We start from the raw sequence: 45,956 nt of genomic DNA, 5'->3' as shown, positions 1-45,956 counted from the left end.
GACAATTGGCATTAACTATCAAGCACACTGTTGAGTTCTCAAGCAACCGACACGCACCGACTCCAACCCGTTTCCAGGCCTTCACTCGGGGCAACTTCTTAAACCTACCAGACCGGCTTCTTCGTTTCAAACCCGGGCGAACCGGGTCAAAACTGGAAGATCGGCTCCGTCCTTCGTCCTGGAGGCGCGAGGCGACCAGCTCGAGTTTCGGATTCCAGCCCCGGGAACAGCCACTTCGCGGCGGCTCCGAGGAGCTTCGCAGTGGTGTCTGTTTCTCCCTGCCGGGCTGACTTCGAGAACATTACGGGGACGTGAACCCCCAGGTCAACCTGGCCGGAGGTGACCCCGGTCACCGCCCCTCGGCACACCACGCAGCCACGCTCACCCACCCTCGACCGCGCCCCGGTACCTCTCCCCCAGCTCGCGCACCGCGTCGCGCAGCTCCTGGGGGCCGACCACCTCGAACGGCACGTCGAACATCCCGACCCACGCCGCGAGCCCGCGCCAGGACCACGAGCCGGCGACCAGGCGGGACCGGTCGGGGCCGATCGCCTCGACGACACCCTGGTCGCCGACCCAGGGCGCGAGCACGTCGGCCCGCGCCTGCAGCACCACCTCGCCCTCGACGGGCCACCGGGGACGGGAGAAGACGTGCGCGACATACGCGGCGACGTCGGGCTCCTTGTCCCTGCCCTTCCGCTCCCGCTCGCCCCCAGCCTCCGAGCCCGCGCCCGGGGGCACCGCCGGGAGCTCCCGGGGCGCGAACCGGGGCCCCGTCGGGGTCCTCGGCGTCATGCGGTCGACGCGGAACGTGCGCCAGTCCTGGCGCTCGAGGTCCCACGCGACGAGGTACCAGCGTCCTCCCCACGTCACGAGGTGGTGGGGCTCGGCCCGCCGCGGGGGCCGGAAGGCCGCCTCGCCCGAGCCGAGCAGGGGCGAGGACCCGCCGTCGTAGTCGAAGCGCAGCACCTCGCGCGCCCGCACGGCGCTCCCCACCGCGACGAGCACGGCCTGGTCCACGACCGGCCTCGCCTCGTCCCGCGCAGACCGGACCGCGGTCACCTCGAGCGCGTCGATGCGTCCGCGCAGCCGCGCGGGCATGACCTGGCGGATGGTCGCGAGCGCACGGCGCGCAGGTTCCTCGATCCCGCCCACGTGGGTCGTCTGGAGGGCGACCGCGACCGCGACGGCCTGCTCGTCGTCGAACAGCAGGGGCGGGAGCTCGGCGCCCGCGTCGAGGCGGTACCCGCCGTCTGGCCCCTTGGTCGCGCGCACGGGGTAGCCGAGCTCGCGCAACCGGTCGACGTCGCGCCGCACGGTGCGTGGGCTGACGCGCAAGCGGTCGGCGAGGGCCTCCCCGGGCCAGTCCCGCCGGGCCTGGAGCAGGGAGAGCAGGGCGAGGAGCCGGGCCGATGTCTCGAGCATGCTCCCAGCGTCGCACGAGGTAGCGGACAGAACCTGACCGCTACCTCCGACAGGGTGGAGTCATCACCCACTCCTGGAGGACACCGTGATCCACACCCGCTCCCTCACGAAGGACTTCGTCGTGAGCCGCCACGAGACCGTGCACGCCGTGCGCGGGATCTCGCTCGACATCGAGCCGGGCGAGCTCGTCGCCGTCCTGGGCCCCAACGGGGCCGGCAAGACCACGACCCTGCGCATGCTCACGACGCTCATCGCTCCCACCGCGGGCAGCGCGACCGTCGCGGGGTACGACGTCGTCGCGCACCCCGCGCAGGTCCGTCACCACATCGGGTACGTCGGGCAGGGCAACGCCGCGGGCCACAACCAGCGCGCCGTCGACGAGCTCGTGACGCAAGGCGTCGTCTACGGCCTCGACCGTCGGTCCGCGCGGCGCCGCGCCGACGAGCTGTTCGAGGCGCTCGACCTGACCTCGCTGCGCACGCGCAAGGTCGCGGACCTCTCGGGCGGGCAGCGTCGGCGCCTCGACGTCGCGATGGGCCTGGTCCACGCGCCCTCGCTCCTGTTCCTCGACGAGCCCTCGACCGGGCTCGACCCCCACAACCGCGCCAACCTGTGGGAGCACGTCCTGCGCATGCGGGCCGACGCGCTCACCCGGGCGGGCGACCCCATGACGATCGTCCTGACGACGCACTACCTCGACGAGGCCGACACCATGGCCGAGCGCGTCGTAGTCGTCGACCACGGCGAGGTGATCGCGGACGACACCGCGGAGGCGCTCAAGACGAACCTTGCCGGGGACCGCGTGGTCCTCGAGACCACGGTGCCCGACGACGGCGCTCGCCTCGCGCAGCTCGTCTCCCGCGCCGACGGGGTACGGGAGGTCGAGACCGACGAGACCCCGGCCCGCGGCACCCAGGTCACGGCACGGGTCACGGACGGCCCCGCGCTGCTCCCGGCCCTGCTGCGCGCGGCCGACCACGCGGGCATCACCGTGACCTCGGCCCAGGTCCACCGCCCGACGCTCGACGACGTGTTCCTCGCGCTGACCGGGCGCAGCCTGCGCGAGTCGGGCGCAGCAGACAAGACCAGCACCTCGGGCGCAGCAGACAAGACCAGCACCTCGGGCGCAGCAGACGCGGCCGGCCCCTCGGGCGCCGGCGCACCGTCGGTCGCCGCAGACCACGTCACCGCACGGACCAGCGAGGGCACCGCGCTCTCCGGGAAGGACGCAGCATGAGCACCGTCGACACCACGACCTCTCCGGCCCCGGCCGGCGGCGGGTCTGCCGGTCCCCGTCGGGCCGGCTCGGCCAGGAGCCGCCCCGGCGCGCGCCCCCGCGGCCGGCTCACCCACCTGGCCCGCGACACCAGCATCGTCCTGGTCCGCGAGCTGCGGCCCCTGCTCCACGACCCGTTCTCGGTCGTGTTCGGCCTGGTCCAGCCCCTCGTGTTCCTCGCACTGTTCGGGCCGCTGCTCGTCGGCACGCTCAGCGGGCAGGACGGCGGCGCGGCCGGGACGCTGGGTGGCAGCGTCTGGCAGTGGTTCGTGCCGTCGATCCTCGTGATGACCACGCTGTTCGGCACCTCGACCACGGGCGCGAACCTCCAGCAGGAGCTCAACACCGGGGCTCACGAGCGCATGCTCGTCTCGCCGCTGTCCCGGCCGTCGCTGCTCGTGGGGCGCGCGCTCAAGGAGATGGTGCCGATCGCTGCGCAGTCGGTCGTGGTCGTCCTCGTGATGCTGCCGTTCGGGTTCGAGCTCTACCCCGTCGGCGCGGTGCTCGGGCTGCTCATGCTCGCGATCTTCGGCGTCGGGGTCGGGTCGCTCAGCTACGCCCTGGCCCTCGCGGTGCGCAAGCAGGAGTGGATGTTCTGGCTCGTGCAGCAGACGCTGCTCTTCCCGCTCATGATCCTGTCCGGCATGCTGCTGCCCCTCGAGACCGGGCCGGGATGGATGCGGGCCGCAGCCCACCTCAACCCCCTGACCTACCTGGTCGACGCCGAGCGCTCGCTGTTCGCGGGCGACCTGACCTCGTCGGCCGCCGCCTGGGGCTGGGTGGCCGCGGTGGTGACCGCCGGCGTCGGGCTCGCGGTGGGGATCCGGACCATGGTGCGCAGCACGGACTGACTCCTCCCACGGCTCTCCCAGGACGGAGACGGGGTGGCACGCCCGCAGGCGTGCCGCCCCGTCGTCGTCTCACCGGCCGTCGGCGTCGTCGCCGACCGGGCGTCAGGCGTGGTGGTCGGGCGTCAGGCGTACTGCTCGCGGAACGCGTCCGTGAGCGTGGGCCCGCCGTCGCCCAGGCGCCACACGCTCCACCCGTCGGCCGTCGCGGTCCCCGACACCGCGACCGCTGCCGCGTCCGGGTGACGGAAGCGGGCGCCGTCGGTCAGCTCGATGAAACCGTCCGGGTACAGGACCGCCTCGAAGCGCTGCCCGCGACGCGGTCGCGACCAGACGAGCGAGACCGGGGTCCCGAAGGACCGCGCGAGCGAGTGGAGGTCGGGGTCGTCGTCCGGGTCGTCGTCCAGGGGCGACGCGGGTGCGGGCGGCGGGGCCGGCACCAGGTCCTGACCCAGCGGGTCGATCGTGCTCAGGGCGTCGACCACGGGGACGTTCGCGGGTGGCTGGTAGGACAGCGGGTCGTACGCGGGCTCCTCCGCCTGGTACGACTCGCGCGTCAGCACGGACTCCCGCGTCCGGATCGACTCGCGGGTCCTGATGGACTCGCGCGTCAGGATCGAGGACCGGCTGGGCGTGCGCGACGACAGGGCGTCGTCGGGCGGGCTCGAGTACGCCGACGACGACGAGTAGCGCCCCTGCTCCGAGGCCTCGTCCCCCGGGGGGCTCGCCAGCAGCGGGACGGGCGGGACCGTGAGCGGCTCGAGCGGGAGGCTGGGCACCGGCTCGGGGACGACGGGCGGGACGCTCAGCGCGAGGTCCGGGGCGACCGGGGGCGCGGGCACCGGGGGCGCCGGGAGCAGCGGTTCGAGGACGGGCTCGAGGCGTCCCGTCTCGGCCATCGAGCCCGCGGACGATCCGTAGACCGTCTCAGCGGCCTCGAGCTCCGTGCCGCGCCGACGGTCGGCGCGCGAGCGCTGCGTGACGATCGGCAGCTTGCCCGTCAGCGCGCGACCCACCGCGACGCCCTCCGCGAAGTCGGCCGTGGCCGCCGCGGACCGGTTCCCGACCGCGGGGCGGGGCGGTGCCGCAGGGACCGTCGAGCGCGACCGGCGCTCGGGGACCAGGGGCGAGACGTCGACGAACCGGCGGCCGTCGGCGCCGTGCATGACCCCGAGCTTGAGGACCGAGACCGACGACCCCGGCTGGCGCAGGAAGTCGAGGGCGTCCACGATCCCGTCCTCCGCGCTCGAGCAGATGACGATCAGTCGAGCCCCCGTGGCGCGCGACGTCGCCTGCGAGCGGGTCAGCGGGACGTTGTCGTAGAACGTCGAGACGTCCTGCTGGAAGCGCCCCGCACCCCCGGCGTAGCGGCTCGCGAGCTCCGCGCGCGTGAGCTGACCGGCCCGGCCCGCATGGTTCATGGCACGGGTGAGCGTCTCCTCGGTCAGCTCGGCGACGACCTCGATGACCACGGGCAGCCCGGCCGCGTCGAGAGCCAGGAGGTGCGGCTCGTCGACCGACGAGCCCTGCCGCACGGGGAAGATCTGCTCGCCGAGCAGGCCGTCGAGGTGGCCGTCGACCACGCGCTGCGCGACCGTGCCGAACCCCCCACCCGCCGGCTGCGACGGGCGGACGAGAACTGGACGCTCGGCGTCCACCTCGAAGAGGGGCATCGTGGTCTCCTGCGACTTGTGACACGGCTCGTAACGCAGCCTCGAACGCTGCCCGGGACGGCGGCGTTGCCGCATAGCCTACGACGCCCGTGAGTGCACGCCGTAAACGCCGGTTTCACCCTGTGGGACGCCGGCGATGCTCGACGCTCAGTCGCGCGCGAGACGCTCCTCGACACGCTCGACCTTGCCCGTCAGCTCCCCCGTGTGACCTGGGCGGATGTCCGCCTTGAGGACGAGCGAGACCCGCTGCCCGCCCGCGCCGACGGCCTCGGTCGCACGCTTGACCACGTCCATGACTTCATCCCATTCACCCTCGATCTCGGTGAACATCGACGTCGTCCGGTTCGGCAGACCCGAGGCGCGGACGATGCGGACTGCCTCGGCGACGGAGTCCGTGACGGACTCGCCGGCACCGAGCGGGGCGACGGAGAAAGCGAAGATGGCCATGCGTCCATCATGCCGCGTCCTGCCGGCGGGCCGGACTCCCCCGGCCGGGACCTGCCCGTCGCATCTTCTGACAGGCCCGGGGGCGCGCCGTAGCGTGGTCGCATGGTCACCAGACGCAGCACGCAGACGGTCGGGGACGACGCGGTCGTGGCCGCGACGGGGCAGCCCCGGGCAGCCTGGTTCGAGCTCCTCGACGCGCAGGGCGCGACCGGGTGGACGCACACCCGGATCGCGACCTGGCTCGTCGAGGACCAGGGGGTCGACGCGTGGTGGGCGCAGTCGCTCACCGTCGCGTACGAGCAGGAGCGCGGGATGCGCGCGCCCGGGCAGCGGGCCGACGGCACGTTCGACGTCTCGGTCTCCAGGACCGTGGACGCGACGCCCGCGGCGGTCTACGCCCTCGTGTCCGACGACGGCGCCCGCGCCGCGTGGTTGGCTCCCGCTCTGGCGGAGGTCGGGGTCGCAGGCGACCTGGACGTCGTCGGGCGGACGATCGACCGGTCGGTGCGGCTGCGCTGGCCCAACGAGGCCGTGGGCGGGGCGACCGGGCGCGCGCGCCGCGTGCTCCTGACCTTCGACGCGGCGAACCCGGGCGTGGCCGGTGGGTCCCGGACCCGGGTCGCGGTGAGCTACTCGGGGGTGCCGACGGTCGACGAGGTCGCACCGCTCAAGGAGTTCTGGAAGGGCCGGCTCGACGCGCTCGCGGCGCTGGTCTGAGGGGCTCCCTCCCCGAAGGTGGGGCGCGGCTCGCCGTCGTGCGGGCACGGCGCGCGCCGTGGACGGGTCGTCGGCCCTCGGGTGCGGGCTCGCCGCGCCGAGCGTCCCCCGCTGCACGTAGCGTGGGCCCCATGCGAATCGGAGCACACGTCGACCAGGCCGACGCCGTCAACCAGGCACGAGAGATCGGCGCCGACCAGGTCCAGGTCTTCCTGGGCGACCCGCAGGGCTGGAAGGGCGCCGAGTTCACCTACCCGGGCGGGGCCGAGGCCCTGCGCGCGGACGCCGCGGCAGCGGACCTCGACGTCTACGTGCACGCGCCGTACGTCATCAACGTCGCGAGCACCAACAACCGCATCCGTATCCCGAGCCGCAAGTCGCTCCAGAAGATCGTCGACGGCGCAGCCGAGATCGGCGCCAAGGGCGTGATCGTGCACGGCGGCCACGTGACCGCGAACGACGACGTCGCGGTCGGCTACGACAACTGGCGCAAGGCGATCGACGCGCTCGACGCCAAGGTCCCCGTCCTGATCGAGAACACCGCGGGCGGGGCCAAGTCGATGGCCCGCACGATCGAGAGCATCGGGCGGCTGTGGGACGCGATCGGGGCGGCGGAGGGTGGCGACCAGGTCGGCTTCACGCTCGACACGTGCCACGCCTGGGCGGGCGGGATCGACCTGAGCACCGCAGCGGACCAGGTCCGCGCCGTGACGGGCCGGATCGACCTGGTGCACGCGAACGACAGCCGGGACACGTTCGGCTCGGGGGCGGACCGCCACGCGCACTTCGGCGACGGGCTCGTCCCGCCCGACGAGCTGGTCGCGGTCGTCGCCTCGGCCGGGGCGCCCGTGATCTGCGAGACGCACGGCGACATGGGCCCGGACATCGCCTGGTTGCGCTCGCGCCTGGGCTGAACTGCCCCGCGGCGCAGGTCGCCGCGGGGGCCGGGTGCGGTGGGCGTCCGTCTCCGGGTCGAGACGAACGCCCACCGGACGTGCGGCACCGAGGGGTGCGCCGGCGCAGCGCCGGGAGCCGGCACCGGCGAGAGGTCAGCCCGTGTTCTGCAGGCCGGCCGCGACGCCGTTGACCGTGAGCAGCAGCAGGTGCTGCAGACCGTCCTTGTACTCGCCCTCGGCGCCCGAGCGCAGGCCACGCAGCGCGCGCAGCTGGAGCAGCGAGAGCGCGTCGACGTACGGGCTGCGCAGCTGGACCGCGCGGCCCAGGACGCGGCGGCCGGCCAGCGGCCACTCGCTGCCCGAGATCTTGAGGACCCACTCGCGCGTCAGGCGCAGCTCCTCGAGGATCTTCTCGGCCAGGTCGTCGCGGTCGCCGAGCGCGAGGTAGCGCTCCGCGATCCGCTCGTCGGCCTTGGCGAGCGACATCTCGACGTTGTCGATGAGCGTCGCGAACAGCGGCCAGTCGCGGTGCGCCTCGCGCAGCCGCTCGAGGTCGCCGAACTCGCGGAGCGAGGTGCCCAGGCCGTACCAGCCGGCGAGGTTGATGCGGGCCTGCGACCACGAGAAGACCCACGGGATCGCGCGCAGGTCCTCGAGCGACTCGACCGACAGGCCGCGGCGGGCCGGGCGCGAGCCGATCGGCAGCAGGCCGACCTCCTCGAGCGGGGTCACCTCGGAGAACCACTGCGGGAACCCCTCGCTGCGGACCAGCGCGTGGAAGTGCTCGCGCGAGGACGAGTCGAGCGCGGCGGCCACGTCAGCGAAGCGCGCGGTGGCCTCGGCGTTGCGGCGCTCGACCGACGGCGCGGAGGCGAGCAACGTCGCGGCCGCGACCTGCTCGATGTGCCGGGCGGCGATCGTCGCGTCGCCGTAGCGGGCCGTGATGACCTCGCCCTGCTCGGTCAGCTTGAAGCGGCCGTCGACCGAGCCCGGGGGCTGGGCCAGGACCGCGCGGTTCGCGGGGCCGCCGCCACGCCCGAGCGCGCCGCCGCGGCCGTGGAACAGCGTCAGGTTGATCTCGTGGCGCTGCGCCCACTCGGCGATGCGGCTCTGCGCCGAGTGCAGAGCGAGCGTGGCCGAGACCGGGCCGACGTCCTTGGAGGAGTCCGAGTAGCCGAGCATGACCTCGACCTTGCGGCCGTTCTCGGCGAGCCGGCGCTGGACCTGGGGCAGCTCGAGCGAGGCCTCGAGGATCTCGACGCTCGCCTCGAGGTCGGCGAAGGTCTCGAACAGGGGGATCGCGTCGATCACCGGGGCGTCGTCCGCGCCGTCGAACGCGTGCTCGGCGAGCTGGTAGACCGCGGCCAGGTGCTCGGGCTTCTGCGTGAACGAGACGATGTAGCGGCGCGCGGCACGGATGCCGTAGCGCTGCTGGATCGAGCCGATCGCGCGGTAGGTGTCGAGGACCTCGCGCGTGCGGTCGGACAGCTGGCCGTGCACGCCGTGCTCCGCGATCTCCGCGAGGGCTGCCTCGTGGACCTGCGAGTGCTGACGGACCTCGAGCTCGGCCAGGTGGAACCCGAAGGTCTGGACCTGCCACACAAGCTGCTGCAGGTCTCCGTAGGCCGCGCGGGGAGCGCCCGCCGCGATGAGCGAGTCCTGGACGACCTTGAGGTCGGCCTCGAGCTGCTCGGGCGTCTGGTAGGCGAGGTCGGCGTCGCGCAGGCGCGTCGCCGCGACGCGGCGGGCCACGACGAGCATGACCGCACGGTGCGGCTCGCTGGGCGACTCGGACGCGGCCTCGGCCGTGATGGCCTCGGAGAGCTGACGCTGCTTCTGCCACAGCGAGCGCAGGCCGTCGGAGGCGGGCGTGCCGTGCTCGTCGAGCGTGAGCGTGCGCCCGATCCGCTGGGCGGCCTGCTCGAGGGCCCGGAGCGCGTGGTCGGCCGCGATGGCCGCGGCCTGCCGCGTGGTCTCTGCCGTGACGTTCGGGTTGCCGTCGCGGTCGCCACCGATCCAGGTGCCCAGGCGCACGAACGGTGCGGCGAGCGGGCGGTCGTGACCTGCCTTGTCCGCCAGGAGCCAGTCGTCGAGGCGACGGTAGACGGTGGGGAACACCGAGAAGAGGGTCGCGTCGAACACGCTCATCGCGGTGCGGACCTCGTCGAGCGGGGTGGGCTTCGCGGCGCGGATCGGGGACGTGCGCCACAGGCCGTCGATCTCGGCGAGGAGCTTGCGCTCGTTCTCCGCGAGCGACGCGCCACCGGCCGGCAGGCCGTCGCGCTCGGTCAGCAGCGCGGACAGGCGGCGGATCGAGGCGGACACGGCCCGACGGCGGGCCTCGGTCGGGTGGGCCGTGAGGACCGGGCGGAACTCGAGCCGCTGGAGCCGGGCGAGCGCCTCGGAGTGACCGACCTCGTCCGCGAGCTGCGTGAAGGCCTCGGGCAGCGTGTCGTCGACCACGGACGGGGCCAGCTCGGCCTCGCGGTCGTGCAGGACGCGCACCCGGTGGTGCTCCTCGGCGAGGTTCGCCAGGTGGAAGTAGACCGTGAACGCGCGGGCGACCTGCTCGGCGCGCTCGTGGCTGAAGCTCTCGACGAGGCGTTCGGCCTCCTCGAGCGCGGCGTCGGCGTGCTCGCCGTACGCGCGGATCGAGAGCTCGCGCAGGTGCTCGACGTCGTCGAGCAGCGCGGGGTCCCCCGTCTCCGTCAGGACCGTGCCGAGCAGTCGGCCGAGGAGGCGGACGTCGTCACGCAGCGGCGCCGGGACCTCGTGCCGGGCGCCCGTGCGGCCGTTGCCGTCGGTGGATTCGGGGGGAAGGTTGTCGCTCACAGGTCGGAAGCCTAAGTGCTCCGGGTCCCGGCGCGTCCATGCGTCTGCCTGATGGTCGGTCCTCGGCGGAGCCGGGCGACCACGATCGGCCTCCTCCGGGCCGCGCGGACGAGAAGGGCGACCGCCCGCCTCGCTGGGGCGGGCGGTCGCCCGGCACTCATCAGCTCCAGCTGCCGGAACCGCCTCCCGTGCCCAGCAGGACCGCGAGCCCCCCTGCCTGGATGTTGCCCAGGAGGTTCGAGCTGCCGTCGAAGAAGTTCACGTTGAAGTAGACCGGTGTCGCGTTGAACTGGAAGCTCACCGTGTCGCGGTAGAGCCGCTCGATGTCGTCCGTGTAGACGTCGCCCCAGAAGCCACCGCCGCCGAGCCCTCCGACACCGCCGGCGTTGCCGACGAACTGGTGCTGGGTCCCGGTGATGTCCACCGTGATCCGGTAGTAGAAGATCAGGCCGACGACCGTTCCCGTGGCCGGGTAGGACGTACGGGTGGCCCTCAACGTCGCCACCGCGGCGTCGATCTTCTCCTGGTCGAGCACGTCCTTCACGGACGCCTCGAAGTCCGACACGATCGTGTCGATGTCCACCGTGGTCTCGCTCATGACATTCCCCTGTTCGTCTGCGTTCGTCCGTACGCTCGGGACGCCGCGCGTCCCTGCCGTCGGAAGGTCGCAGACAGACGGAGGCCGTGACGAACGACCCCCGTCGCGAACGTCGACGCGACCCGGCTCACCGTGCGGAACTCACCCCTGCGGCTGTGGAGCCACCGAACGGGGACCTGGGGCCCGCACCGAGCGCGTCAGCCTCCCCGTGCTTCCAGGGTGACACCGCGGCCCCCGGCGCACCGGCCGGGGAAGGGTGAAATCCCCGGGCAGCACGACGCCCGGGCGAGGAGACCTCGCCCGGGCGCGTGACGTCGTCGGGAAGGGCCGTGACGGCCCTCCCCGTACCGGGTCAGTCCGTGTACGCGCCCTGCCACACCGTGTCGAACGGCGCGTGCGAGCTCACGCGCGCCTCGATCGCCTCGGTGACCATCTGCTTCGCGACGCCCACGGCGCGCTCGACGTCGTTGCCCTTGGCGAGCTCCGCGGTGATCGCCGCGGCGAACGTGCAGCCCGCGCCGCTCACGCGCTCCTCGCCCACCTTGGGGACGGAGAAGACCGTGATCTCCTGGCCGTCGAACAGGACGTCGACGGCGTCCGGGCCGGGCAGCTCGACGCCGCCCTTGACGACGACGAAGTCCGGGCCCAGCGCGTGGATGCGCTCGGCGGCCTCGACCAGGTCGTCGACCGACTCGATCGTGTCCATGCCGGACAGGATCTTGGCCTCGAACACGTTCGGGGTGATGACCGTGGCGAACGGCAGGATCTTCTCGCGCAGCGCGGTGTCGGTGTCGAGGGCCGCGCCCGGCTCCTGGCCCTTGCAGATCAGGACCGGGTCGAGGACCACGTGGTGCCAGCGCTGGCTCGCGAGCGACTCGGCCACCACGTCGATCGTCGCGGGCGTGCCGAGCATGCCGATCTTCACGACGTCGAGGTCGTACGTGCTGGTCGCGGCCTCGAACTGGTCCGCGATGACCTGCGGCTCGACCGGGACGAACCGGTGGCCCCAGTCGTTCTTCGGGTCGAACGACACGATGCACGTCAGGGTCCCGACGCCGTAGACGCCCAGCTCCTGGAACGTCTTGAGGTCGGCCTGGATGCCGGCTCCCCCGGTGGCTTCCGATCCGGCGATGACGTACGCGAGGTTGACCATGGTGCTGCCTGTGTCCTTCGAGAAAGGGGTGGTGGGCCCGGGCCGAGCCCCCGGGAAAGCCTACGCCGCGCAGGCCCGTCGACACCCGGCAGCACCCGTCACCGCCCCGGCCGCACCACCTCGGCCTCGTACGCGAGGATCACGAGCTGGACGCGGTTCGTGAGCCCCACCTTGGTCAGCAGCGAGCGCACGTGGCTCTTGACGGTCGCCTCCGAGAGGAACAGCTCGTCCCCGATCTCCTTGTTGGACAGGCCGCGCGCGACGGCCAGGAGCACCTCGCGCTCGCGCGGGGTCGCGAGCTCGAGCCCCGACGCGCCGCCGGGGGCGCTCGCGACGCCCGAGCCCGCGTGCCAGTCGGAGAGCTCGACGTAGCGCTCGATGATCCGTCGCGTGACGCCGGGGTCGAGCAGGCTGTCGCCCGCGCGCACCCGGTGGACCGCGCTCACGAGCGACTCGGGGTCGGCGTCCTTGAGCAGGAACCCCGCGGCCCCGGCCCGCAGCGCGCCGTAGACGTACTCGTCGTCGTCGAACGTCGTCAGGACGAGCGTGCGCACGCCCGCGAGCGCCGGGTCCGCGGAGATCTGGGCCGCTGCGTCGATCCCGTTGAGGTGGGGCATGCGCACGTCCATGAGGACGACGTCGGGCAGCAGCGCGCGTGCCATGCGGACGCCCTGGACGCCGTCGGCGGCCTCGCCCACGACCGTGACGTCGGGCTCGTTGTCGAGGATCATGCGCAACCCGAGGCGGATGGTCGCCTGGTCGTCGACCACGACGACGCGCACGGGCTCGCTGAACGGCCGGCTCTCGGCGACGACGTGCAGGGGCGCGGGGCCCGGTGGGCGCCCGGGGGGCGCGGCGCCGTCCGGGTGGGGGGACGGGACGGGGCTGTGGGTCATGGGGTCTCCCGGGGCAGGACGGCCTGGACGCGCCAGCCGCCGCTCTGGTCGGGTCCTGCGGACAGGGTGCCGCCGCAGGACAGGGCTCGTTCACGCATGTTCAGCAGGCCGTTGCCGCCGTGCAGGTCGGGGTTGTCGGGCAGCGGGGGCCCGGGGTCGCGGACGGCCACGCGCACGTACCCGGGCGTCGCGACGACCTCGAGGCTCAGGCGCGGGGCGAGCGAGTGCAGCAGCACGTTGGTCAGTCCCTCCTGGGCGATGCGCACGACGGCGAGGCTCACCTCGGGCCGCAGGTCGCCCAGGTCGTCGGGCAGGTCGAGCTCGACGTCCCGGCCGGCCTCGGTCAGGCGCGCGGCCGCGGCCCGGACGTCGTCGAGCGCGGGGGCGGGGGCGAGCTCGAGCGCGTCCCCGGTCTCGCGGCGCAGCACGTGCACGACCGAGCGCATCGAGGTCAGCGCCTTCTTGCCCTCCTCGGCGATCCAGGTGACCGCCTCGGCGGGGGCCTGGGGCTGGTTGGGCGCGACGCGGTCCGCGGCCTGCGCCCGGACGACGATCGCGGACATGTGGTGCGCGACGACGTCGTGCAGCTCGCGGGCGATGCGCGTGCGCTCGGCGTGCACGGCCTGCTGGGCGAGCACCCCCTGCAGGGCCGTGAGCTCCTCGTTGCGCTCACGCAGGGCCTCGCCCGTCACGGCGATGCGCCGGACCATCCACCCGAGCGCCACGGCCGCGAGCGCCAGGGCGACCGTGGTCAGGATCCCCGAGGGCGACGACCAGCCCACGACCTGCCAGTACCCGTCCCAGTGCTCACTGCTCATGTGCAGCGACCAGCCCGACAGGACGACACCGATCGCCGCGAGCGGAGGGGGGACCGCTCCCTGGCGGGTCGCGCCGAAGCCCGCCACGAGGAGCGGGACAAGATGGAACTGGTTGCTCAGGGCGTCGTCCTGGAACAGCGGGTAGAACACCGCGGTGACCCAGAAGACCCCACCGGGCGCGACCCTTCTCAGTGCCAGCGTCAGGACGAGCCAGGCACCGGTCCACCAGTACGACCGGATGTCCCGAGGCATCCAGTAGTCCCCCTGGTACATGAACCAGACTCCCCCGAACCAGACCAGCCCGACCGCGAGCGCGACGAGGAGGTCCTGGGCCCACTCGGGCGCGCGGCGGGTCGGTTGCACGTCCTCACCGTATCCAGGGGGGCCGTCGCGGCGAGTCCGCCCTGGGGCTGGTGTCCGACGACGACGCGTCCGCCCCGGGGACGAACGCGCCCGGGCGGGACGCGCCCTGCGGACAGGGCGAGGACGGCCCCGGGGGGCGATGCCCCGGGCAGGGCCGCGCGGCGAGGGTCGAGACATGACCTTCGACGTCCCTCCCCCGCCCTCTTTCCCCGCCGGCTCCCGGCCCGTGCCGCCGGCCGCTGCTGCACCGACGAGCGCTGTGCCGTCAGGTCCTTCGCCGACGGCGCCGACCGACCCCGTGCCGGCCTTCGACACGCTCGTGCCCGACCCGCCCGCGGCGTCCTCGCGCCCGTCCGCCCGGGGCGGGCGCGCACGACCCGGTCGTACCTGGCCGTCCGGTCGCTCGTCGGCGGGCTCGGCCCGTCGACGCCGGACTCCCGCGGACCGCGTGTACGCCGCCGTGGTCGTCGCCGCGCTCGTCGCGTGCGGGGTCTCGGCGTACCGGCTCCTGGCCCCCGACGCCCTGTCGTCCGGGGTCGGCCCTGGCGCAGGGGCGGCGCCGGGCACGACCGGGGAGGCGGACGGGTCGCGGGCCGAGGCTCCCGCGACCGGCCTCGACCCCGAGCTGCTCCGCCGGTTCGAGCAGGCGCAGGCGCTCGCGGCCGAGGACGGGATCGAGCTGACCCTCGTCTCCGGGTGGCGGTCGGCCGAGGAGCAGGCGCAGGTCGTCGAGGACGTGGTCCGCAAGCGCGGCTCGCTCGAGGAGGCCAAGCGGTGGGTCCTGCCGCCCGAGGCCTCGGCGCACGTGGCGGGCACGGCGATCGACGTCGGGGCGACCGACGGCGCCCTGTGGCTCGGCGAGCACGGCGCGGACCTGGGCCTGTGCCGGACCTACGCGAACGAGATGTGGCACTTCGAGGCGGTCATCGAGCCCGGCGGGACGTGCCCCGAGATGCACGAGGACTCGCGCGTGGGCTGGGAGTGACGCGGCCCGGCACGGTCGGTGCGCGGCGTGTCCGGACCCGGCCCGGTCAGGAGGCGTCGGGACGGGGCCCGTCGGTGGGCGCGGGACGCCCCTCGCCGGTCGGCGTGGACCCGCCGGCCGCGACCGCGGTCGGTGGCTCGGGGGCGGCCAGCATCTCGGGCGCGCTGCGCACCAGGAGCCACACGGGCAGGATCGCGATGCACAGCAGCGGCAGGACGCCCACGTCGCCCACGACTGCGACCGCGACGAACAGCGCGACCCACCCGTCGCGTCCCACCGCGAGCACGACCCCGAGCACCCCGCTCGCGATCGCGAGCCCCAGGGGGACGCCCGGCAGCGCCGCGTTGACCACGACCCCGGCCGCGACCCCGATGAACACCGCGGGGAAGATCCGGCCACCCCGGAACCCCGCGGCCGCGGCGATCACGAGCGCCACGAGCTTGATCGCGAAGATGAGCACGAGGTTCCACGTCGAGAAGTCGGCACGCTGCTGGACGAGCTCGAAGGACTGCTCGGACCCCTTGAACAGCGTGAGCGGCCCGCCGATCGCCCCCAGGACGCCCAGCACCACGCCGCCGAGCGTCACGTAGAGCACGGGGTTGCGCATCGAGTGGAAGAACCGGTGCACGTGCGGGAACGCGACGACCCCGAGCAGCGCGAGGCCCGCCGCGGCGGTCGCGATCAGGAGCGACGTGCCCACGTCGCCGATGTCCGGGACACCGAGGTCGGGCAGGTCCATCGCGGCGAACGGCCGCCCGAACGCGTCCATGGTGATGGCGCCCGCACCCGCCGAGACGAGCGGCAGGAACAACCGGTCGAACAGCGGGCCGCCGCTGCGGAAGCCCGCGACGACCCCCGTGAACACGAGCGCGGCCGCGACGGGGGTGCCGAACAGCGCGCCGATCGTCGCCGACGCCGCGAGCATCACGACGAGGTCCGTGGGGACCTTGGGCCACAGCCGCGCGACGACGGCCACGAGCAGCGCGGTGTTGATCGCGATGATCGGGTTCTCCGGGCCCAGGCTCACGCCGCCGGCCAGCCCCAGGACCGTGACGACCACGAGGCTCGGCAGGACCCGCAGCGGCAGCGGCGGCGCGATGAGCTCGGTCGTCGCCGAGTCCCGCCCGCCGTGCCCCGGCACGAGCCACACGACGAGCCCCACGAGCAGGCCCGCCCCGGTCAGCATGATGAAGATCCACCAGCGCGCGTCGGGATCCACGCCCAGCGCGCCCGGCAGGTCGGTCCACAGGACGTCCTCGACCGCTGCGGACGCCTCGTCGAGCGCCCTGAGCACGACCGCCGCGACGATCCCGATCAGCACGGCCGGGAGCGAGAGCTCGAGCAGCGTGCGGAGCGCGGGGGCGCCGGGCGGGGTGGGGGCAGCGGACGTCCCGGAGGGCGTGGCTGACGCGTCGTCGTCCCGGTCGGGCATGCGCCCAGCGTGGCACGCAGGGCGCGAGCGCGCCCGGGGAGGACCATGGCCAGGACGGCGTCGAGGAGGCCCGACGACGGCGCATCAGCCCCCGGGCTGAACTCACCCCGCGCGGACCGCACCCTGGGGTCGGGGCGCGAGCCGCCGTCGGGCCGATGTCCCCACCCCCTCCCCTTGGGAGGGTCGAGACGTGACCCTCCGCAACGACGCGCGCACCGCGCAGAGCCGCCGGCCCGCCTGGGCCGCGCCCTGGCCCGACGCGGCCACCCGCGCTGCGGCCGCCCCCGTCGCCCCGTCGATCGACCGGCGCCGCGCACGCCTCGTGACCTACGGGCTCGTCCTCGCTCTCCTGTTCACCGCAGCCGCCGAGGCCGAGCTGTGGCCGCTCACGGCGTACCGGCTCTTCAGCGAGGTGCGCACGGGCACGACGGTGAGCCTCGACCTCGTGGCCGCGACCGCCGAGGGGGACGTCGTCGTGCAGCCGGGCGACCGCGCCGCCCCCCTCGTCACCACGACCCGCCAGTACCAGGACCTCGCGGGGGCCACGCCCGACAGGCGCCGCGAGATGGTGACGGCCTGGCTGGGGCTGGCCGGGATCGACCCCGGCACCGTGCGCTCGGTGCGGCTCGAGCGCACCGAGCGGACCCTGCCCGCGGGGGCCGACGAGTGGGTCGAGCGGTCGCGCGAGACCGTCCTGGAGGTCACGCCGTGAGCGGCGCCGCAGGGTCGTCGCTGCGCCGGGCCGCGCTCGCCGTCGACCGGGCGCTGCTCGCCCCCGGCCCCGCGTACCGGCTGGTCGAGGTCCGCACGCTGCTCGCGCTCGTGATCGGGCTGCGCCTGGCCACGCGCGACTGGACCGCGATCACCCGGCGCCCCGCGGCGCTCACCGACCACGGCAACGTCATGGGCTGGCTGACCCTGCCCCCGCCCGCGTGGCTGCTCGTCATGGTCCAGGTCGCGGGGCTCGTGGGCGTCGCGCTCGTCGTCGTGCGCCGCAGGGGGCGCGCCGGCCTGGTGCTCGCGTGGTGCGCGTACACCGCTCTCGCCGCCCTGTGGGGCAGCTCGGGCAAGGTGCTGCACAACGACGTCCTGACCGTCACGGTCGCGGTCGCGCTGTTGTTCGCCGCCGATCCGCCCCGCCCCGCGCACACCGCGCCGCGGGCCCCCGCCTGGGGATGGCCGCCGCGTGCGGCACTCGCGACCCTCGCCACGGTGTACTTCCTGACCGGCGCGCAGAAGCTGCGGCACAGCGGCACCGAGTGGGTCTTCAGCGACAACATGTCCTGGGTGCTGCGCCAGGGAGCGAGCGGGTCCCCGTTCGGCACCCGGTGGGTCCAGACCGTCGCGGACCAACCCGTGCTCACGCAGGCGCTCGCGGGCGGGGCGCTCGTGCTCGAGCTCACGGCTCCCCTGTGGCTCGCGATCCGGGTCGCGCGGATCCCGTTCGTGCTCGCGGTCGCCGCGATGCACGGCAGCATCTGGGCATTCCTCGGGCTGGACTACTCGGCATGGGTCCTGACGGCGGCCGCGGTCGCGGTGCCGCTCGCGCTGCGGCCCGACCGGCGGCTGCTGCGTGGTGTGCTCGGGGCCGGGGGCGCCGACCCGGACGTGCCCGACGGGGCGCCCGACGACGAGAAGCGGCTGACGGGGGCCACGGTGCGTCCGTGACCCCCGTCAGCCGCTTCTCGTGCTGCGTGCGGTGGTGCTTCTGGTGGTGCTCCTGGATCGGTGGGGCGTTCAGCCGGCACGGCGCAGCCGTGCCCCGAGGGCGTAGGCCCCGACGACCGTCGCCGCGGCGACCAGGACGACGTCCTTGAGCACGTACTGCCCCAGGAGCGTCATGCCCGAGCCGAACAGCTCGTCGAAGAACAGGACCGTCGGGGCGAGGATGCCCACGAACGCGCCGGCCATGACCACGAGCCCCGCGCGCAGCAGGTACCCCGTGACGAGCGTGATCCCGATGAAGCACTCGACGACCGCCGTGCCGATCACCGCGACCGGGCCGTGGACCAGGCCGAGGGTCAGGGTGTCGATCGTGCGCTCGGCGACGACCTCGGCCGGGCTGGCCCCGGGGAAGAGCTTCAGGACCCCGAAGCCCAGGAAGACCAGGCCCAGGGCGACGCGCAGCGCCGGGACGGACCAGCGGGTCAGGACACGAGCGAGGGCGTCGACGGCGTCGCTCAGGTGGGTGGAGACGGAGCCACGACGGGAGATCGCCTGGCCGTCGACGGAGAGGGTGGACATGGACGTGCCTTTCTGGATGTGGAGGGGTTCCGGCGCCTCGTCGTCGGGCGCACATCCAGAAGGAGACCCTGCACCGGGTGAGTGATGCGGGTCACACCGCGTTTCACCCGGTCGGCCCGGCTACTGGCCGAACATCTGCGCGAACGAGGGCACGCCGTCGAACATGCCCGTCGTGGTGCGCGGGTCGCGGGCCGCGACCGTGCCCGCGAGCTCCTTGGCCGCCTTGCGGATGCGGGCCGGGAGCGGGCCGGCGTCGTGCGTGCTGTCGCCCTCGGCGGCCCAGTCGTCCGTGGCCGCGAAGACCGACGTCGTCGCGACGTCCGCGTGCAGGTACGTGAACAGCGGGCGCATCGAGTACTCGACGGCCAGCGAGTGGCGCGACGTGCCGCCCGTCGCACCCAGCAGCACGGGCATGCCCTGGAGCGAGTCCTTGTCGAGGATGTCGACGAAGGACTTGAAGAGCCCCGAGTACGTGGTCGTGAACAGCGGCGTGACCAGGACGAGCGCGTCGGCGCCCGTGACCTTCTCGATCACCTCGGCGAGGTCGCCGCTCGCGAAGCCCGTGAGCATCGCGTCGGTGACGGCGTGGGCGACGTCGCGCAGCTCGACCGTCGTGACCTCGGCGGTCACGCCCAGGTCGCCGAGCTCGGCCACGGTCGCGGCGGAGAGACGGTCGGCGAGCAGGCGGGTCGAGGACGGCTGGCCGAGGCCGGCGGAGATCGCGACGATCTGGCGAGCGGTCATGAGGTGGTGCTCCTGGTTCGTGAGGGTTCTTCGAGTGTGCCGCACGGTGCGTGCGGCGGGTGGTGCGTGGTGCTCTCGTGGCCTGCCGGGTGGTGCTGGGAGCCGGGCCGCCCCTGGCCACAAGGGCGGCCCGGCCGCCCGGGTCTCCCCGGGCGGGTGGTGGGTCAGAGACCGAACGCGGAGCCCTTGCGGGCCGCGCCCTCGGCAGCCTCTGCCGCCTGGATGTCGTCCTCTGCGGTCTTGCCCGTCCAGTGGTCGGCGGCCGCGACGACCTGCTCCGCGATCTTGCCCTCGGCGCGTGCCTTCGCGACGCGCTGGGCGTGGCTGGGCGGGTCGCTCGGGACGTGGGCGGGGCGCTTGGCCTCCATCTCCTTGCGGAGCACGGGGACGACCTCGCCGGCCAGCAGGTCGATCTGCTCGAGGACCGTCTTGAGCGGGAGGCCCGCGTGGTCCATGAGGAAGAGCTGACGCTGGTAGTCGCCGACGTGCTCGCGCATGGCGCCGTAGCGGTCGATGACCTCCTGCGGGCTGCCCACGGTCAACGGGGTCTGCGCGCTGAAGTCCTCGAGCGACGGGCCGTGCCCGTAGACGGGCGCGTTGTCGAAGTAGGGCCGGAACTCGCGCACGGCGTCCTGGGAGTTCTTGCGCATGAAGACCTGGCCGCCGAGCCCGACGATCGCCTGGTCGGCCTGGCCGTGGCCGTAGTGCTCGAAGCGCTGACGGTAGTACCGGACCATCTGCTGGGTGTGGCTGATGGGCCAGAAGATGTTGTTGTGGAAGAAGCCGTCACCGTAGTAGGCGGCCTGCTCGGCGATCTCCGGGGTACGGATCGAGCCGTGCCACACGAAGGGCGCGACGCCGTCGAGCGGGCGCGGCGTGGCCGTGAAGCCCTGGAGGGGCGTGCGGTACTTGCCCTGCCAGTCCACGACCTCCTCCTCCCAGAGGCGGCGCAGCAGCGCGTAGTTCTCGATCGCGAGGTTGACGCCCTCACGGATGTCCTTGCCGAACCACGGGTAGACGGGGCCGGTGTTGCCGCGGCCCATCATGAGGTCCATGCGACCGTCCGAGATGACCTGGAGCATCGCGTAGTCCTCGGCGATCTTCACCGGGTCGTTCGTGGTGATGAGCGTCGTGGAGGTCGACAGGATGATGTTCTTCGTCTGCCCGGCGAGGTAGCCGAGCATCGTCGTGGGGGACGACGGGACGAACGGGGGGTTGTGGTGCTCACCCGTGGCGAACACGTCGAGGCCGGCCTCGTCCGCGTGCTTGGCGATGGTGAGCATGGACCGCACGCGCTCGGTGTCGTTGGGCGTGCGACCGGTGACGGGGTCGGTGGTGACGTCGCCGACGGTGAAGATTCCGAACTGCATGGGGGTTGCTCCCTCGTCCTACAAGTTGATGCATTTGCATGTACTTGGAGGAGAACCGGGAGGGTGCCCGGGTTATTCCCCGGAGATCGAGGTGTCGTGGGTCACGCGCTGCGGACTCGTCGTCGACCAGTTGTCAGAACGGGGCCGGGGTATGCCCCGGCCCAGCTCTGACAACGGATCGGGTGTCCGCGCGCGCCCGACGCCGGAGCGCACCCGGGGCGCTCGGGTGCGCTCCGGCGTCGGGCAGGCAGGACCCCACACACCGGGCGAAAGCGCCTGGCGGACGTCCCCTACGCCGGTCGTGGCGCGTACATGATGACCGCGACGCCCACGAGGCACAGCAGCGCACCGGTCACGTCCCAGCGGTCGGGCCGGAAGCCGTCGACCGCCATGCCCCACACCAGCGAGCCCGCGACGAACACTCCCCCGTACGCCGCGAGGATCCGCCCGAAGCTCGCGTCGGGCTGGAGCGTCGCGAAGAACCCGTAGAGCCCCAGCGCGACGATTCCCGCCCCGATCCAGACCCACCCCTTGTGCTCGCGGACGCCCTGCCAGATCAGCCACGCGCCACCGATCTCGAAGAGCGCAGCGGCGCCGAAGAGCAGGATCGAGCGCAGGACGGTCATGTGGTCTCCTCGGGACGGACGGGTGCAGCGGGACCGCAGCGGCGGCGCCGTGCGGCGCACCACATCATCGCGCGCGCCGGTCGCCGCGAGGGCGCCGCGGGGGCGCCGCGGCGGGTCACCGCCGGGCCTCCCCAGAAGGCCCCCGCCCCTGACGTTCTGCACAGCCCCCTCCCAGGGACCCGGGCCAGACTGGCACGAGCCCCCATCTCCCCGAGGACCGGAGACCCGATGCCCGACACCACGCACCCCGCTGCGACCGTCCGTCGCGCCCGTTTCATCGACGTGCCCGGCGTCGCCCGGCTGCTCACGACCGACCACCCCGTGGTCGACCTCGACGGCGACGGGCGCCCCGACGCCCCGGTCGACCCCGAGCAGCTCTCGTCCGCGACGCGCCTGGTCCTGGGGCACGGGATCCTCGAGCAGGGCGAGATCTGGGTCGCCGAGGACGCCGACGGTCTCCTGGCCACGACCGTGTGGCTGCCGCCCGAGGTCCCCGCGTTCGAGGACGAGCTCCGCGAGGTCCTGGTCCGCGAAGTCGGCGTCGACCCGCTCGACGAGCCGGCCGACGACGAGCCGGTCCGCGTCGCGACCCGTCAGGCGCTCGGCATCGCGCAGTCCGCGATCGCCGACGCGCTCGACGCCGTCCGCCCGCGCCTCGTCCTCGTCGCGTCGGCCGTGGCGCCCGACATCGAGGGCGCGGAGCGGGTCGACACGCTGCGCCGGCTCGTCGACGCGCCCGCGAGCGCCCGGCACTCCCCGGACGGCTCACCGGTCGAGGGCCCCTTGTTCACCGCGATCGTCGACCCGGCGCACGTCGAGGGGATGCGCTCGATCGGGTTCGTCGAGCACCGCAGCGTCGAGCTCGAGCCGCACGGGACCCTGTGGATCGGCGTGCGGGCCTGAGGGCCCACGCGCGGACCGGCCTACGCGACCGCGGCGACCGCGAGCGTCCCGGCGACCACGGCCAGAGGCGCGAGGACGAGTCCCTGGCGCACGAGCGGCCACCAGCCGACCTCGCGGAAGCCCATCCAGTGGCGTGAGCACTGGACCCACCAGAGCACGGTCGCGACCGAGGCCCACGGCGTGACGAGCGGGCCGGCATCGACCCCGACGAGGAGCGCCGCGAGCCGCGCCGGGTCGCCCGCCGCAGCAGGTTCGAGCGCGAGGTAGGCGGGCAGGTTGTTGACCGCGTTGGCCGCGACCGCTCCCGCGCCGGCGACCTGCAGCAGGTCCCCGGTCCCGGTCCCGGTCCCCGCGAACCGGGCGAGCAGGTCGCCGAGCCCGTGGACCTGCCAGGCCTCGACCGCCACGAAGAGCGACGCGACGACCAGCACGGTCCGCCACGGCACGAGCTCCCCGACGGGGGCCACGAGGTCGCGCCGCCGCACGAGCGTCACGGTGAGCAGCACGCCGGCCCCTCCCAGGGCGACGACCGCCACGGGCAGCCCGACGGCGAAGCACACCCCGAGCGCGACCGTCACCAGGGCGGCGAGCGGCAGGAGCACGGGGTCTCGCTCGGCGGTCGGCGCGGATGCCTCGAACGTCCCGCGCAGGTCCCGGTGGTGGGCCATGAGCAGGTAGAGGACCGTCACGGCGATCACGACCAGGGCGGGCAGCCACATCGTCGCGGTGTACGAGGTGCCGGGCTCGAGCCGCGCGTAGCGGTGGGCCGCGAGCAGGTTCGTCAGGTTGGAGACGGGCAGCAGCAAGGACGCGGTGTTGGCGAGCGCGAGGACCGTGAGCGCGAAGGGCAGCGGCCTGCTCCCCGTACGTCGCGCGAGGGTCAGGACCACGGGCGTGACGAGCACGGCGGTGGTGTCGAGCGAGAGCACGATCGTGCACACGCACGCGAGCAGGACCACGAGGCCCCACAGTCGCAGCCGACTCCCTCGGGCGAGCAGGACCGCCCAGGAGGCTGCGGCGTCGAACAGGCCCGCGGCAGCGCACATCTCCGCGACGACGGTGATCGCGACGAGGAACAGCAGGATCGGCCCGACCCGTTCGGCGAGCTCCTCGGCCGCGTCGAGCGGGAGCCACCCCACGGCGACGACCAGCGCGGCCAGCGCGACGGCGACCGCCCACAGCGGCACCCGCACGCGGCGACCGACCATGCGCTCCTCCGTCCCGGTACCCAGCCACTCGCCCAGCCCGCGCACGCGGGCCCCCGCTACCCGACGAGCGGCTCGGTCACTATCGCACGCGCCCAGCCGTCTGCCGTGGGCGTCGCTGGCTTTCGTCCCGGGTGCACAGCGGGCAGAGTCGGAGGTATGACGGACGCGACGCGGTTGCTGGTGCTGGGCGGGACGGAGTTCGTGGGTCGGGCGGTCGTCGACGACGCCCTGGCCCGCGGCTGGGACGTCACCATGTTCCACCGGGGCACGCGCGACGCCCCGCCCGGGGTGCGGGACCTGCGCGGCGACCGCTCCGCCGTCGGGGGCCTGGACGCCCTGGCCGAGGGCGAGTGGGACGTCGCGGTCGACACGTGGTCGTGGGCGCCGAGCGCGGTGCGCGACGCCGCGCGCCTGCTCGACGACCACGTGGGCCGGTACGTGTACGTGTCGAGCCGGTCGGTCTACACGTACCCGACGGGCGCGGGCCTCGGCGAGGACGCGCCCCTCGTGGAGGCCTCGCCCGACGACGGCGCCGACGTCGACTACGCGCGCGCCAAGCGCGGCGGCGAGCTGGCCGTCGAGGAGTCGTTCGGGCACCGCGCGATCCTCGCGCGGGCGGGCCTGGTCCTGGGGCCGTGGGAGAACGTCGGGCGCCTGCCGTGGTGGTTGCAGCGCGTCGCGCGCGGCGGGACCGTGCTCGCCCCGGGGCCGCGCGAGCTGCCCCTGCAGTACGTCGACGCGCGCGACCTCGCGGCGTTCGTGCTCGACGCGACCGAGCAGGGCCTGAGCGGGCCGTTCAACGTCGTGAGCCCCAGCGGGCACGCGACCATGGGCGAGCTGCTCGACGCGTGCGTGGCCGCGACGGGCTCCGACGCCGAGCTGCGCTGGACCGCGCCCGACGTGATCGAGGCCGCGGGCATCGCGCCCTGGACCGAGCTGCCCGTCTGGCTCCCGCCGGGCGAGCTGCACGACACCCTGCACCGCGGCGACGTGTCGCGCGCGGTCGCGGCGGGACTGCGCAACCGGCCCGTCGAGGAGACGGTCGCGGACACGTGGGCCTGGTTGCAGACCCAGCCCGACGGCGCCGCTCCCCAGCGCGCGGACCGCCCCCGGGTGGGGCTCGACCCGGACAAGGAGGCCCGGGCGCTCGCGCTCTGACGGCTCCAGCGCAGAGATCCCGGAGCGGCACCAGTTGCCGACGCCACGTTGGTATCCTTACCGACAAGGCGTCGGCAACCCGTGTCGACCCGGAAGGAGCACCATGTTTCTCGCGTGGCGCGAGCTGTCGTTCGCGCGCTCACGATTTGCCCTGATGGGGGGTGTCGTCGCGCTCGTGTCCGTGCTCGTCGTCCTCTTGTCGGGCCTGTCCTCGGGACTCGTCAACGACGGCGTGTCGGGCCTCAAGAAGCTCCCCGTCGCGGCCTTCGCGTTCGGCGCGGACACCTCCGTCGACTCGGCGTTCTCCCGCAGCACGGTCGACCGCGAGCAGGCCGAGCGCTGGGCCGCCCGCGACGACGTCGCCGACGCAGCACTGTTCGGCAACCAGCTCGTCAACGCCGAGGGCCCCGGCGGCGAGGCCGTCGACCTGGCACTCTTCGGCGTCGAGCCAGGGTCGTTCGTCGCGCCGTCCACGACCGACCTGGCCACCGGGGAGACCCTCGGGGACCCGCACGGGATCGTCGTCAGCGAGACAGTGGGCGACCTGGGCCTGGGTATCGGGGACACCGTGACGATCGAACGGCTGGGCACCGAGCTCACGATCGTCGGCGTGCTCGACGGGCAGCACACGTTCGGGCACGTCGACGTCGCCTACATCCCCCTGGCGACCTGGCAGGAGATCCACGCCGGCGCGACCGACGCCGCCGAGGTGCGGCCCGAGGCGTACGACGAGGCGACCGCCGTCGCGCTCGCCCCCGTCGACGGCGCCGACCTCGACCTCGCGGCCGGTGACGCGGCCGCAGGCACCGCTGCCGTCTCGCTCACGGAGTCCTTCGACGGGTCACCGGGCTATGCGGCCGAGACGCTCACGCTCAACCTCATCCAGGTCTTCCTCTACGCGATCTCCGCCCTCGTCGTCGGTGCGTTCTTCACGGTCTGGACCATCCAGCGCAAGCACGAGATCGCGGTTGCCCGCGCCATGGGTGCCTCGACGTCGTACCTCGTGCGCGACGCCCTCGGCCAGGCGGCGGTGCTCCTCGTGGTGTCCACCGCGATCGGCATGGGCGCGGGCGTGGGCTTCGGCGCGCTGCTCACGTCGACCCCCATGCCGTTCGCCCTCGAGGCCGGGCCCCTCGCGCTCGCCGCGGTGCTGCTCGTCGGGCTCGGCCTCGCGGGCGCCGCTGCCTCGGTCGGCCGCATCGCCCACGTCGATCCCCTGACGGCTCTCGGAGGCCAACGATGACGCACCCCACCCAGCAGGTCTCGAGCACCTCGACCGCCACCCGGGCCGGGCTCGAGATCGACGGCGTGACCCTGACCCTCGGCGACGGCGACTCGACCGTCACCGCGCTCGACCACGTGCACCTCACGGTCGCCCCAGGAGAGCTGCTCGCCGTCCTGGGCCCCTCGGGCGCGGGCAAGTCCAGCCTGCTGGCGGTCGCCGGTGCGTTGACCCGGCCGACCTCGGGCTCTGTCCGCATCGACGGCACCGACGTCTCGGCGATGCCCTCGGCCGGCCAGGCCGCGCTCCGACGCGAGCGGATCGGCTTCGTGTTCCAGTCCGGCAACCTCCTGCCCGCGCTGACCGCCCTCGACCAGCTCCGGTTCGCACTCCACGTCTCGGGCGGGAAGAACCGCGGACGCGACCCCCTGACCCTGCTCGAGCAGGTGGGCATGGGGCACAAGGCCGACCGACGACCCCACGAGCTCTCGGGTGGTGAGCGCCAGCGCGTAGGGATCGCGCGCGCTCTCGTCACGGCCCCCGCGCTGCTCCTCGTCGACGAGCCCACGGCGGCACTCGACCGCGCGCGCAGCCACGAGGTGGTCCGGCTGCTCGCGGCCGAGACCCACGACCACGGTGTCGCGACCGTCATGGTGACCCACGACCACGACGTGCTCGAGCACTGCGACCGCGTCGTCCACATGGAGGATGGGAGACTGAGCGCTTGATCCACGCTTCCCTGCCCCGGGCGGGGCAGGGAAGCCGCCGTGAGGAGAACCGTGCCCCGCATCAGCGCCCCGACCGTCGCCGAGCACCGTGCGGCGCAGATGCGAGTGCTCCTCGACGCCGCACGGTCGCTCCTTGCCGAGACAGGCCGACCGCCGACGTTCGCGGCGCTCGCCGAACGCGCGGGCCTCGCCCGCCCCAGCCTCTACCAGTACTTCCGCTCCGCGGACGACCTGCTGCTCGCCATGGTCGAGGACGTCTTCCCGAGGTGGTCGGCGACCGTCGCACGGGCCATGGACGCTGCTCCTGACGACCGCGGCCGCGTCGTCGCCTACCTCCGAGCGAACCTCGAGCTCGTCGCCCAGGGCGAGCACGCCCTCGCGACGGCCCTCGCGACCGTCAGCCCGCCGAACGCCGTGATGGAAGGCTCTCGTGCCATGCACGACGAGCTCGTACGGCCGCTGAGTGACGCCTTGCAGGCGCTCGGGACCCGGGACGTCGCCCGCTCGGCGGAGCTGATCAACGCGGTGGTGAACTCCGCCTCACGCATGATCGAGTCCGGCACCCCCCTCGACGACGTGTGGAGCAGCGTCGAGGAGCTCGTCGAACCGTTCCTCGACCGCCTGGTCCACGAGCGAGGGGACGCTCACGGCTTCAGGTAGTCGAAGATGAGCGTCGTGCTCGTGCCCGCGACCTCGGGGCGCACGCTCAGCGTGCTCGCGACCAGGTCCCGCAGCGCCGACGAGTCGCGCACCGCGACGTGCACCATGAAGTCACGGTCCCCCGTCACGAAGTAGATGCCCTCGACGTTCGGCAGCCCCGCGAGGTAGTCGCGGAACGCCGTGAGCCCCGAGCGGGCGTGCGAGTGCAGGCGGATCGCGATGAGCGCCTGGAGGCTGCGCCCCATGGCTGCCGGGTCCACCTCGGTGCGGAACCCTTGGATGACGCCGCGCTCCTGGAGCGAGCGGATGCGCGTGTGGCACGTCGACGGCGCGATCCCCACGGCGTCCGCGACGGCCTTGTTCGTGGCCCGCGCGTCGGCCTCGAGGAGCGCGAGGATGCGCCGGTCGGTCTCGTCGAGGACCGCGGCCTGGACATGGCCCGCACCGGCCCGAATTTCGTTCGGCATGCTCGCCCTTTCGCTCCACAGGACAGAAGGATGTTCGCCGGACAGATCCGCTCCAGAAGATCCGACCGCCCACCTTGAACCGTACCGAAGATCCCTCCAACATTGACCGTGAGGCGCAACCCGTCTCCCACGACCCGGCCTCAGCATCCTCGAGGCCGGGTCGAAATCGTCCCAGGGCAAAGGAGCCCCGATGGCCACCCCTTCTCGCACCTCCCCCACCGGTGCACGTGCGCCCCGCACGGCAGTCGTCGTCGGCGCCGGCATGGTGGGTCTCGCGACCGCCTGGCACCTGCAGGAGCGCGGCGTCGACGTCACGGTCCTCGACCGCGAGGGCGTCGCCGCAGGCTCGTCGTGGGGCAACGCCGGCTGGCTCACGCCCGGCATGGCCATGCCGCTCGCCGACCCCACGCTGTGGACCTACGCCCCCAAGGCGCTGCTCGACCCGGCCGCGCCCCTGCACATCCCTGCACGGCTCGACCCGCGGTTGTGGTCGTTCCTCGCCCGGTTCGCGGCGCACGCGACCCCGCGCGCGTGGGACCGCGCCATGGCGGCGCTCACGCCGATCGACCGGCTCGCGCTCGACGCGTTCGACGAGCTCAGCGCGCACGGCGTCGCCGCCCGCTCGACGCCCGGTCCGTTCGTGATCGGGTTCGAGGACGAGAGGCAGGCCGCGCCGTTCCTCCACGAGATCGCCCAGGTCGAGGCTGCGGGGCAGGTGGTCCCGCTGCGACGCATCGACCAGCCCGACGGCGCCGCGCGCCTCTCCGGTCCGACGCACCCGGACGCGGGCCGAGCACCCGAGGCGAGCGACGCCGTCGGGCACACCACTCCCGCGACGCGACCGGGCGGAGGCCGAGAACATGGGGCGAGCGACGCCGTCGGGCGTCCTGCGCAGCTCACCGACCGCGTGCGCGCGGTCTACGCCCTCGAGGGCCAGCGGTTCATCGAGCCCGGACCGTTCGTCGGCGCGCTGGGCGACGCGGTCCGCGCGCGCGGCGGGCGCATCGTGACCGACGCGACCGTCACCGGGCTGCGTGCCCAGGCGGGGCGCGGCGTGCAGGTGCTCGTAGACGGGCAGGACCCCGTGGTCGCCGACGTCGCGGTCCTCGCGACCGGCGCCTGGCTGCCCGGGCTCGCGCGGCCGCTCGGCGTGCGCACGCTCGTCCAGGCCGGGCGCGGCTACTCGTTCACGGTCAAGACCGACGTACCCGTCGAGCAGCCGATCTACCTGCCCTCACGACGCGTCGCGTGCACGCCCTACCAGGGGCGGTTCCGCATCGCGGGGACCATGGAGTTCCGGGGCCCCGACGAGCCGTTCCAGCCGCGGCGCATCGACGCGATCCTCGCGTCGGTGCGCGACCTGTTCCAGGGAGTCGACCTCGACGACCGGCACGACGAGTGGGTCGGCTCCCGGCCCGTGACCCCCGACGGGCTGCCGCTGGTCGGGGCGACCCGGGCGCCCGGCGTGTACGTCGCGGGCGGGCACGGGATGTGGGGCATCGTGCTCGGGCCCGCGACGGGGAAGCTGCTCGCCGAGCAGATCGTGACCGGGACGGTTCCGCAGGAGATCAGGGCGTTCGACCCGCTGCGGTGAGGGTGCGGGCGTGGGTGGCCGGCCGCCTGGCCGCCTGGCCGCCTGGCCGCCTGGCCGCCTGGCCGCCTGGCCGCCGAGAAGTGAGTAGACGCCCCTGGATCGCCCGGATCAGGGGCATCTGCTCACTTCTCGGCGAGAGCGGCAGTCACGAATTCACCCGCTCGCGCGCCTCCGTTCTGCCACGTCCACGGCCGGGCCGACCTCTCTCCTCTCAGGGGCAGGGCCAGCAGGTCCGCCGGGCGACGGCACTGCGCAACCACGACGAGGTGGCCGACATGCGTGCTCGATCAGCTCTCCCGCTCCTCTCTGCCCTTGCCCTCGGCGCCGTGCTCCCGCTCGCCGCGAGCGCCCAGGCCACCGTCGACGAGTCGCCGCCGCCCTCGTGCCAGGACGTGATCGAGCTCGCGACCTCCCATCGTCCGAGCGCAGCGCTCGTCGCCGCGGCCCAGGTCGAGGCCGCGGGTGGGGCTGCCTGCGAGGCCACCGTCCTGGCCGAGGCCGAGGAATCGGTCGCCGAGGCTGCGGTGCTCCTGCGTCGGGCACAGGGGCTGGACGCCGAGGCGGGCCGCGTCGCGACCGACACCGAGGCGGCCGCGGAGCTCCGCGGCGCTGCCGACACCTCCTACGCCCAGGCGCTCGCGCTCGACCTCGGCTCGACCGCTGCGTTCGACGGACTGACCTCGGACCCGGGATCCGAGGCCCCGCCGGCCGGCACCGCCGTGGCCGCTGCCCGGCTCGTCGACCTGGGGCATCGCGCCGAGGCCCGCGAGCTGCTCCTCACGGCGGTCAAGGAGGGCAAGGTGGAACCGGAGGACCTCGACCAGGCACTGCAGGACCTGCTGGCCCCGAGCCCCCCGGAGACCGTCGTGGACTGGTGGGACGAGGACGGCAGGACGTGGCTCACGGTCGGGGCCTGGTGCGTCGCGGGGCTCGCCCTGATCTACCTGGTGCTGTGGACCTGGGTCCGTCGCCCGCCCTACCGGATCGACCCCGCGACCCAGGCCGTGACCGCGGGGAAGGCCGACGACGTCGCCCAGGCATGGGCCGAGATGCTCCCGCGACGGCTCGACGACCTCGCCGAGTCGACACCCGCCATGCGGATCTCGACAGGCCCGGACACCGACCTCACGCTCCCCGACATCGACGGGATGCCGTCGGGCTTCAAGGCCGTCGTGGAGTTCTGGACGTGGTTCCGACGCCTGCGCGTGCGTCACGTCTCGGCTCTCCTGCACGACGAGGGCGGGAAGGTCGGCGTGACGGTCTCGATCAGGAAGCGGTCCGGCAGGCTCATCGAGACCCGGACGCTCCGCCCCCTGGACGACGCCGCGCCCGTCGACCGGGCGACGTATCTCGGCCTGCTGCCACAGGCCGCCGTCTGGATCGCGTTCCAGACCACCGAGCGACGCCACCGGGTCGCCGTGCTCGGGACGAGGTCCGAGGTCGCGGTCCTCCATTTCGCCGACTCGGCCGCGCTCCTCGCCGCCGGAGACAAGGGGACCGCCCGCCAGGCTCTGCTCCGGGCGCGCGCCGCAGATCCCGCGATGCTCGCTGCCCGGCTCAACCTCGCGGTCCTCGACCTCCGGAGGGAGGGCGAGGATCCGGCCGTCGCCCCGCAGGACTGGCGGGCGCGGCTCGAGGCGCTCCACGGCGTGGAGCACGCGGCGTCCGCACGGCTCGCGGAACTCCTCGGCGGCACGCCTCACGTCCGTCCGACCACGCGCGACCACTGGTGGAGGGAGGTCGTCCGATGCCGTGCGACAGTCATGCGGGCCTGCTACAACCGGGCGATCAGCGTCCTCAACTGGTCGGTCGTCGACGACACCGACGAGATCCGGCAGCACCTGGGCGCAGCGTTGGACTCCACCAGGAAGGCTGCGGTCGAGCTGCGCGAGACCACCCCGCGACGGTCCCGGTGGACGGCCATCCGACGGACCGGGCACAACGTCCAACGGCACTCTGAGCTCATGCGCCGAGGGCACGTCGATCCCGGTCCGGCGGCGTTCCTGACCGACGTCCGGAACCAGCTCGCTGCCGTCGACCCGAGTTGGGAGACCGCCTACCCGGAGGTCCTCCCGGGATGGGTCGACTACGGCATCGCCTGCGTCGCGGCCACCGTCGTGCCGCGCAACGCGGACGCGCCGACCAGACCGGCCACCGTCGCGCGTGTGCAGTCGTGGTTGGACCGCGCCTTCACCAAGCAGCCCGGACACTACGTCTCGGCCGCTCGACGGGACCCGTTCTTCTCGCACCTCGTGACCGTCTCCGACGAACCGGCCAGCGCCGAACCGCGCCCGGCGCCACCGGACGGTCCGGCCGCCGAGAACTGAGCGAGAAGTGAGTAGACGCCCCTGGATCGCCCGGATCAGGGGCATCTGCTCACTTCTCGGCGAGAGCGACCGGCTCGCGCACCACGTCGGCCGGCGCCGCGTCGACCCTGATGGCCTCGAGGTAGTCCGCGATCGCGTCACGGTTCCTCGTGAGGGTGTCGATGCGCTCGGTCATCCGCGCCAGCTCGGTCTCGAGCAGCGCGATCTTGTCCGGATAGGCGTTGTGCAGGTGGATCTCGCGCGGCTGGTTGAGGCACGGCAGCAGCTCGGCGATGATCCGCGTCGGGAAACCGACCTCCAGCAGGCCCCGGATCTGGAGCACGCGGTCGACGAGGTGCTCGCCGTACTCGCGGTAGCCGTTCTCCTCGCGCTGCGGGGTCAGGAGCCCCTGCTCCTCGTAGTACCGCAGCAGGCGCGTGGCCGTGCCGGTGCGGCGGGACAGCTCGCCGATGCGCATGTGATGCACCCCTCTCGCGGGTCGGGCTTGACCTTCACACCCATGTCAGACATTCATGCTAACCCCATGACCACGTGCACCACTCCGACCGAGTCGTCGACCGGCGCTCCCCCGCCGTCCACAGCGCCCACCCCGCCCACCCCGCCCGCCGCGATCGCCGCGCCTGCGAGCCCCCCGACGTCCACAGCGCCCCCTGCGCCCCGGACGGCCACGCTCCCCGACCGGACCGACGCACCCGCGGACGCTCCGTCGTCGGGCACGCGCTTCCCCCTGCTGCCCCTGCTCGCCCTGGCCGCGACAGGGTTCGTCACGCTCCTCACCGAGGTGCTGCCCGCGGGCGTGCTGCCCGCGCTCAGCGCCGACCTCGGGGTCTCCGCGAGCGCCGCCGGGCAGACCGTCACTGTCTTCGCGATCGGGGCGATCGTCGCCGCGATCCCCCTCAGCCGCGCCACGGCCCGCTGGCCCAGGCGACGCCTGCTGCTCACGACGATCGCAGGGTTCGCGGTCGCGAACACCGTGACGGCCGTCTCGTCGAGCTACGCGCTCACGCTCGGCGCGCGCTTCGCGGCCGGGCTCGTCGCAGGCCTGACCTGGGCCCTGCTCGCCGGGTACGCACGGCGCCTCGCCGCGCCGGAGCAGGCGGGGCGGGCGCTCGCGATCGCGATGGGCGGCGCGCCGCTCGCGCTGGCTCTCGGCGTCCCGGCCGGGACAGCGCTGGGCGCGACCGTCGGGTGGCGCTGGGCGTTCGGCGCCATGACGATCCTCAGCCTCGTCCTGGCGGCGTGGGTGCGCTGGGGCGTGCGGGACTTCCCGGGCGAGCCGCGCGGGACGCAGGTGCCGATCGGGCAGGCGCTGCGGCTGCCCGGCGTCGCGCCGGTCGTGCTCGTGACGGGCCTGACCGTCCTCGCCTACAACGTGTTCTCGACGTACGTCGCGGTGTTCCTCGAGGACGTCGGGCTCGGTGCGCAGACCGGTGTGCTGCTCGCGGTGCTCGGCGCGACGTCGTTCGCGAGCCTCGTCGTGATCGGTGCCCTGATCGACACGCACCTGCGCGTCATGACGGTCCTCGCCGCCTCGCTCCTGGGGCTCGCGGGCCTGACGCTCGCGGTCGCGGCGGGATCCCCCGTCGCGGTCTACGCCGCGGTCGGCGCGCTGGGCTTCGCGTTCGGCGGCAGCGGGACCCTGTTCCAGACCGCGCTCGCGCGCGCCGCCGGTCCCGCGGCCGACGTCGCACAGTCCGCGTTCGTCACCTCGTGGAACGGGGCCCTCGCGCTCGGCGGGATCGTGGGCGGCGTGGTGCTGGGTGCGGGCGGGTCCGGCGCGCTGCCGTGGGCGACGCTCGCGCTCGCGGTGCCGGTCGTGGGGATCGTGCTGGGGGCGCGGCGGCACGCGTTCCCAGCGGCATCGGGCGGGAACCGGCGCGTCGAGAAGTGAGCAGATGCCCCTGATCCGGGGAGATCGGGAGCATCTGCTCACTTCTCGGCGGCGACGGGTGCGGGTGCGGCAGCCACGGCAGGTGCCGCAGCGCAGGAGCTGCGGCTCAGCCGTTGAACGCGTCGGGGTCCGGTCCGATCCGGCCGTCGGCCCGGTCGAGGCCGTCGATCGCCTCGACCTGCTCGGCCGACAGCTCGAAGCCCAGCACGTCGAGGTTCGCCGCGATGCGCGCGGGGGTCACGGACTTGGGGATCGCGACGGTCCCGGCCTGCAGGTGCCAGCGGAGCACGACCTGCGCGGGCGTCACGCCGTGCGCGTCGGCGATCGCACCGAGGACCGGGTCGCCCAGCACCGTGCCCTGACCCAGCGGGCTCCACGCCTCGGTCACGATCCCGAGCTCGCGGTGGCGCTCGCGCAGGGCGCGCTGGGCGAACGCCGGGTGCAGCTCGACCTGGTTCACGGCCGGCGTCACACCCGTGGCCGCGATGATCGCGTCGAGATGCTCAGGCTGGAAGTTCGAGACGCCGATCTCCCGGACGAGCCCCGCGTCGCGCAGCGCGACGAGCTCCTCCCACGCCTCGACGTACCGGCCCAGGCCCGGTGCGGGCCAGTGGATCAGGTACAGGTCGAGGCGGTCGAGCCCGAGGCGCTCAAGGCTCTGCTCGAACGCGGGGCGCACGGCATCGCGCGACAGGGCGTCGATCCACAGCTTGCTCGTCACGAAGACCTCGTCACGGGGCAGGCCCGACGCGGCGATGCCCGCGCCGACCCCCGCCTCGTTGCCGTAGACCGCGGCGGTGTCGATGCTGCGGTAGCCCGCGTCCAGGGCGAGCGAGACGGCCTGGGCGGTCTCGCCGTCGGGCACCTGGAAGACGCCGAAGCCGAGCTGCGGGATGCTCGTCCCGCCGCGCAGTGCGACCGCGGGGACGGTGGTGGTGCTGGTCATGGTTTCTCCTGAGGGTGGTGGTGCGACGGCGGGTCAGGCCGCGGGGACGGTGGTGAGCGGGGCCGGGGTGGGCGCCACCGCGGTCCGCCGCTCCTGGAGCGTCGCGACGCCGAGCGCCACGACCGCGAGCAGCGTGAGCGCGGCGCCCACCCACAGGGGCGAGGTGAAGCCGAGGCCGGCCGCGATGGTCAGGCCGCCGATCCACGCACCCAGCGCGTTGCCCACGTTGAACGCCGCGATGTTGGCGCCCGAGGCCATGGTCGGGGCGGCCTGCGCGTGGCCCATGATGCGCATCTGGAGGCCGGGCACGGTCGCGAACCCGAACGCCCCCATGAGGACCAGCGAGACCACCGTCATGACCTGGCTCGTCGCGGTGAGCGCGAAGACCGCGAGGATCACGGTCAGCGCGCCGAGGATCGCGAGCAGGCTCGTGGTCAGGAAGCGGTCCGCGGCCTTGCCGCCCAGGTAGTTGCCGACGAACAGCCCCACGCCGAACAGCACGAGCAGCCACGGCACGCTCGTGGTCGCGAACCCGCCGACCTCGGTGACCGTGAACGCGATGTAGGTGAACGCGCCGAACATGCCGCCGAACCCGAGCACGGTGACCAGGATGGACCACCAGACCTGCGGGTTGCGGAAGGCCGCGAGCTCGGTCCGCAGGGACGGGGTGCCCGACGGCGCAGCCCCGGCCGGGAGGGCAAGGTCGCCCGTAGCGGGGGTCGTCGAGGCGGCGCGAGCCGGTGCGGCGCCGTGCGCGCCGGACGCCCGGCGCGTGGACGGCACGAGCAGCAGGATCCCGACGAGCGCGACCACGCCGATGGCCGTGATGGCCCAGAACGTCGAGCGCCACCCGTACTGCTGGCCCAGGAACGTGCCGAACGGCACGCCCAGGACGTTGGCGGCCGTGAGGCCCGCGAACATCATCGCGATGGCCCCGGCCCGCTTGGAGGGCGCGACCATGTCGGCCGCGACGACCGCGCCGATGCCGAAGAACGCACCGTGGCACAGCGCCGCGAGGATGCGTCCGGCGAGCAGCAGCTCGTAGGTGGGGGCGAGGGCCGAGACCAGGTTCCCGGCGATGAACAGGATCATGAGGCTGCCGAGGACCGTCTTGCGGTCGAGGCGGATCACGGCGGCGGTGAGGCCGATCGCGCCGACGGCCACCGCGAGCGCGTAGCCCGAGATGAGGTAGCCGGCGACGGCCTCGGTCACGCCGAACTCGGTGGCGATCTCCGGCAGGAGACCCATGATGACGAACTCGGTGAGCCCGATCCCGAAGCCCCCGACGGCGAGGGCGAGAAGACCCAGCGGCATGCGCTGCTCCTTGTCTGATTCAGGGCACCCGCGCTTGAGCGTGTGTGCAACAACCGGCGCTTGCAGTAGTTGCAGGCGCCTCCTAAATAGTTGCACGCGCCGGTAGTTCACACAAGCGGTATAGTTGAGAGCGACGTCACGACAGGCACAGGAGGCACACATGGGCATCGGGGACGACGCGGTCGAGATCCGCTCGCAGGGCTGGCGCACGCTCGCCGCGCTGCACGGCATCCTCGACACCGCGCTCGAACGAGCGCTCCAGGCCGACCACGGCCTCTCGGTCGTCGAGTACACCGTGCTCGACGCTCTCTCGCGCCAGGACGGCTGGCACATGCGGATGCAGCAGCTCGCACGCGCCGCGGCCCTGAGCAGCAGCGCCACGACCCGCCTGGTCAACCGTCTCGAGGACCGCGGCCTGCTCACGCGCATCCTGTGCCAGGACGACCGCCGCGGCATCTACACCGAGCTGACCCCTCAGGGCGAGCAGCTCCTGCGCCAGGCCCGGCCCACGCACGACGCGGCCCTCGAGGACGCGCTCAACGAGGCCTGCCAGGTCGAGGAGCTCGCGCCCCTCGTCGCGGCCCTGCACGAGCTGCCGGCCGAGCCGTCGGTCGAGCCGTCGGCGCGCGCAGCCCCCGTGGGCGCGACGGCCTGACCCTGGGGGCGCGCCCGGTGGCCCGCCCCTTGGGGAACGTGGGGCGCGCCCGGTGGCCCGCCCCCTGGGCGGCACGTCGGGCTGCGCCAGGTGGCCTGACCCCTGGGCGGCACGTCGGGCTGCCTGACAACTCGCAGCCGATCTGGGACCCTCGTCCCCATGGGGGACATCGCGACGACGCCGGCAGCGCACCACGAGGTGGACGAGCTCTCGACGCTCGACCCCGCGGACATCCCGCCGTTCGGCGAGCACGCAAGGTGGTCGCGGCGGGTCGTGGCGTTCCTGCTCGACAACGCGATCCTGGCCGGGCTCATGTTCGTCGCCGTCGGCCCCGGCCTCGCGCCGAGCATGCTCCCCGGTCTCGACAACGACGGGAGCCTGGGCCTGGCGGTCGGGGACCTCCGCTGGTCCGAGAGCGCGTGGATGCTCGGCGCGGTGATCGCGATGACGGTGCTCCAGGCCTACACCGGCGCGACGCCCGGCAAGCGGGCGGTGGGGATCGTCGTCGTCAACCGGGACTCGGGACGACCGGTCGGACTGGTGACGACGGTCCTGCGCTGGCTCGCGCACTTCCTCGACGCGATCCTCTGCATCGGCTACCTTCGTCCGCTCTGGGACAAGGAGCGCCGCACGTTCGCCGACAGCCTCCTGTCGACGGTCGTCGTGCAGTCCCGCTCCCCCGAGCCGCACCCGTGGATCGCGCCCCTCGTTCGACCCGGGCGACCTGGCGCACAGGTCGTGAGCGCGGGCGCAGCCGTCCTGTGCACCGCAGGAGCACTGTTCGCGGTGGGCCCCACCTCGTCCACGAGCGGAGACTTCGTGTCGTCGGCCATGTGCACCACGTGGGATCGGACGACGCGCCCCGGCGTGCCGCAGCTCAGCGAGGCGATCTTCACCTGGACCGGAGTGGGCAGCATCTCTCGCTGGGGAGTCACCCACGCCCTGCCGTCCACGGACGAAGGGTCGGAGATCACCATCGCCTGGGACGGCAGCCTCCCCGTCGACGCCGACGTGTCGCTCGAGGCCGTCCTCACGAGCCCGGACGGCAGCCGGCTCGAGTACTCGACGCCGCTCGACACCGACGGCACCGGCTTCGGTGCGGATCCGACGAGTCCCGGGACGATCGAGATCCCCGCGAACGACCTCCGGGGCATCGCCCCAGGGTGGAGCTGGAGCGCGCAGATGCGCGTCGACGGCGTCGCGATCCCGGGCTGTGGCGGGCGCGCGCCCTTCTGACCCCCGCGCATCCACCGGCCGCCCCTGCCCTGTCTCCGTTTCGCCGAGCCGAACCCACCGGCCCGACCTAGGGTGTGGGCCATGAGCCCCCTCGCCCTGTTCGAGGTCTCCCTCGACTGCCCTGTCCCCCGCGACCTCGCGGAGTTCTACCGCCGCCTGCTCGGCTGGGAGTACGTGCCGGGCCACGAGACGTCGGACCCGGACGGCGACGAGTGGCTCGCGATCGTGCCGCCCGGCCCCGGCCCGCGGCTGGCTTTCCAGCGGTCGGACGCCGCGGTCGCCCCGTGGCGGACGGGTGCGCGGGTCCACTTCGACGTCGCGGTCCCGGACCTGGACGCGGGCCACGAGCTCGCGGTCGCGGCCGGGGCCCGGCCGCTGACCGGTACCCCCGCCGAGGAGGGCCACGCCGACGACCCGTTCCGGGTCTACGCGGACCCCGTGGGGCACCCGTTCTGCCTGACGCTGGTCGCCACGCCCGCACCCGCAGCGCCGGCGCCGGCAACCGAGGAGGCCGCGCGATGAGCCCCAAGAAGATCGGCCTCGTGCTGCTGCTCGTGGCCCCCATGGTCGCGCTCATGCTCTCCCCGTGGAAGCACGACGGCACGCTCGTCTACCTCGGCATGCTGCCCGCGGGGGTGGGTCTGCTCGTGGGCCGGGGCCCCGCGCTCGTCGCCGGGCCGCTCACGGCGGTCTGCATGGCGATCGGCGTCTGGCTGAGCGACTGGCCCCTCGCCGGGGCCCTCTTCATGGCCGCCCTCGGGGCGTGCGTGGGCCTCTCCGCGGTCAAGGGCTGGCACGGGATCGGCGGGTTCGTGGGCCCGCAGACGGCGTTCGCCCTCATCGGCGGCCCGCTCGTGGCCCTGCCCTCGGGCACGGTCGGCGCCTCGACGTCGTTCGGTGCCCTCGCGGCCATGGCCGGCTGGGTCGCGTTCGGCGGGCTGTGGACCGCGCTGATCGGCGGGGTCCTCACGCGCGGCATGCACCTACCGGGTCCCAAGGCCGTCCCCCGGCGCGCGGCGACGTACTTCGCGGTCGCGCTCGCGATCCTCACGGGCGTGGCGACCTACGTCGCGATGGGCTGGATCGACTCCCCGAACTCGTGGTGGCTGCTGCTCACGCTGTTCGTGATCGTCCAGCCGTACTTCGCGGCCACGCTCTCGCGCACGGCCGCGCGGGTCGGCGGCACGCTCGCGGGCGCGGTGCTCGCGGGCCTGGTGGCCCACTTCCTCAGCGGTTCTCCGGGTATCTTGTCGGCCGTGGCGCTCGTGCTCACGGGAGCGGCCGCGTGGGCGTACCTCAAGCGCCCGTACTGGGTCTTCACGCTCTTCCTCACCCCTGCGGTGATCCTGCAGACCTCGGGCGGCAAGGACGTGCTCCTCTCGGCAGACCTCGAGCGCGCCCTCTTCACGGCCGCGGCCGCCGTGGTCGCCGTCGCTGTCCTCGCGGTGGGGCACGGGATCCTCTCGTCCCGGTCGCGCGCCACGACCTGACAGGCGGCGTCACCGGGCCCACCGGGCACCGCCGGGTCACCACCCGTCCGCCACCGGCCAAGGCGCGCCGTCCTGGCTCGTCCGCCCTACTGTGACCCTATGACCGCTCGGCGGATCGCCCTGGCGCTGGTGCTCGTCGCTCCGGCGGTCGGCCTGCTGCTCTCTCCGTGGCGCCCGGACGGCGCGCTCGTCTACCTCGGGATGCTCCCTGCCGGCCTGGGGCTGCTGGTGGACCGCCGCGCGGCCCTGACTGCGAGCCTCCTCACCCCCGCGAGCATGCTCGCGGCCACGGCCCTGCGGGACCTGCCGCTCGGCGCGGCCCTCTTCATGCTGGTGCTGGGTGCTGCGGTGGGCCTCTCCGCGGCGGTCGGGTGGCACGGGATCGGGAGCCTCGTCGGCCCGCTGGCCGCGTTCGCGCTGCTCGGGACGCCGCTCGTGGCCCTGCCGTCGGGCACGGTGAGTGCGGTGGGCTCGCCCGCAGCGGTCGCCGCCATGGCGGGCCTCGTCGCGTTCGGGGGCCTGTGGACGACGTTCGTGGGCGGCGTCCTGGCGCGGAACCTGCGCGGGCTCGGCCCTCGCCCCGTCCCTCGCCCGGCGTCGGCATACTTCGGTCTGGCCCTGGGGATCCTGGCCGGTCTCATCACCTACACGGTCGACGACTGGACCGACGCCAGGAACCGGTGGTGGCTGCTGCTCACGGTCTTCGTGATGATCCAGCCGTACTTCACGGGGACGCTCCTGCGCGCGGGCGCGCGCGTGGTCGACGTCCTGGCGGGCACGGTGCTCGCCGCGATCGTCGCGCACACGCTCGACGAGCTCCCCGTGGTGCTCGTCGTGGTCGCACTCGCCCTGACGGGGTGCGCGGTGCGTGCTCTGCTGCGGAGCCCCTTCTGGGTCGTGCCGCTCTTCCTGACGCCCGCGGTGGCGCTCCTGACGTCGGGCGGCGAGGACGTCCTGGTCGCGGCGGACGTCGAGCACTCGGCGTTCATCGTGGCTGCCTCGTTGGCGACGGTCCCGATCCTCGTGATGGGCCGGCGCCTCCTGGCCGCGGCCCCTCTCGTCCCCACCTGACGGGCATGCCGACGACGGGCCGGCCGGGAGGGACGGGGTCCGGTACCGGGCCGACGCGGGTGAGCGCGAGCGCCTCGTGATGCGGGTGCCGCCAGGCGCCCCAGCCTCGATGCCTAGCCGGTCACCCCTGGGCGGACGGCAGCCCCGTGCGCTGCAGCAACGGCAACACCGACCAGGTCATCGAGATCTCCGGTCGGGACGACTCCACAGTTGACGAGACTGGCGAGCCCCTGGAGCGTGGCAAGGAAGGCCAGCCCGACCCGTTCGGGGTCGTGCTCAGGGAGCACGCCCTGGGCCTGGCCATGACGAAACACCTGCAGCATCGGCGAGAAGGCCGTCGTGGCCCCCTCGGCCACAGCGTGTCCGTCCGCACCGTGCTTGTGGGCGAACATCACCTCGACCAGGTTGGCCTCCGAGGTCGTGAAGGCGAGGTAGGCACGGGCGACCGCGCGGATCTGGTCGTCGTAGTCGGGCGACACCTCGACAGCCTCACGCAACCGGGCACCGAGCCGGACGAAGCCCTCGACGGCAAGTGCGTCCAGGAGGTCCTGCCGGCCCGCGAAGTATCGGCGGGGCGCGGCGTGCGTCACGCCGACGGCGGCAGCCACCTCGCGCAGGGACAGCTCAGCGGCGCCCTTGTCGCGCACGACCGACCCCGCTTGATCGAGCACGGCCCGACGCAGGTTGCCGTGGTGGTAGGGGCGAGGTGCAGGCATGCGCGCAGTCTAGCAACTATGTAACCGTTGACTAGATTGTTTCCGTTGGATACATTGGCGCCCATGCTCACACTCGCATCCCCGTCCCAGGTGCCGGACCAGACCGGCCGCACCATCGTCATCACCGGGTCCACCAGCGGAATCGGCCGCGCAGCCGCGACAGCCCTGGCCGCCAAGGGCGCACGGGTCGTCCTCGCCGTCCGGGACGTCCAGAAGGGCCGCGCGACCGCAGAGGCCATCGGCGGCGCGGTCGAGGTGCGCGAGCTGGACCTCGCGTCGCTGGCCTCGATCCAGGCCTTCGCCGCCGGCCTCGGCGGCGAGGTGGACGTCCTCGTCAACAACGCCGGCACCATGGCCGACTCGCTGCAGCACACCACGGACGGCTTCGAGCTCCAGCTCGGCGTCAACCACCTCGGGCACTTCGCCCTGACCAATCTCCTGCTGGACAGGATCACGGGTCGGGTGGTCACCGTCTCGTCCACCGCGCACCGCTCCGCACACATCGACTTCGAGGACCTGCAGTGGGCCCGGCGCGTGTACAAGCCGTTCGGTGCCTATGGGCAGTCCAAGCTGGCGAACCTGCTGTTCACCGCCGAGCTGCAGCGGCGTCTCGTCGGTGTCGGCTCGCCGGTCGTCGCGACCGCCGCCCATCCAGGCTGGGCCTCGACCGGTTTCCGGATCACGAGCGGCCACAAGATTCTCGACGCCCTGGCCGCGATGGGCACGCCACTGCTCGCCCACGGTCCCGACGGGGGCTCGCTCCCCACCCTGCTGGCGGCCGTCGGCGACGTCCCTGGCGGCAGCTTCGTGGGTCCGAGCCGCCTCGGGGGGGTCCGCGGCCCCGCCGCGGTGACGAAGGCCTCCGTCGGGGCGCAAGACCTGGACACCGCCGGACAGCTCTGGACCGTGTCCGAGAACCTCACCGGGACCCTCTTCCCCCTCACCGTCCGCTCAGCGGCGGACCAGGTGAACGACGGCTCGGAGGTCTGAGCACGACGAGACGTCCGACGACCACCGGCGTGCCACGTCACCCGGTGGTCGTCGGCTCTAGGGCCGCCGGCTCAGTATCGCGCGAGCCGGCAGCGTGACCGCGGCGAGGGTCAGCCCGACCGCAGCGGCCACGAAGGCCCCGTAGACCAGCGGCGGCACGTAGGGCGCAGCTCCGGTCGTGCCCTGCGTCATCGGGACGAGCGTGGCAGCGGCGATCGCAGAACCGAGCACCACGCCGACGGCCGCGACCAGCAGACCTTCCCAGCGGAGCATCCTCAGCACCTGGAGCCGCGTGGCCCCCAGGAGACGCAGCAGGCCCAGCTCGTGCCGGCGGTCGAGGACCGTCATCACCAGCGTGTTGACAGCGGCGAGAGCAGCGAACCCACCAAGGACCGCAGCCATGGTGGCGTTCATCCATGCACCCAGCGCAGCCTCCCCGTTCCGCGCGGTGGCGTAGCCGGCGGCGTCCGTGACGTCGCCCAGCGGGGCGAGCGCCTCCGCCGACCCGCCGCTGACGAGCACGGTGCTGTCGAGCCCCGAGGTGACGTGCCCGTCGAGGTCGCCCCGGTCCATGACCACCGTCCCGAGGCCCAGACCGCGACCGTAGACAGCGACGATCTCCGGGCTCGCCTCTGTACCGTCGGGCAGGAACAGCGACAGCTCGTCGCCGACGCCGACCTCCGCCGCGTCGGCCAGGCTCCGGTCGACGGCGATCCGGTCCGGGCCGAGCAGCTCGAGATCACCGTGGAGGACGTCCAGGTCCTGCACCTGTGCGAGCCCGGCACCCGAGCCGGTGATGCCCTGGGTCACCGCGCCCATCAGCGACGAGAACTCCCCGGAGCCGACGGGAACGAGCACCTGGGTGCTCAGGACACCCACGACGCTGTCGACGCCAGGGGTCGAGGCGGCGCGGGCCACGGTGCCACCCCGGAGTCCGCTGGGGTCGGTGATCACGTGGTCCGCGACCATGCCTGCGCGCAGCTGCTCCACGGCGGCACGGTCCTCGCTGGAGTGCATGAACACGAGGGTGGAGGCGAAGGCCATGGCGAGCACGATCGGGGTCATGGCCGACGCGAGGCGCCGGGCGTTGGCGCGCGAGTTCGCCGCTGCGAGCGACGCGGCGACGCCGGCTCCTCCCAGCGGGAGCCCGAAGATGCTCGCGCCCGCCCGGGCGATGAGCGGACCCAGCAACCCGACGGCGAGCATGAAGAGCATGACGACGCCGAGGGCCGCGCCCGCGGAGTCGTCGCCGGTGGAGCCGACGGCGACGCCGGTCAGTGACGCGCCACCGGCGAGAGCGGCGAGGCCGAGAGCCGTGCGGACCTTGCCCGCGCGGAGCCGTTCGACCGAAGCCTCGGACAGCGCTCGTCCAGGCTTGGTCCTCGCGGGGCGACGTCCGGCGATCCAGCTGGCACCGAGCGCCGTGAGGAGCGCGACGGCGACAGCGGCCAGGAGCGGAAGCACGGAGATCTCCAGCCGGACACCGTCAGGGATCGCGCCGCGGTCCTGGAGCTGCCCGAACCACCAGTGGGCGAGCCCGATGCCCGGCAGGCAGCCGAGGAGGCCCGCGAGCGGTGCGACGAGCACGGCCTCGGCACTGATCGCCCGGCGGATCTGCCGCGGCGTCGCGCCGACGGCGCGCAGCAGCGCGAACTCGCGGGAACGTTGTGAGACCGACAGCGCCACGGTGCCGCCCGCAGTGAAGACCGCGACGACGGCGGCGATACCGCCGAAGGAGCCCCCGATGCCGAAGAGGGTCTGCTTCGCTGTGGCGAGCCCCCTCTCCTCGACGGCACCGCGGTCGTCGCCCACGAGCACCTGCGCGTCGGTGCCGGCCAGGGCCTCGCGCACCGAGGTGGCGAGCGTGCCCGCATCGGTACCGGGCTCCGCCAGCACGACGATCGCGTCCGCCGTACCGGGGTGGCCTGCGAGCGCCGGCGCCTCGGCGTCCGCGAACCAGGCGGTGCCGACGCTGCTGCCTGCGGCACGTGCGTTGTCCGCGGGCGCGGCCTCTGCCAGGCCCGCGACGCGGAAGTCTCGTCGGCCCGCCGCGGTCCACATCGCGACGGTGTCGCCGGCAGCAAGGTCGGCGTCGTCGGCCGTGGCGGCGCCGAGCACCACCTCGCCGGGCTCCGGGGCGACCCCGGAGGTCAGTGCGACGCCGGTGAACGCGTGCGAGCCCCAGCCGTGCGCCGTGAACGCCGTGTCATCGGTCCGCACCGGGAAGGTGACGTCCACGACGGCGCCGGCCACGCCCGGCGCCTGCGCGGCGAGCGCCGCCAGCCCGGTGTCGACCCGGGCCGTGTCCGGGAGCGGGACCGGTTCGGCCTCGCGATCCTCGCCGGTGCCGGTGACGACGTACCTGTTCTGGTCGACCGCCACGACGACGGGCGCGTCCGCGTAGCGATCGGGCGGGACGGAGGCGCTCAAGCTCGTCATGAGCAACGTCCCGCACGCTGCGACGATCAGTGCGGACATCAGCAGTGCGACGAAGGTCCCTGCGAAGGACGCGGGGTTGGCACGGACGGCCGCCCGGGCCAGGCCGGTGGTGCGCATCAGGCCGCCACATCGTTCATCGCACCGGGACGACCGGCACCAGCCGCGACCGCGGTGAGGGTTGTCATCCGCGTCGCGATCTGCTCGGCCGACGCGTGCTCCAGGTCCCCGGCGAAGGACCCGTCGGCGAGGAACAGCACCCGGTCGGCCCAAGCAGCCGCGGCCGGGTCGTGGGTGACCATGACCACCGTGGCGCCGAGCGCGTCCACGGCGTGCCTCAGCAGGCCGAGGACGTCGGCCGCCGTGCGGGTGTCCAGGGCGCCGGTCGGTTCGTCGGCGAAGATCACGTCAGGGGCGGTGACCAGGGCGCGCGCGATGGCCACGCGCTGCTGCTGCCCGCCGGAGAGCTCGCCCGGTCGACGCCGCCCCTTGTCGGCGAGGCCGACCTGCGCCAGCACCGCGGCCGCCCGGCGACGGTCCCTGCGCTTTCCCGCCAGGCGCATGGGCAGCAGGACGTTCTGCTCGACCGTCAGCGACGGCAGCAGGTTGAACGACTGGAAGACGAACCCGATGCGGTCGCGCCGCAGCTCGGTGAGCTCGCCCTCGCTCATGCCGGTGATGTCGGTCCCGCCGAGGAACACCGACCCTGCCGTCGGCTTGTCGAGCCCGGCGGCGGACTGCAGGAAGGTCGACTTGCCCGAACCCGACGGGCCCATGATCGCGGTGAAGGTGCCTCGCGGGAGGGCGGCGTCCACACCCGCGAGGGCGTGGACGGTGCGCGCGCCGCGTCCGTACTGTCGCCGGACCCCGCGAAGCTCCACGGCGAGACCTGGCGTGCCCGCCGTCGCCCCCTGTCGCTCTCCCGCCATGTGCTGCCTGCTGCTACGAGCTCTCATGTCCCGTCCTTTCCCGTCGCCGTCTTTCCGGTGCGACCTACGGTGCGGGGACGGTTGCGCGCCGCGCGTCACACGCGGGAGCCAGTGGGGCCGCTACCTCGGTAGGGGGCGCGGTGACGACGAGGCGCTCGGAGCGTGGCCTACTCGGGGAGCGGGTCGCCCGGGCGCACGAGGCCGGCCTCGTACCCGAGCACGACCGCCTGCACACGGTCGGGCAGGCTGAGCTTGGCCAGGATGCGGCTCACGTGCGTCTTGGTCGTCTGCTCGGCGATGTAGAGGCGCCGAGCGATCTCGCTGTTCGACATGCCGCGGGCCATGAGCATGAACACGTCGCGCTCGCGCTGGGTGAGCCCGACGAGTGCGTCGCGCGTCGGTGTCGGCGCAGGCCGGTCGAGCAGCTCCTCCACGAGCATGCGTGTCACGCGCGGCGCGAGGAGCGCATCACCCGCGTGCACGGTCCGCACGGCAGTGACCAGGTCGTCGGGGGTGGCGTCCTTGAGCAGGAACCCGCTGGCTCCGGCGCGCAGCGCGGTGAAGACGTAGTCGTCGATGTCGAACGTCGTGAGCATGACGACCCGGGGCCGGTGCGCCGAGACCTTGTCGCTCAGGATCGCTGCGGTCGCGTCGATGCCGCTCATCTTCGGC

The 45,956-nt window shown here is 73.6% G+C and carries 43 protein-coding genes (1 of these 43 cut by a window edge); 21 read left to right on the top strand and 22 right to left on the bottom strand.

The features are described from left to right. Positions 1–381: 381 nt before the first annotated feature. Complete coding sequence (locus ASE15_RS19535; RefSeq protein WP_056654370.1) at positions 382–1,425, bottom strand: YafY family protein; 1,044 nt, start codon at positions 1,423–1,425, stop codon at positions 382–384. An 85-nt stretch (positions 1,426–1,510) separates the two neighbouring features. On the opposite strand from ASE15_RS19535, the gene ASE15_RS19530 reads away from it, so the two are divergent. Beyond that, complete coding sequence (locus ASE15_RS19530) at positions 1,511–2,662, top strand: ATP-binding cassette domain-containing protein (RefSeq protein WP_082618620.1); 1,152 nt, start codon at positions 1,511–1,513, stop codon at positions 2,660–2,662. Further along, positions 2,659–3,552: an ABC transporter permease gene (locus ASE15_RS19525; RefSeq protein ID WP_082618619.1), complete on the top strand. Its 894-nt coding sequence runs from the start codon at positions 2,659–2,661 to the stop codon at positions 3,550–3,552. The genes ASE15_RS19530 and ASE15_RS19525 overlap by 4 nt, the downstream gene beginning before the upstream one ends. Positions 3,553–3,674: 122 nt before the next feature. On the opposite strand, the gene ASE15_RS21285 is transcribed toward ASE15_RS19525, so the two are convergent. After that, positions 3,675–5,222 carry a DUF4357 domain-containing protein gene (locus tag ASE15_RS21285; RefSeq protein WP_056654366.1) on the bottom strand — a complete coding sequence of 516 codons (1,548 nt, stop codon included), beginning with the start codon at positions 5,220–5,222 and terminating at the stop codon, positions 3,675–3,677. A 147-nt stretch (positions 5,223–5,369) separates the two neighbouring features. Beyond that, a complete protein-coding gene (locus ASE15_RS19515; RefSeq protein WP_056654363.1) occupies positions 5,370–5,669 on the bottom strand; it encodes an MTH1187 family thiamine-binding protein in 300 nt (99 codons plus the stop codon). A 102-nt stretch (positions 5,670–5,771) separates the two neighbouring features. On the opposite strand from ASE15_RS19515, the gene ASE15_RS19510 reads away from it, so the two are divergent. Both ASE15_RS19510 and ASE15_RS19505 read left to right on the top strand, forming a co-directional pair. Beyond that, positions 5,772–6,386 carry an SRPBCC family protein gene (locus ASE15_RS19510; RefSeq protein ID WP_056765322.1) on the top strand — a complete coding sequence of 205 codons (615 nt, stop codon included), beginning with the start codon at positions 5,772–5,774 and terminating at the stop codon, positions 6,384–6,386. Positions 6,387–6,517: 131 nt separating this feature from the next. Continuing rightward, on the top strand, positions 6,518–7,300 hold the full coding sequence (locus ASE15_RS19505; RefSeq protein ID WP_056654423.1) for a deoxyribonuclease IV: 783 nt from the start codon (positions 6,518–6,520) through the stop codon (positions 7,298–7,300). Between the two features lie 135 nt (positions 7,301–7,435). On the opposite strand, the gene ASE15_RS19500 is transcribed toward ASE15_RS19505, so the two are convergent. The 5 genes from ASE15_RS19500 to ASE15_RS19480 all read right to left on the bottom strand — a co-directional run bounded on the left by ASE15_RS19500 (position 7,436) and on the right by ASE15_RS19480 (position 13,942). Further along, entirely contained in the window at positions 7,436–10,114 is a 2,679-nt protein-coding gene (locus ASE15_RS19500; RefSeq protein ID WP_056654357.1) for a phosphoenolpyruvate carboxylase, read from the bottom strand. A gap of 160 nt (positions 10,115–10,274) precedes the next feature. Further along, positions 10,275–10,712 carry a VapA/VapB family virulence-associated protein gene (locus tag ASE15_RS19495; protein WP_056654353.1) on the bottom strand — a complete coding sequence of 146 codons (438 nt, stop codon included), beginning with the start codon at positions 10,710–10,712 and terminating at the stop codon, positions 10,275–10,277. Between the two features lie 352 nt (positions 10,713–11,064). Beyond that, positions 11,065–11,865, bottom strand: coding sequence for a bifunctional hydroxymethylpyrimidine kinase/phosphomethylpyrimidine kinase (gene thiD / locus ASE15_RS19490; RefSeq protein ID WP_056654349.1), 801 nt, complete (start codon positions 11,863–11,865; stop codon positions 11,065–11,067). Between the two features lie 98 nt (positions 11,866–11,963). After that, positions 11,964–12,761 (bottom strand): response regulator transcription factor, encoded by a 798-nt coding sequence (locus ASE15_RS19485; protein WP_082618618.1) that lies wholly within the window; start codon positions 12,759–12,761, stop codon positions 11,964–11,966. Further along, on the bottom strand, positions 12,758–13,942 hold the full coding sequence (locus ASE15_RS19480) for a sensor histidine kinase (protein ID WP_056765319.1): 1,185 nt from the start codon (positions 13,940–13,942) through the stop codon (positions 12,758–12,760). Before ASE15_RS19480 ends, ASE15_RS19485 begins: the two co-directional genes overlap by 4 nt. A 175-nt stretch (positions 13,943–14,117) precedes the next feature. Here ASE15_RS19480 and ASE15_RS19475 point away from each other — a divergent pair, with 175 nt between their 5' ends. Then, positions 14,118–14,927, top strand: a complete 810-nt coding sequence (locus tag ASE15_RS19475; RefSeq protein WP_162259154.1) for a M15 family metallopeptidase — start codon at positions 14,118–14,120, stop codon at positions 14,925–14,927. Positions 14,928–14,973: 46 nt separating this feature from the next. Here the strand turns inward: ASE15_RS19475 and ASE15_RS19470 are convergent, their stop codons facing one another. Further along, positions 14,974–16,359 carry an ion channel protein gene (locus ASE15_RS19470; RefSeq protein ID WP_056654339.1) on the bottom strand — a complete coding sequence of 462 codons (1,386 nt, stop codon included), beginning with the start codon at positions 16,357–16,359 and terminating at the stop codon, positions 14,974–14,976. A gap of 190 nt (positions 16,360–16,549) precedes the next feature. On the opposite strand from ASE15_RS19470, the gene ASE15_RS19465 reads away from it, so the two are divergent. Continuing rightward, positions 16,550–17,071: a hypothetical protein gene (locus ASE15_RS19465; protein WP_056765312.1), complete on the top strand. Its 522-nt coding sequence runs from the start codon at positions 16,550–16,552 to the stop codon at positions 17,069–17,071. Next, positions 17,068–18,027, top strand: coding sequence for a hypothetical protein (locus tag ASE15_RS19460; protein ID WP_200960587.1), 960 nt, complete (start codon positions 17,068–17,070; stop codon positions 18,025–18,027). Before ASE15_RS19465 ends, ASE15_RS19460 begins: the two co-directional genes overlap by 4 nt. Before the next feature lie 69 nt (positions 18,028–18,096). Here ASE15_RS19460 and ASE15_RS19455 read toward each other — a convergent pair whose 3' ends face one another. The 4 genes from ASE15_RS19455 to ASE15_RS19440 form a co-directional block, all read right to left on the bottom strand. Next, positions 18,097–18,603: a DoxX family membrane protein gene (locus tag ASE15_RS19455; protein ID WP_056765308.1), complete on the bottom strand. Its 507-nt coding sequence runs from the start codon at positions 18,601–18,603 to the stop codon at positions 18,097–18,099. Positions 18,604–18,723: 120 nt separating this feature from the next. After that, positions 18,724–19,347 carry an FMN reductase gene (locus ASE15_RS19450; RefSeq protein ID WP_056765305.1) on the bottom strand — a complete coding sequence of 208 codons (624 nt, stop codon included), beginning with the start codon at positions 19,345–19,347 and terminating at the stop codon, positions 18,724–18,726. A 164-nt stretch (positions 19,348–19,511) separates the two neighbouring features. Continuing rightward, positions 19,512–20,717 (bottom strand): LLM class flavin-dependent oxidoreductase, encoded by a 1,206-nt coding sequence (locus ASE15_RS19445; RefSeq protein ID WP_056765302.1) that lies wholly within the window; start codon positions 20,715–20,717, stop codon positions 19,512–19,514. Positions 20,718–21,007: 290 nt separating this feature from the next. After that, positions 21,008–21,343, bottom strand: coding sequence for a YnfA family protein (locus ASE15_RS19440; protein WP_056654325.1), 336 nt, complete (start codon positions 21,341–21,343; stop codon positions 21,008–21,010). 228 nt (positions 21,344–21,571) lie between these two features. Here ASE15_RS19440 and ASE15_RS19435 point away from each other — a divergent pair, with 228 nt between their 5' ends. Next, positions 21,572–22,246: a hypothetical protein gene (locus ASE15_RS19435; RefSeq protein WP_056765299.1), complete on the top strand. Its 675-nt coding sequence runs from the start codon at positions 21,572–21,574 to the stop codon at positions 22,244–22,246. Between the two features lie 20 nt (positions 22,247–22,266). Here ASE15_RS19435 and ASE15_RS19430 read toward each other — a convergent pair whose 3' ends face one another. Beyond that, entirely contained in the window at positions 22,267–23,454 is a 1,188-nt protein-coding gene (locus tag ASE15_RS19430; RefSeq protein ID WP_056765356.1) for an SLC13 family permease, read from the bottom strand. Positions 23,455–23,610: 156 nt separating this feature from the next. Between ASE15_RS19430 and ASE15_RS19425 the strand changes: the two genes are divergently transcribed. The 4 genes from ASE15_RS19425 to ASE15_RS19410 all read left to right on the top strand — a co-directional run bounded on the left by ASE15_RS19425 (position 23,611) and on the right by ASE15_RS19410 (position 27,222). Continuing rightward, entirely contained in the window at positions 23,611–24,612 is a 1,002-nt protein-coding gene (locus tag ASE15_RS19425) for an NAD-dependent epimerase/dehydratase family protein (protein ID WP_056654319.1), read from the top strand. Between the two features lie 103 nt (positions 24,613–24,715). Then, the gene (locus tag ASE15_RS19420; RefSeq protein WP_056654316.1) at positions 24,716–25,855 is read left to right on the top strand and encodes an ABC transporter permease; all 1,140 of its coding nucleotides are present in this window, start codon (positions 24,716–24,718) and stop codon (positions 25,853–25,855) included. Next, a complete protein-coding gene (locus tag ASE15_RS19415) occupies positions 25,852–26,562 on the top strand; it encodes an ABC transporter ATP-binding protein (RefSeq protein WP_056654314.1) in 711 nt (236 codons plus the stop codon). Before ASE15_RS19420 ends, ASE15_RS19415 begins: the two co-directional genes overlap by 4 nt. Positions 26,563–26,613: 51 nt before the next feature. Continuing rightward, the gene (locus ASE15_RS19410) at positions 26,614–27,222 is read left to right on the top strand and encodes a TetR/AcrR family transcriptional regulator (RefSeq protein WP_056765295.1); all 609 of its coding nucleotides are present in this window, start codon (positions 26,614–26,616) and stop codon (positions 27,220–27,222) included. On the opposite strand, the gene ASE15_RS19405 is transcribed toward ASE15_RS19410, so the two are convergent. Further along, positions 27,207–27,689: an Lrp/AsnC family transcriptional regulator gene (locus ASE15_RS19405; RefSeq protein ID WP_056654308.1), complete on the bottom strand. Its 483-nt coding sequence runs from the start codon at positions 27,687–27,689 to the stop codon at positions 27,207–27,209. The genes ASE15_RS19410 and ASE15_RS19405 overlap by 16 nt on opposite strands. A gap of 190 nt (positions 27,690–27,879) precedes the next feature. Between ASE15_RS19405 and ASE15_RS19400 the strand changes: the two genes are divergently transcribed. Together ASE15_RS19400 and ASE15_RS19395 are read left to right on the top strand one after the other, a co-directional pair. After that, positions 27,880–29,283: an FAD-binding oxidoreductase gene (locus tag ASE15_RS19400; protein ID WP_056765293.1), complete on the top strand. Its 1,404-nt coding sequence runs from the start codon at positions 27,880–27,882 to the stop codon at positions 29,281–29,283. Between the two features lie 275 nt (positions 29,284–29,558). Then, on the top strand, positions 29,559–31,610 hold the full coding sequence (locus tag ASE15_RS19395) for a hypothetical protein (protein WP_157277291.1): 2,052 nt from the start codon (positions 29,559–29,561) through the stop codon (positions 31,608–31,610). A gap of 49 nt (positions 31,611–31,659) precedes the next feature. On the opposite strand, the gene ASE15_RS19390 is transcribed toward ASE15_RS19395, so the two are convergent. Then, the gene (locus ASE15_RS19390; protein ID WP_056765287.1) at positions 31,660–32,067 is read right to left on the bottom strand and encodes a MerR family transcriptional regulator; all 408 of its coding nucleotides are present in this window, start codon (positions 32,065–32,067) and stop codon (positions 31,660–31,662) included. 66 nt (positions 32,068–32,133) lie between these two features. Here ASE15_RS19390 and ASE15_RS19385 point away from each other — a divergent pair, with 66 nt between their 5' ends. Beyond that, a complete protein-coding gene (locus tag ASE15_RS19385; protein WP_082618616.1) occupies positions 32,134–33,501 on the top strand; it encodes an MFS transporter in 1,368 nt (455 codons plus the stop codon). Positions 33,502–33,607: 106 nt separating this feature from the next. Here the strand turns inward: ASE15_RS19385 and ASE15_RS19380 are convergent, their stop codons facing one another. After that, positions 33,608–34,447, bottom strand: a complete 840-nt coding sequence (locus ASE15_RS19380) for an aldo/keto reductase (RefSeq protein WP_056765284.1) — start codon at positions 34,445–34,447, stop codon at positions 33,608–33,610. 33 nt (positions 34,448–34,480) lie between these two features. Then, complete coding sequence (locus tag ASE15_RS19375; RefSeq protein ID WP_056765280.1) at positions 34,481–35,761, bottom strand: MFS transporter; 1,281 nt, start codon at positions 35,759–35,761, stop codon at positions 34,481–34,483. A 160-nt stretch (positions 35,762–35,921) separates the two neighbouring features. Here ASE15_RS19375 and ASE15_RS19370 point away from each other — a divergent pair, with 160 nt between their 5' ends. The 5 genes from ASE15_RS19370 to ASE15_RS19350 all read left to right on the top strand — a co-directional run bounded on the left by ASE15_RS19370 (position 35,922) and on the right by ASE15_RS19350 (position 40,213). Further along, on the top strand, positions 35,922–36,416 hold the full coding sequence (locus ASE15_RS19370; RefSeq protein WP_056765277.1) for a MarR family winged helix-turn-helix transcriptional regulator: 495 nt from the start codon (positions 35,922–35,924) through the stop codon (positions 36,414–36,416). Positions 36,417–36,575: 159 nt separating this feature from the next. Further along, the gene (locus ASE15_RS19365; protein WP_056765275.1) at positions 36,576–37,652 is read left to right on the top strand and encodes an RDD family protein; all 1,077 of its coding nucleotides are present in this window, start codon (positions 36,576–36,578) and stop codon (positions 37,650–37,652) included. An 81-nt stretch (positions 37,653–37,733) separates the two neighbouring features. Next, positions 37,734–38,174: a VOC family protein gene (locus tag ASE15_RS19360; RefSeq protein WP_056765272.1), complete on the top strand. Its 441-nt coding sequence runs from the start codon at positions 37,734–37,736 to the stop codon at positions 38,172–38,174. Then, positions 38,171–39,142 carry an FUSC family protein gene (locus tag ASE15_RS19355; protein ID WP_056765269.1) on the top strand — a complete coding sequence of 324 codons (972 nt, stop codon included), beginning with the start codon at positions 38,171–38,173 and terminating at the stop codon, positions 39,140–39,142. The genes ASE15_RS19360 and ASE15_RS19355 overlap by 4 nt, the downstream gene beginning before the upstream one ends. Before the next feature lie 99 nt (positions 39,143–39,241). Further along, a complete protein-coding gene (locus ASE15_RS19350; RefSeq protein ID WP_056765267.1) occupies positions 39,242–40,213 on the top strand; it encodes an FUSC family protein in 972 nt (323 codons plus the stop codon). A 113-nt stretch (positions 40,214–40,326) separates the two neighbouring features. On the opposite strand, the gene ASE15_RS19345 is transcribed toward ASE15_RS19350, so the two are convergent. Continuing rightward, positions 40,327–40,929, bottom strand: a complete 603-nt coding sequence (locus tag ASE15_RS19345) for a TetR/AcrR family transcriptional regulator (protein ID WP_082618615.1) — start codon at positions 40,927–40,929, stop codon at positions 40,327–40,329. 63 nt (positions 40,930–40,992) lie between these two features. Here ASE15_RS19345 and ASE15_RS19340 point away from each other — a divergent pair, with 63 nt between their 5' ends. Further along, positions 40,993–41,919, top strand: a complete 927-nt coding sequence (locus tag ASE15_RS19340; protein ID WP_056765260.1) for an oxidoreductase — start codon at positions 40,993–40,995, stop codon at positions 41,917–41,919. Positions 41,920–41,976: 57 nt separating this feature from the next. On the opposite strand, the gene ASE15_RS19335 is transcribed toward ASE15_RS19340, so the two are convergent. The 3 genes from ASE15_RS19335 to ASE15_RS19325 all read right to left on the bottom strand — a co-directional run. Continuing rightward, positions 41,977–44,475 (bottom strand): ABC transporter permease, encoded by a 2,499-nt coding sequence (locus ASE15_RS19335; RefSeq protein WP_056765257.1) that lies wholly within the window; start codon positions 44,473–44,475, stop codon positions 41,977–41,979. After that, positions 44,475–45,311, bottom strand: a complete 837-nt coding sequence (locus tag ASE15_RS19330) for an ABC transporter ATP-binding protein (protein WP_056765254.1) — start codon at positions 45,309–45,311, stop codon at positions 44,475–44,477. Before ASE15_RS19330 ends, ASE15_RS19335 begins: the two co-directional genes overlap by 1 nt. A 140-nt stretch (positions 45,312–45,451) precedes the next feature. After that, on the bottom strand, positions 45,452–45,956 hold the 3' portion of the coding sequence (locus tag ASE15_RS19325) for a response regulator transcription factor (protein ID WP_056765251.1). It continues 170 nt past the right edge of the window; the window shows 505 of its 675 coding nt (coding positions 171–675); its start codon lies off the right edge, out of view; its stop codon occupies positions 45,452–45,454.

Origin of the sequence: Oerskovia sp. Root22 (genome assembly GCF_001429135.1) — a bacterium.
GTDB lineage: Bacteria > Actinomycetota > Actinomycetes > Actinomycetales > Cellulomonadaceae > Oerskovia > Oerskovia enterophila.
Note: the sequence above shows the minus strand (reverse complement) of the source record. Positions and strands in the feature narration are given on the sequence as shown.

Excerpts from the sequence above, each read along its gene's own strand:
- ASE15_RS19435 (WP_056765299.1), top strand. The coding sequence starts at position 21,572 with ATGCCCGACACCACGCACCCCGCTGCGACCGTCCGTCGCGCCCGTTTC.
- ASE15_RS19360 (WP_056765272.1), top strand. The coding sequence starts at position 37,734 with ATGAGCCCCCTCGCCCTGTTCGAGGTCTCCCTCGACTGCCCTGTCCCC.
- ASE15_RS19405 (WP_056654308.1), bottom strand. The coding sequence starts at position 27,689 with ATGCCGAACGAAATTCGGGCCGGTGCGGGCCATGTCCAGGCCGCGGTC.
- ASE15_RS19380 (WP_056765284.1), bottom strand. The coding sequence starts at position 34,447 with ATGACCAGCACCACCACCGTCCCCGCGGTCGCACTGCGCGGCGGGACG.
- ASE15_RS19525 (WP_082618619.1), top strand. The coding sequence starts at position 2,659 with ATGAGCACCGTCGACACCACGACCTCTCCGGCCCCGGCCGGCGGCGGG.
- ASE15_RS19450 (WP_056765305.1), bottom strand. The coding sequence starts at position 19,347 with ATGACCGCTCGCCAGATCGTCGCGATCTCCGCCGGCCTCGGCCAGCCG.
- ASE15_RS19415 (WP_056654314.1), top strand. The coding sequence starts at position 25,852 with ATGACGCACCCCACCCAGCAGGTCTCGAGCACCTCGACCGCCACCCGG.
- ASE15_RS19335 (WP_056765257.1), bottom strand. The coding sequence starts at position 44,475 with ATGCGCACCACCGGCCTGGCCCGGGCGGCCGTCCGTGCCAACCCCGCG.
- ASE15_RS19425 (WP_056654319.1), top strand. The coding sequence starts at position 23,611 with ATGACGGACGCGACGCGGTTGCTGGTGCTGGGCGGGACGGAGTTCGTG.
- ASE15_RS19420 (WP_056654316.1), top strand. The coding sequence starts at position 24,716 with ATGTTTCTCGCGTGGCGCGAGCTGTCGTTCGCGCGCTCACGATTTGCC.
- ASE15_RS19355 (WP_056765269.1), top strand. The coding sequence starts at position 38,171 with ATGAGCCCCAAGAAGATCGGCCTCGTGCTGCTGCTCGTGGCCCCCATG.
- ASE15_RS19495 (WP_056654353.1), bottom strand. The coding sequence starts at position 10,712 with ATGAGCGAGACCACGGTGGACATCGACACGATCGTGTCGGACTTCGAG.
- ASE15_RS19505 (WP_056654423.1), top strand. The coding sequence starts at position 6,518 with ATGCGAATCGGAGCACACGTCGACCAGGCCGACGCCGTCAACCAGGCA.
- ASE15_RS19370 (WP_056765277.1), top strand. The coding sequence starts at position 35,922 with ATGGGCATCGGGGACGACGCGGTCGAGATCCGCTCGCAGGGCTGGCGC.
- thiD (WP_056654349.1), bottom strand. The coding sequence starts at position 11,865 with ATGGTCAACCTCGCGTACGTCATCGCCGGATCGGAAGCCACCGGGGGA.
- ASE15_RS19385 (WP_082618616.1), top strand. The coding sequence starts at position 32,134 with ATGACCACGTGCACCACTCCGACCGAGTCGTCGACCGGCGCTCCCCCG.
- ASE15_RS19455 (WP_056765308.1), bottom strand. The coding sequence starts at position 18,603 with ATGTCCACCCTCTCCGTCGACGGCCAGGCGATCTCCCGTCGTGGCTCC.
- ASE15_RS19475 (WP_162259154.1), top strand. The coding sequence starts at position 14,118 with ATGACCTTCGACGTCCCTCCCCCGCCCTCTTTCCCCGCCGGCTCCCGG.
- ASE15_RS19515 (WP_056654363.1), bottom strand. The coding sequence starts at position 5,669 with ATGGCCATCTTCGCTTTCTCCGTCGCCCCGCTCGGTGCCGGCGAGTCC.
- ASE15_RS19510 (WP_056765322.1), top strand. The coding sequence starts at position 5,772 with ATGGTCACCAGACGCAGCACGCAGACGGTCGGGGACGACGCGGTCGTG.
- ASE15_RS19400 (WP_056765293.1), top strand. The coding sequence starts at position 27,880 with ATGGCCACCCCTTCTCGCACCTCCCCCACCGGTGCACGTGCGCCCCGC.
- ASE15_RS19365 (WP_056765275.1), top strand. The coding sequence starts at position 36,576 with ATGGGGGACATCGCGACGACGCCGGCAGCGCACCACGAGGTGGACGAG.
- ASE15_RS19535 (WP_056654370.1), bottom strand. The coding sequence starts at position 1,425 with ATGCTCGAGACATCGGCCCGGCTCCTCGCCCTGCTCTCCCTGCTCCAG.
- ASE15_RS19485 (WP_082618618.1), bottom strand. The coding sequence starts at position 12,761 with ATGACCCACAGCCCCGTCCCGTCCCCCCACCCGGACGGCGCCGCGCCC.
- ASE15_RS19395 (WP_157277291.1), top strand. The coding sequence starts at position 29,559 with ATGCGTGCTCGATCAGCTCTCCCGCTCCTCTCTGCCCTTGCCCTCGGC.
- ASE15_RS19390 (WP_056765287.1), bottom strand. The coding sequence starts at position 32,067 with ATGCGCATCGGCGAGCTGTCCCGCCGCACCGGCACGGCCACGCGCCTG.
- ASE15_RS19430 (WP_056765356.1), bottom strand. The coding sequence starts at position 23,454 with ATGGTCGGTCGCCGCGTGCGGGTGCCGCTGTGGGCGGTCGCCGTCGCG.
- ASE15_RS19470 (WP_056654339.1), bottom strand. The coding sequence starts at position 16,359 with ATGCCCGACCGGGACGACGACGCGTCAGCCACGCCCTCCGGGACGTCC.
- ASE15_RS19440 (WP_056654325.1), bottom strand. The coding sequence starts at position 21,343 with ATGACCGTCCTGCGCTCGATCCTGCTCTTCGGCGCCGCTGCGCTCTTC.
- ASE15_RS19445 (WP_056765302.1), bottom strand. The coding sequence starts at position 20,717 with ATGCAGTTCGGAATCTTCACCGTCGGCGACGTCACCACCGACCCCGTC.
- ASE15_RS19345 (WP_082618615.1), bottom strand. The coding sequence starts at position 40,929 with ATGCCTGCACCTCGCCCCTACCACCACGGCAACCTGCGTCGGGCCGTG.
- ASE15_RS19330 (WP_056765254.1), bottom strand. The coding sequence starts at position 45,311 with ATGAGAGCTCGTAGCAGCAGGCAGCACATGGCGGGAGAGCGACAGGGG.
- ASE15_RS19340 (WP_056765260.1), top strand. The coding sequence starts at position 40,993 with ATGCTCACACTCGCATCCCCGTCCCAGGTGCCGGACCAGACCGGCCGC.
- ASE15_RS19350 (WP_056765267.1), top strand. The coding sequence starts at position 39,242 with ATGACCGCTCGGCGGATCGCCCTGGCGCTGGTGCTCGTCGCTCCGGCG.
- ASE15_RS21285 (WP_056654366.1), bottom strand. The coding sequence starts at position 5,222 with ATGCCCCTCTTCGAGGTGGACGCCGAGCGTCCAGTTCTCGTCCGCCCG.
- ASE15_RS19375 (WP_056765280.1), bottom strand. The coding sequence starts at position 35,761 with ATGCCGCTGGGTCTTCTCGCCCTCGCCGTCGGGGGCTTCGGGATCGGG.